Annotated in this window: 51 protein-coding genes and 1 riboswitch (2 of these 52 only partly in view); of the genes, 33 read left to right on the top strand and 18 right to left on the bottom strand. The window is 71.2% G+C overall.

Going from position 1 to position 57,284, the window contains the following annotated elements; translation table 11 throughout:
• From ACZ63F_RS10710 to cobT, 3 genes are all read right to left on the bottom strand, one after another.
• Positions 1-352 carry the beginning of a hypothetical protein gene (locus ACZ63F_RS10710; protein ID WP_469710104.1) on the bottom strand. It extends 404 nt beyond the left edge of the window, so the window shows 352 of its 756 coding nt (coding positions 1-352); its start codon is at positions 350-352; its stop codon lies beyond the left edge, outside the window.
• A gap of 10 nt (positions 353-362) precedes the next feature.
• Positions 363-2,159, bottom strand: coding sequence for a phosphatidylglycerol lysyltransferase domain-containing protein (locus ACZ63F_RS10715; RefSeq protein WP_469710105.1), 1,797 nt, complete (start codon positions 2,157-2,159; stop codon positions 363-365).
• A 304-nt stretch (positions 2,160-2,463) separates the two neighbouring features.
• Entirely contained in the window at positions 2,464-3,534 is a 1,071-nt protein-coding gene (gene cobT, locus ACZ63F_RS10720) for a nicotinate-nucleotide--dimethylbenzimidazole phosphoribosyltransferase (protein ID WP_469710106.1), read from the bottom strand.
• 150 nt (positions 3,535-3,684) lie between these two features.
• Between cobT and ACZ63F_RS10725 the strand changes: the two genes are divergently transcribed.
• Positions 3,685-4,662 (top strand): class I SAM-dependent methyltransferase, encoded by a 978-nt coding sequence (locus ACZ63F_RS10725; protein WP_469710107.1) that lies wholly within the window; start codon positions 3,685-3,687, stop codon positions 4,660-4,662.
• Between the two features lie 89 nt (positions 4,663-4,751).
• Here the strand turns inward: ACZ63F_RS10725 and ACZ63F_RS10730 are convergent, their stop codons facing one another.
• A complete protein-coding gene (locus tag ACZ63F_RS10730; RefSeq protein ID WP_469710108.1) occupies positions 4,752-5,957 on the bottom strand; it encodes a bifunctional adenosylcobinamide kinase/adenosylcobinamide-phosphate guanylyltransferase in 1,206 nt (401 codons plus the stop codon).
• A gap of 179 nt (positions 5,958-6,136) precedes the next feature.
• Between ACZ63F_RS10730 and ACZ63F_RS10735 the strand changes: the two genes are divergently transcribed.
• Positions 6,137-6,349, top strand: a complete 213-nt coding sequence (locus tag ACZ63F_RS10735) for a hypothetical protein (protein ID WP_234542644.1) — start codon at positions 6,137-6,139, stop codon at positions 6,347-6,349.
• Positions 6,350-6,399: 50 nt separating this feature from the next.
• Here the strand turns inward: ACZ63F_RS10735 and ACZ63F_RS10740 are convergent, their stop codons facing one another.
• From ACZ63F_RS10740 to ACZ63F_RS10750, 3 genes are all read right to left on the bottom strand, one after another.
• Entirely contained in the window at positions 6,400-7,479 is a 1,080-nt protein-coding gene (locus tag ACZ63F_RS10740; protein WP_469710109.1) for a S1C family serine protease, read from the bottom strand.
• Between the two features lie 76 nt (positions 7,480-7,555).
• Entirely contained in the window at positions 7,556-8,257 is a 702-nt protein-coding gene (locus ACZ63F_RS10745) for a class I SAM-dependent methyltransferase (protein WP_469710110.1), read from the bottom strand.
• A gap of 83 nt (positions 8,258-8,340) precedes the next feature.
• Positions 8,341-9,015 carry a DUF3043 domain-containing protein gene (locus tag ACZ63F_RS10750; RefSeq protein ID WP_469710111.1) on the bottom strand — a complete coding sequence of 225 codons (675 nt, stop codon included), beginning with the start codon at positions 9,013-9,015 and terminating at the stop codon, positions 8,341-8,343.
• A 201-nt stretch (positions 9,016-9,216) separates the two neighbouring features.
• Between ACZ63F_RS10750 and ACZ63F_RS10755 the strand changes: the two genes are divergently transcribed.
• From ACZ63F_RS10755 to ACZ63F_RS10780, 6 genes are all read left to right on the top strand, one after another.
• On the top strand, positions 9,217-10,008 hold the full coding sequence (locus tag ACZ63F_RS10755) for a PspA/IM30 family protein (RefSeq protein ID WP_093503936.1): 792 nt from the start codon (positions 9,217-9,219) through the stop codon (positions 10,006-10,008).
• A gap of 28 nt (positions 10,009-10,036) precedes the next feature.
• Positions 10,037-10,315, top strand: a complete 279-nt coding sequence (gene pspAA, locus ACZ63F_RS10760) for a PspA-associated protein PspAA (RefSeq protein WP_352363761.1) — start codon at positions 10,037-10,039, stop codon at positions 10,313-10,315.
• A 191-nt stretch (positions 10,316-10,506) separates the two neighbouring features.
• Positions 10,507-11,775, top strand: coding sequence for a sensor histidine kinase (locus ACZ63F_RS10765; protein WP_469710112.1), 1,269 nt, complete (start codon positions 10,507-10,509; stop codon positions 11,773-11,775).
• On the top strand, positions 11,772-12,455 hold the full coding sequence (locus ACZ63F_RS10770) for a response regulator (protein ID WP_469710113.1): 684 nt from the start codon (positions 11,772-11,774) through the stop codon (positions 12,453-12,455). Before ACZ63F_RS10765 ends, ACZ63F_RS10770 begins: the two co-directional genes overlap by 4 nt.
• Before the next feature lie 203 nt (positions 12,456-12,658).
• The gene (locus tag ACZ63F_RS10775; protein WP_469710114.1) at positions 12,659-15,775 is read left to right on the top strand and encodes an efflux RND transporter permease subunit; all 3,117 of its coding nucleotides are present in this window, start codon (positions 12,659-12,661) and stop codon (positions 15,773-15,775) included.
• A gap of 114 nt (positions 15,776-15,889) precedes the next feature.
• Positions 15,890-18,124: a protein kinase domain-containing protein gene (locus tag ACZ63F_RS10780; protein WP_469710115.1), complete on the top strand. Its 2,235-nt coding sequence runs from the start codon at positions 15,890-15,892 to the stop codon at positions 18,122-18,124.
• A gap of 16 nt (positions 18,125-18,140) precedes the next feature.
• Here ACZ63F_RS10780 and nadA read toward each other — a convergent pair whose 3' ends face one another.
• Positions 18,141-19,325: a quinolinate synthase NadA gene (nadA, locus tag ACZ63F_RS10785; RefSeq protein WP_469710116.1), complete on the bottom strand. Its 1,185-nt coding sequence runs from the start codon at positions 19,323-19,325 to the stop codon at positions 18,141-18,143.
• Positions 19,326-19,648: 323 nt separating this feature from the next.
• Between nadA and ACZ63F_RS10790 the strand changes: the two genes are divergently transcribed.
• Positions 19,649-20,005, top strand: coding sequence for an iron-sulfur cluster assembly accessory protein (locus tag ACZ63F_RS10790; protein WP_030951236.1), 357 nt, complete (start codon positions 19,649-19,651; stop codon positions 20,003-20,005).
• Positions 20,006-20,075: 70 nt separating this feature from the next.
• On the opposite strand, the gene ACZ63F_RS10795 is transcribed toward ACZ63F_RS10790, so the two are convergent.
• Both ACZ63F_RS10795 and ACZ63F_RS10800 read right to left on the bottom strand, forming a co-directional pair.
• A complete protein-coding gene (locus tag ACZ63F_RS10795; protein ID WP_469710117.1) occupies positions 20,076-21,830 on the bottom strand; it encodes a hypothetical protein in 1,755 nt (584 codons plus the stop codon).
• A gap of 104 nt (positions 21,831-21,934) precedes the next feature.
• Positions 21,935-22,144 (bottom strand): hypothetical protein, encoded by a 210-nt coding sequence (locus tag ACZ63F_RS10800; RefSeq protein ID WP_469710118.1) that lies wholly within the window; start codon positions 22,142-22,144, stop codon positions 21,935-21,937.
• Positions 22,145-22,277: 133 nt separating this feature from the next.
• Here ACZ63F_RS10800 and ACZ63F_RS10805 point away from each other — a divergent pair, with 133 nt between their 5' ends.
• Entirely contained in the window at positions 22,278-23,252 is a 975-nt protein-coding gene (locus ACZ63F_RS10805; RefSeq protein ID WP_351954535.1) for a carbohydrate kinase family protein, read from the top strand.
• Positions 23,253-23,309: 57 nt separating this feature from the next.
• Here ACZ63F_RS10805 and ACZ63F_RS10810 read toward each other — a convergent pair whose 3' ends face one another.
• Positions 23,310-24,686, bottom strand: coding sequence for an aminotransferase class V-fold PLP-dependent enzyme (locus tag ACZ63F_RS10810; protein WP_469710119.1), 1,377 nt, complete (start codon positions 24,684-24,686; stop codon positions 23,310-23,312).
• Between the two features lie 325 nt (positions 24,687-25,011).
• Between ACZ63F_RS10810 and ctaC the strand changes: the two genes are divergently transcribed.
• The 4 genes from ctaC to ACZ63F_RS10830 all read left to right on the top strand — a co-directional run bounded on the left by ctaC (position 25,012) and on the right by ACZ63F_RS10830 (position 29,513).
• Positions 25,012-25,974, top strand: a complete 963-nt coding sequence (gene ctaC, locus ACZ63F_RS10815) for an aa3-type cytochrome oxidase subunit II (protein ID WP_469710120.1) — start codon at positions 25,012-25,014, stop codon at positions 25,972-25,974.
• Entirely contained in the window at positions 25,971-27,704 is a 1,734-nt protein-coding gene (gene ctaD, locus ACZ63F_RS10820) for an aa3-type cytochrome oxidase subunit I (RefSeq protein ID WP_093503956.1), read from the top strand. Before ctaC ends, ctaD begins: the two co-directional genes overlap by 4 nt.
• Positions 27,701-28,099, top strand: coding sequence for a cytochrome c oxidase subunit 4 (locus ACZ63F_RS10825; RefSeq protein WP_469710121.1), 399 nt, complete (start codon positions 27,701-27,703; stop codon positions 28,097-28,099). The genes ctaD and ACZ63F_RS10825 overlap by 4 nt, the downstream gene beginning before the upstream one ends.
• A 151-nt stretch (positions 28,100-28,250) precedes the next feature.
• Positions 28,251-29,513 (top strand): L,D-transpeptidase, encoded by a 1,263-nt coding sequence (locus ACZ63F_RS10830; RefSeq protein WP_469710122.1) that lies wholly within the window; start codon positions 28,251-28,253, stop codon positions 29,511-29,513.
• Positions 29,514-29,572: 59 nt separating this feature from the next.
• Here ACZ63F_RS10830 and ACZ63F_RS10835 read toward each other — a convergent pair whose 3' ends face one another.
• Positions 29,573-29,974, bottom strand: coding sequence for a response regulator (locus ACZ63F_RS10835; RefSeq protein WP_469710123.1), 402 nt, complete (start codon positions 29,972-29,974; stop codon positions 29,573-29,575).
• Positions 29,975-30,152: 178 nt separating this feature from the next.
• Here ACZ63F_RS10835 and ctaE point away from each other — a divergent pair, with 178 nt between their 5' ends.
• From ctaE to ACZ63F_RS10865, 6 genes are all read left to right on the top strand, one after another.
• Positions 30,153-30,773 (top strand): aa3-type cytochrome oxidase subunit III, encoded by a 621-nt coding sequence (gene ctaE, locus ACZ63F_RS10840; protein ID WP_352363711.1) that lies wholly within the window; start codon positions 30,153-30,155, stop codon positions 30,771-30,773.
• Between the two features lie 77 nt (positions 30,774-30,850).
• The gene (gene qcrC / locus ACZ63F_RS10845; protein ID WP_469710124.1) at positions 30,851-31,663 is read left to right on the top strand and encodes a cytochrome bc1 complex diheme cytochrome c subunit; all 813 of its coding nucleotides are present in this window, start codon (positions 30,851-30,853) and stop codon (positions 31,661-31,663) included.
• Positions 31,660-32,718: a cytochrome bc1 complex Rieske iron-sulfur subunit gene (gene qcrA / locus ACZ63F_RS10850; RefSeq protein WP_469710125.1), complete on the top strand. Its 1,059-nt coding sequence runs from the start codon at positions 31,660-31,662 to the stop codon at positions 32,716-32,718. The genes qcrC and qcrA overlap by 4 nt, the downstream gene beginning before the upstream one ends.
• Positions 32,715-34,352: a cytochrome bc1 complex cytochrome b subunit gene (qcrB, locus tag ACZ63F_RS10855; protein WP_469710126.1), complete on the top strand. Its 1,638-nt coding sequence runs from the start codon at positions 32,715-32,717 to the stop codon at positions 34,350-34,352. The genes qcrA and qcrB overlap by 4 nt, the downstream gene beginning before the upstream one ends.
• Before the next feature lie 131 nt (positions 34,353-34,483).
• A complete protein-coding gene (gene trpD, locus ACZ63F_RS10860; RefSeq protein WP_469710127.1) occupies positions 34,484-35,548 on the top strand; it encodes an anthranilate phosphoribosyltransferase in 1,065 nt (354 codons plus the stop codon).
• Positions 35,549-35,958: 410 nt separating this feature from the next.
• Positions 35,959-36,075: riboswitch (SAM riboswitch) on the top strand.
• 159 nt (positions 36,076-36,234) lie between these two features.
• Positions 36,235-37,599 (top strand): aminotransferase class V-fold PLP-dependent enzyme, encoded by a 1,365-nt coding sequence (locus ACZ63F_RS10865; RefSeq protein ID WP_469710128.1) that lies wholly within the window; start codon positions 36,235-36,237, stop codon positions 37,597-37,599.
• 153 nt (positions 37,600-37,752) lie between these two features.
• Here the strand turns inward: ACZ63F_RS10865 and ACZ63F_RS10870 are convergent, their stop codons facing one another.
• Positions 37,753-38,034, bottom strand: a complete 282-nt coding sequence (locus ACZ63F_RS10870; RefSeq protein WP_024882613.1) for an Lrp/AsnC family transcriptional regulator — start codon at positions 38,032-38,034, stop codon at positions 37,753-37,755.
• Positions 38,031-38,774, bottom strand: a complete 744-nt coding sequence (locus ACZ63F_RS10875) for a rhomboid family intramembrane serine protease (RefSeq protein ID WP_469710522.1) — start codon at positions 38,772-38,774, stop codon at positions 38,031-38,033. The genes ACZ63F_RS10870 and ACZ63F_RS10875 overlap by 4 nt, the downstream gene beginning before the upstream one ends.
• A gap of 153 nt (positions 38,775-38,927) precedes the next feature.
• Here ACZ63F_RS10875 and ACZ63F_RS10880 point away from each other — a divergent pair, with 153 nt between their 5' ends.
• The 5 genes from ACZ63F_RS10880 to ACZ63F_RS10900 all read left to right on the top strand — a co-directional run bounded on the left by ACZ63F_RS10880 (position 38,928) and on the right by ACZ63F_RS10900 (position 44,304).
• The gene (locus ACZ63F_RS10880) at positions 38,928-39,167 is read left to right on the top strand and encodes a hypothetical protein (RefSeq protein ID WP_009309707.1); all 240 of its coding nucleotides are present in this window, start codon (positions 38,928-38,930) and stop codon (positions 39,165-39,167) included.
• A gap of 39 nt (positions 39,168-39,206) precedes the next feature.
• Entirely contained in the window at positions 39,207-40,550 is a 1,344-nt protein-coding gene (locus ACZ63F_RS10885) for an NYN domain-containing protein (RefSeq protein ID WP_469710129.1), read from the top strand.
• A 210-nt stretch (positions 40,551-40,760) separates the two neighbouring features.
• Positions 40,761-41,795 carry a C40 family peptidase gene (locus tag ACZ63F_RS10890; RefSeq protein WP_352363696.1) on the top strand — a complete coding sequence of 345 codons (1,035 nt, stop codon included), beginning with the start codon at positions 40,761-40,763 and terminating at the stop codon, positions 41,793-41,795.
• A 262-nt stretch (positions 41,796-42,057) separates the two neighbouring features.
• On the top strand, positions 42,058-43,077 hold the full coding sequence (locus tag ACZ63F_RS10895; RefSeq protein ID WP_469710130.1) for a C40 family peptidase: 1,020 nt from the start codon (positions 42,058-42,060) through the stop codon (positions 43,075-43,077).
• Positions 43,078-43,107: 30 nt separating this feature from the next.
• Positions 43,108-44,304 (top strand): hypothetical protein, encoded by a 1,197-nt coding sequence (locus tag ACZ63F_RS10900; RefSeq protein WP_469710131.1) that lies wholly within the window; start codon positions 43,108-43,110, stop codon positions 44,302-44,304.
• Between the two features lie 46 nt (positions 44,305-44,350).
• On the opposite strand, the gene ACZ63F_RS10905 is transcribed toward ACZ63F_RS10900, so the two are convergent.
• Entirely contained in the window at positions 44,351-45,586 is a 1,236-nt protein-coding gene (locus tag ACZ63F_RS10905) for a glycosyltransferase 87 family protein (protein WP_469710132.1), read from the bottom strand.
• A gap of 114 nt (positions 45,587-45,700) precedes the next feature.
• On the opposite strand from ACZ63F_RS10905, the gene ACZ63F_RS10910 reads away from it, so the two are divergent.
• Together ACZ63F_RS10910 and ACZ63F_RS10915 are read left to right on the top strand one after the other, a co-directional pair.
• Positions 45,701-46,843, top strand: a complete 1,143-nt coding sequence (locus ACZ63F_RS10910) for a glycosyltransferase family 4 protein (protein WP_469710133.1) — start codon at positions 45,701-45,703, stop codon at positions 46,841-46,843.
• Between the two features lie 160 nt (positions 46,844-47,003).
• Positions 47,004-48,638: a GMC oxidoreductase gene (locus tag ACZ63F_RS10915; protein WP_469710134.1), complete on the top strand. Its 1,635-nt coding sequence runs from the start codon at positions 47,004-47,006 to the stop codon at positions 48,636-48,638.
• 18 nt (positions 48,639-48,656) lie between these two features.
• On the opposite strand, the gene ACZ63F_RS10920 is transcribed toward ACZ63F_RS10915, so the two are convergent.
• Positions 48,657-50,453 carry an AMP-dependent synthetase/ligase gene (locus tag ACZ63F_RS10920; RefSeq protein ID WP_469710135.1) on the bottom strand — a complete coding sequence of 599 codons (1,797 nt, stop codon included), beginning with the start codon at positions 50,451-50,453 and terminating at the stop codon, positions 48,657-48,659.
• A gap of 316 nt (positions 50,454-50,769) precedes the next feature.
• Here ACZ63F_RS10920 and ACZ63F_RS10925 point away from each other — a divergent pair, with 316 nt between their 5' ends.
• From ACZ63F_RS10925 to ACZ63F_RS10950, 6 genes are all read left to right on the top strand, one after another.
• Positions 50,770-51,567, top strand: a complete 798-nt coding sequence (locus ACZ63F_RS10925) for a metallophosphoesterase family protein (RefSeq protein WP_469710136.1) — start codon at positions 50,770-50,772, stop codon at positions 51,565-51,567.
• A gap of 141 nt (positions 51,568-51,708) precedes the next feature.
• On the top strand, positions 51,709-52,152 hold the full coding sequence (locus ACZ63F_RS10930; protein WP_093503999.1) for an SRPBCC family protein: 444 nt from the start codon (positions 51,709-51,711) through the stop codon (positions 52,150-52,152).
• Between the two features lie 86 nt (positions 52,153-52,238).
• Complete coding sequence (locus tag ACZ63F_RS10935; RefSeq protein ID WP_469710137.1) at positions 52,239-53,393, top strand: ArsA family ATPase; 1,155 nt, start codon at positions 52,239-52,241, stop codon at positions 53,391-53,393.
• A gap of 63 nt (positions 53,394-53,456) precedes the next feature.
• The gene (locus ACZ63F_RS10940) at positions 53,457-53,918 is read left to right on the top strand and encodes a DUF5304 domain-containing protein (protein WP_469710138.1); all 462 of its coding nucleotides are present in this window, start codon (positions 53,457-53,459) and stop codon (positions 53,916-53,918) included.
• 122 nt (positions 53,919-54,040) lie between these two features.
• Entirely contained in the window at positions 54,041-54,994 is a 954-nt protein-coding gene (locus ACZ63F_RS10945) for an ROK family glucokinase (RefSeq protein WP_352363676.1), read from the top strand.
• A 150-nt stretch (positions 54,995-55,144) separates the two neighbouring features.
• Positions 55,145-55,894: an endonuclease/exonuclease/phosphatase family protein gene (locus tag ACZ63F_RS10950; protein WP_469710139.1), complete on the top strand. Its 750-nt coding sequence runs from the start codon at positions 55,145-55,147 to the stop codon at positions 55,892-55,894.
• Between the two features lie 188 nt (positions 55,895-56,082).
• On the opposite strand, the gene ACZ63F_RS10955 is transcribed toward ACZ63F_RS10950, so the two are convergent.
• Together ACZ63F_RS10955 and ACZ63F_RS10960 are read right to left on the bottom strand one after the other, a co-directional pair.
• Positions 56,083-56,679 carry a hypothetical protein gene (locus tag ACZ63F_RS10955; protein WP_469710140.1) on the bottom strand — a complete coding sequence of 199 codons (597 nt, stop codon included), beginning with the start codon at positions 56,677-56,679 and terminating at the stop codon, positions 56,083-56,085.
• Positions 56,672-57,284: the 3' portion of an alpha/beta hydrolase gene (locus tag ACZ63F_RS10960; protein ID WP_469710141.1), read on the bottom strand. Its footprint extends 167 nt past the window's final position; the window shows 613 of its 780 coding nt (coding positions 168-780); its start codon lies beyond the right edge, outside the window; the stop codon is at positions 56,672-56,674. Before ACZ63F_RS10960 ends, ACZ63F_RS10955 begins: the two co-directional genes overlap by 8 nt.

Below are 57,284 nucleotides of genomic sequence, written 5' to 3' on the forward strand. Positions count from 1 at the left end.
CGTACGCGACGGCCAAGGTCCGCCACCAGCCCAGGCACACCTCGGCGATGCCGAAGACCACCAGGACCTGGGCCAGCGCGCCCCACACCGGCAGGTCCAGGGCCGGCACGAACAGCGACAGGGGGGTGCGCAGCAGGGAGGCCGAGAGGGGGCCGGCGGCGCGCACCGCACCGACGTCCTGCACGAAGCCGTAGCCCCACGACTGGTTCTGCGTGAACTGGAGCAGCGCGGTCAGGCACACCGCCCCCACCGTCATCGGCACCGCCCGCAGCCGGTGCTTCGCCAGCGGGCCGCGCACGGTGGCGTGGAGCAGCCCCCACTCGGCGCGGGCCCAGCGGGCGAGCGGCGTCATCCGGTGGTCCTCATCCCTGCGTTTCCCGCTGCGTGTCCAGATGCCTGCGATGCACCCACTTCGGCAGCCCCGGTGCCTCCAGGAACCCTTCGGCGCGCGCCGAGGCCAGGCCGATGCGCGGCAGGTCCGCGCTCTTCTCGAAGAGCAGGAACCGGGGTTCCCAGATGGGCCGGTACTTGGCGTTCGCCCGGTACAGGGACTCGATCTGCCACCACCGGGAGAAGAAGCTCAGCAGGGACCGCCACAGCCGCAGCACCGGCCCGGCGCCGAGCCGCGCACCACGTTCGAAGACCGAGCGGAACATCGCGAAGTTGAGCGAGACCTGCGTGATCCCGATCTCCCCGGCCCGCCGGAGCAGTTCGATGACCATGAACTCCATCAGCCCGTTGTCGGAGTCCCGGTCCCGCCGCATGAGATCGAGGGACAGCCCGCCCGGTCCCCACGGCACGAAGGAGAGCAGGGCCCGCAGCTCACCCGCCCCGTCCGTGCACTCCAGCATCACGCACCGCCCGTCCCGGGCGTCCCCGAGCCGCCCCAGGGCCATGCTGAAACCGCGCTCGGTGGGCCCGTCCCGCCAGTCGTCCGCACGCCGGACCAGGTACGACATCTCGTCCGCCGGGATGTCCTCGTGACGGCGGATCCGCACCTGGTACCCCGCCCGCCCGACCCGGTTGTACGCCTGCCGGACGGTCCGCATCGCCCGGCCCTCCAGCGTGAACTCGGCGACCTCGACGATCGCCTCGTCGCCCAGTTCCAGCGCGTCCAGACCGTGCCGCGCGTACACGGTCCCCGCCTCTTCGCTCGCCCCCATCACCGCCGGGATCCACCCGTGCGCCCGCGCCTCGCCGAGCCAGGGCACGATGGCCCCCGGCCACGCCTCCGGATCCCCGATCGGATCCCCGGAGGCGAGCGACACCCCGCCCACCACCCGGTACGCGACCGCCGCCTTCCCGGTGGGCGACCACACGACACTCTTCTCCCGCCGCAGCGCGAAGTACCCGAGCGAGTCCCGCTCGCCGTGCCGCTCAAGGAGGACCCGCAGCTGCTTCTCGTCGTCCTCGGTGATCGGGTCGACGGCGCGGCGGGAGCGGAAGGCGGCGTAGAGGACGGCGAGCACGAGGAGGGTGCTGAGCACGTTGACGACGACGTTCACCCAGTTCGGCGGTGCGATGTACGGGAACCGGGAGGGGTCGGCGGCGACCGACACCAGGCGCAGGGTGCCGTAGTGCCAGCGCTCCAGGAACGTCGAACGCGCGGCGTGCGGCGCCTGGTCGGTGACGGTCACGAGGAGGGCGGCGAGCAGCGAGGCGACGAGACCGCCGCCGACGGCGACGGTGGCGGCGAGGCGCGGGTTGGACCGGTCGCCCTTCGCGTAGAACTCCCGCCGACCGACGAGCAGGGCGACGACGAAGGCGGCGGTCAGCACGATCGAGATCCAGTTCTGCGCGTACCGCCGGATCTCCGGGAACGCCATGGCGAACGCGAACAGTGCGAGGAAGAGCCCGCTCAGCACCAGGTTCAGGATCCACGCGGCCCGCTTCCGCCGCCGCATCGTGATCGCGAGGAACGCGGTGAACACGCCGGAGGCGAAGCCGGCCGTCAGGAGGTACGGCGTGAAGAAGTTCTCCTGGTTGTGCCGCCGCACGTCCTGACCGAGCGACAGCCACACCGCGCTGAGGAAATTGACGAAGGCGACGGCCCGCAAATACCAGACGGCGAAGGCGGCGGCCCGCCGGGAAACCCCGCCACCCCGCCGCCCCGGCCCACGTCCCTCACACCGCTCCACGGCAATTCGGACATCTCCCATGGAGAGCGATCATATGGGTGCCCTCACCCCAAACCCCGCCGCACGCCCCCTTTTTCCGCCGGACGCCCACGCAGTCCGCGACCCCCGCCGCCGACACCGCCCGCACACCGGGCCAGCCGACCGCGCAGTTCCCCGCGTCCTTGCGGGCGCTGCGGCCGCGCTGCCTTCGCCGTTGCCGGTGGCGGTCGCGTGCCGGATGCTGCGTCGCGATGGTTGCTCGCGCAGTTCCCCGCGCCCCTTGCGGGGCGCGCTTCCTCTCGGGTCTCCTCTTTCCGCCGCGACGGCGCCGTAGGGAAGGGCGCCGCTAGTCTTCCGGCTTCTCCTCGGCTTCCGGCTTTTCCGGGAGTTCGGCCGACAGTGCCGCCGCGGCCTGGACCAGGGGCAGGGCCAGCAGGGCGCCCGTGCCCTCGCCGACCTTCACGCGCTGCTCGAGGAGGGGCTCCAGGGCCATCCGGTCCAGGGCCTTCGCCTGCCCCGGCTCCCCGCTGTCGTGGCCGGCCAGCCACCAGTCCGGTGCCCGGAACGCGATCCGCTGCGCGACCAGCGCACACGCGGCCACCACCACCCCGTCCAGCACCACCGGCAGCTTCCGCACCGCCGACTGCAACAGGAACCCGGTCATCGCCGCGAGGTCGGCCCCGCCGACCGTCGCCAGCAACTGCAACTGGTCCCCGAGCACCGGCCGCGCCCGCCGCAGCGCGTCCCGGATCGCCGCGCACTTCCGCATCCACGCGAGGTCGTCGATGGCGAGGCCGCCCCGCCCGGTCACCACCGACGCGTCCGTCCCGCACAGCGCCGCGACCAGGGTGGAGGCCGCCGTCGTGCCGCCGACGCTGACGTCGCCGAGGACCACCAGATCGGTCCCGGAGTCGGCCTCCTCGTCGGCCAGCGCCACGCCCGCCCGGAAGGCCGCCTCCGCCTCCTCCAGGGTCAGCGCGTCCTCGATGTCGATACGGCCGCTGCCCCGCCGCACCCGGTGCCGTACGACCTCCTCGGGCAGCGTGTCCGGATCGCAGTCCAGCGCCATGTCCACGATCCGCACCGGCACCCCGAGCCGCCGGGCGAGGACCGCCACGGGGCTGCCGCCCTCGAGGACCGCCCGCACCAGCAACTCCGCACTGCCCGCGGGCCGGGCGGAGACGCCGAGTTCGGCGACGCCGTGGTCGCCGGCGAAGAGCAGCACCCGCGGCCGTTCCACCGGCCGTACCGGTACCGAACCCTGCGCGGCGGCCAGCCACTCACCCAGGTCGTCGAGGCGGCCCAGCGACCCCGGCGGCACGGCCAGCCGCTCCCGGCGCGCCTCGGCGTCACGGCGCACACCGCCGTCGGGGCGCTCGATCAGATCGGTGAAGTCGTCGAGATTAAGCGAGCTCATTCGCCGAACAGTACCGGCACCGAACCAACAGTCAGGTGCCAGATCACCCGCACACCCGCACGGCGCCTTGGCAGGCAAGATCGGTATCCCATACGTTCCGGTTTGCAGTGGATTGCGTTCAGGGAGTACTGGGAGCACAGGGAGCCGCCCATGCCGCCGCGCACGCCCGAACTCGCCGCGGGCCCCGACCGGTTCCACGAGCCGCGCCGCGAGGACTGCCCCTGGTGCGGCTCCAGGCGGCTGCGCACCCGCCTGCGCACGCCCGACCTCCTCCACCACCGGCCGGGCACCTTCACCGTCGACGTGTGCCGGGACTGCGCCCACACCTTCCAGAACCCCCGGCTGTCCCCGGCCGGTCTCGCCCTCTACCACCGGGACTTCTACGACGGCCGCCTGGAGGACTACACCGACCGCCTCCACACCACCCGCGCGGGCCGCCGCCGGCACCGCGCCGCCGCCCGCGTGATGCTGGCGCTGCCGGAGCCGGAGAGCTGGCTGGACGTCGGCACCGGCCACGCCCACTTCCCGCGCACGGCGCAGGAACTCTTCGCCTACACGTCGTTCGACGGCCTCGACCCGACCCTGCGTGTGGGGCGCGCCCAGGTCGAGGGCCACATCGAGGAGGCCCACTGCGGCTACCTGGCCATGCCGGAGGTGCTGGCCCGGCTGCGCGGCCGCTACGACGTCGTCAGCATGCTCCACCACCTGCAGCACACCCCCGACCCGCGAGCCGAACTCCGTGCCGCCCTCACCGCGCTGCGTCCCGGCGGCCACGTCCTCATCGACGTCCCGAACCCGCGCAGCGCGTTCGCCCGGCTCCTCGGCAGGTGGTGGATCCCTCACGGCCAGCCCCGCCACCTGCACCTCATGCCGCTGGCCAACCTCCGGGCGGAGCTGGAGTCGCAGGGCTGCGAGATCCTCAGGACCGACCGGAAGTCGCCCCACACGCCGTACGACATCTCGGCCGCGCTCGGCCTGTTCCTGGGCCGGATCCTGCCGAGACGGTGGCTGCGCGGGGCGGCGCCGCTGATCGCCGTGGCGAGGCTCGCCGACCACGCCCTGGCTCCGCTGCTGCGGCGGACGCCGTTCTCGAACGCGTACCGGATCGTCGCGAGGAAGCGGTGCTGACGGCAGTCGCGCGACTGCGGGCGGACGGCGCCGATCGCGCAGTTCCTCCCCCAGCCTTCGCCCGGGGGGACCCCCGGCCCCCGCCCCCACTACCTCAGCACCACCACCTGCCCCGCCACCACCAGCACCACCTGCTCGCACTCACTCGCGAACGCCGCGTTCAGGCGCCCCAGTTCATCCCGGTACCGGCGCCCGGACGCGGTGGCCGGTACGATCCCCGACCCCACCTCGTTCGACACGGCCACCACCGTCCGCCGGGTTCCCCGCACCGCCTGCGTCAGTTCCCGCACCCGCTCCCGCAACGCCTTCTCCCCGCCCGACGCCCACTCCGTGTCGTCCCACGCCCCGACGGCGTCCATCGCGTCCGTCAGCCACAGCGACAGGCAGTCGATGAGCAGCGCCGGCCCGTCCTGCGCCAGCAATGGCACGAGGTCGCACGTCTCCGTCGTACGCCAGGACCCCGGCCGCCGGTCCCGGTGCGCGGCCACCCGTGCCGCCCACTCGGTGTCCCCGCCGCGCGTACCGCCGGTGGCGACGTACAGCACGTCGGGGAAGGACTCCAGCCGCCGCTCCGCCTCCACGGACTTCCCCGACCGGGCACCGCCCAGCACCAGCGTCCGGCGCGGTACGTCGGGCACGTCCTCGTACACCCCGACCGTCAGCGTCGTCCCGTCCGGTACCGCCCGCGCCCCGGCCGTGGCCAGCCGGCGGCGCAACTCGGGGCCGGGCGGCACGTCGTGGCCGAGATGGACGGCGACGACGTCCGTGGTCGGCCCGACCGCGCCGACCGCCCGGAGGCGCGCCAGCGCGTCCGGGCGCCCCACGACGTCGAGGAGCACCAGGTGGTACGGGTCCGCGCCCCCGTTGCCGTTCTCCAGCCCGGCCTGCGCCCCGCCCGGCGGCAGGTACAGCAGCCGCTGCCCGTCGGGGCCGGTCACCGCGTACCCGGTGCCGCCCGCGTCCATCGCCACCGCCCGCACCCGATGCCCCGTCAGCAGCGCCAGCTCGCGCCCGTCCGGCACCCGCCCCGGCTGCGGCAGCCCGGCCGGCACCTCGACCGCGGGCCCGTCGTGCGGGTGCGACAGCAGCACCTGCCGGACTCCGCCGAGGGACAGCCCGGCCCGGGCCGCCACGAACGCCGCCCCCGGCGTCAGATCGAGCAGCAGCGTCCCGTCGACGAGCACCGCGGTGGCGGCCCGCGCATCCTCCCCGACGGCAGTCGCACAGGCCGCACAGGAACAGCCGGGCTGAGGCAGCCCCGCAGGAGCACCGGTACCGAGCAAAGTCACTTCCACGCCCTGATTTTCACCCGTCCCAACGGTTCTCGCTTCAGCGACGTCCAGTAGGACGCGCCCCCGAAGGGGCGCGGGGAACTGCGCGCTCAACCCCCACCGGCCCGCACACAAGCCCACAACCAGCGGAGTTTTCGTCGGCGCCCTTATACGATGCACCAGTTGGATCAAAGGAGGCCTACATGGCGGCATGGACATGGCGGTTCGAGAAGGCCGACGGGACGGAGGTCCAGCCCGCGGTGGAGCCCGAGGAGTTCACCACCCAGGGCGACGCCGAGTCGTGGATCGGCGAGCAGTGGAAGGCCCTGCTGGCCGGCGGCGCCGACCAGGTGCGGCTCTACGAGGACGCCACCGAGATCTACGGGCCGATGAGTCTGCACGCGGACGAGTCCTGAGACGTGCCGGTCCGGGGCGGCCCTCACCGGCCGCCCCGCCGGTCACCGGTTCACTGCTCGCTCAGCGTCACCTCCACCGTCCTGCCGATGCCGTCCCGGCTGTAGGTCACCGTCGTCTTCTGCCCCGGCCGGTCCGCGGCGAGGGACTCGGCCAGTGAGGTGATGGTGGTGATGCGGTCGCCGCCCAGCCTGGTGATGATGTCCCCGGGCCGGATGCCCGCCTTGTCGGCCGCGTCGCCGCTCTTCACGGTCACCACGGCCACCCCGGCCGGCTGGTAGTTCGCGTCGACCACCGTGCGCCCGGCGATGCCCAGCGCGGCCCGGCCCGAGTCGGTCACCTTGCCCTGCTTGATGATCTGGTCGGCGACCGTCTTCACCATCGACCCCGGGATGGCGAACCCGATCCCCGGCGCCGCACTGCCGCCGAGGTCGGGGTCGCTCGCGGCGAGCGTCGGGATGCCGATGACCTGGCCGCTCAGGTCGACCAGGGCGCCCCCGCTGTTGCCGGGGTTGATGGCCGCCGAGGTCTGCACCATGTTGGGGATGGTGGCGCCCGTACCGCCGCCCGCCGTGTTCTCGCTGACGGTCCGTCCGGTCGCCGACACGATGCCCTCGGTCACGCTGGACGACAGCCCGAGCGGCGATCCCATGGCCAGCGTGATCTGCCCGACCGACACCTTCTCGGTGTCCCCGAAGGTGGCCGCCTTCAGCCCGTCCGGGATCCTGTCGAGCCTGATCACCGCCAGGTCCTGCTCGGGGTAGGAGTACACCAGCGTCGCGGTCAGCGGTTCCTCGGTGTGGGCCGTCGTCACCTTGAACTTCTTCTCGTTCCCCACGACATGCGCGTTGGTGACGATGTGTCCGTTGCCGTCGTAGACCACGCCCGACCCCAGGTCCCTGCTGGCCTGGATCTGCACGACCGACGGCAGGACGTCCTTGATCACCTTCTGGTACCGGTCCTGCAGCTCCGTCGCCGCCAGGGGAACGACCGCCGCCTTCGCGGCGCGGGCGGCCGAGGCGTCCTCGGCCGCGTCGCCGTCGAAGGCGGAACATCCGGAGGCCAGCGCGAGGCAGCAGGAACCGAGCACGGCGGCCGAACGCAGGGTCCGGCGGGCGGGGGAAGCGTCCATGCCCCGAGTCTCGCCGCCGCGGTGACGCTCCGGCTCGCGCTGCTGGCCCGAACGAGCGGCACCGGGGGAGGCGGCGTCAGCCGCGGACCCCGCACAGGTGCAGCAGCGCCGCGACCGACCGGTACGGATCCGTCCGCCCGGCCCGCTCCTCCGCCGCCAGCAGCGTCTCCAGGTCGGGCGGTGCCCCGGCGTCGTCCGCGGCGGTGTCCGTGAACACCCGGACGCCGTACCAGGACTGCAGCGGCGCACCGATGCCGGCGAGGGCGCCGGTCAGCGTGCTCAGCCGGTCGGCCCGGACGTCCAGGCCCAGCCGGTTGCGGTAGGAGACGGTGTCGAAGGACGCCAGGGCGCCCGCCCAGTCACCGCTCAGCCCCGGCCGCATCGCCAGCGCGTCGGCGTTGCGCACCAGCAGCGACAGCAGCCCGCCCGGGGCCAGCATCCGGCCCAGCCCGGCGAGCAGCGCGTCCGGCTCCCGGACGTACATCAGCACCCCGTGGCAGAGCACCACGTCGAAGCTGCCCGGCAGGAAGTGGACGCCCGTGTCCTGCCCGTCCCCCTGGACGATCCGCACCCGCTCGCGGATCCCGTCCGGCTCGGCGGCCAGGGCCTCACGCGCGGCCGCGATCATCGTCGGCTCCCGCTCGACACCGGTCACCTGGTGCCCGGCCCGGGCCAGCCGCAGGGCCTGCGTGCCCTGGCCCATCCCCACGTCGAGCACCCGCAGCCGCTGCCCGACCGGGAAACGCCCGGCTATCTGCTCGTCGAGCTGACGGGCCACCAACCGCTGCCGTACCACATCACGCAGCCCGCCCAGCTTGTCCAGCCAGGCCTGCGCCGCACCCCCGGAGAACGGCTCTGTGCTCAGGGCCGCTCTCCGCGCTTGACCTGCGGCTTGGGCAGCCGGAGCCGGCGCATCTGGAGGGAGCGCATCAGGGCGTAGGCGACGGCGCCCTTCTTGTTCTGGTCGGGGAAGCGCTCGGCCAGGCGCCCCCGCAGCCGCAGTCCGCTGATCACCGCGTCGAGCACGATCAGCACGATCACGACCAGCCACAGCAGCAGCGCGATGTTCTTGATCGCCGTGTTGTTGACGACGCTCATGACCAGGATGACCACGGCCAGCGGCAGGAAGAACTCCGCCACGTTGAAACGCGAGTCGACCCAGTCACGGGCGAACTTGCGGACCGGCCCCTTGTCACGGGCCGGCAGGTACCGCTCGTCGCCGGTGGCCAGCGCCTGGCGCTGCCGCTCCATGGCGGCGCGCCGGTCGTCGCGCTGGCGCTTGGCGGCGTCCTTGCGCGTCGTCGGCGTGTTGGCCACGCTGCGCCGCTGGGACTGGGCCTCACTGCGCTTGGGCGTGGGCCTGCCCTTCGGGGCCTGCGGGTCACGGGTCTGCTTGGAGTCGGTCATCGCCGCCTTGTCGGCGGGGGCCTTCTCATCCTTGGCACGGCTACGGAACACAAAACCCAAGGGTACGGGGTCACGGGGTGTGGGCCCTAGCCCGGCGGGGAACGATCCCGCAACGCCAGTCGTCTCCATGGGGGGACAGAGGGGACGTTGCAGGCGCTTCGCTCAGGGGGACCCTCTCCTCCCTGTGCCGGAGTGGAGCTGTCGGTAGTCGTCCTTGGGGATGAGCGCATCGGTCCCCGAACAGTGCGGTAATGGAGGCAGGGCCCGTACTGTGGGTTCTGTCGCAGGATCTGTGAGCTGGAGTCCGTCAGAAGGGGGCGCGCGAAGCCCATGAGCGGTGTCATGAAGCGTATGGGGATGATCTTCCGCGCGAAGGCGAACAAGGCCCTGGACAGGGCCGAGGACCCGCGCGAGACCCTCGACTACTCGTACCAGAAGCAGCTCGAGCTGCTGCAGAAGGTCCGTCGCGGCGTCGCCGACGTGGCGACCAGCCGCAAGCGGCTCGAACTCCAGCTCAACCAGCTCCAGCAGCAGTCCACCAAGCTGGAGGACCAGGGCCGCAAGGCACTCGCCCTCGGCCGCGAGGACCTCGCCCGCGAGGCGCTCTCCCGCCGCGCCGCCCTCCAGCAGCAGGTGACCGACCTGGAGACGCAGCACGCCACCCTCCAGGGCGAGGAGGAGAAGCTCACCCTCGCGGCGCAGCGCCTGCAGGCCAAGGTGGACGCCTTCCGCACCAAGAAGGAGACCATCAAGGCCACCTACACCGCCGCCCAGGCCCAGACCCGCATCGGCGAGGCCTTCACCGGCATCTCCGAGGAGATGGGCGACGTCGGCCTCGCGATCCAGCGCGCCGAGGACAAGACGCAGCAGCTCCAGGCCCGCGCCGGCGCCATCGACGAGCTCCTCGCCTCCGGCGCCCTCGACGACCCGACCGGCACGGCCAAGGACGACATCGCCGCCGAGCTGGACCGGCTCTCGGGTGGTACGGATGTGGAGCTGGAACTGCAGCGCATGAAGGCCGAGCTCGCCGGAGGATCGCCCCAGCAGGCGATCGAGGGCGGCACCGGCCAGGGCCAGCAGTCGCAGCAGCCGCAGGACACCCCGCGCTTCGACAAGCAGTAGCCGACGCCTGGAGGGCGACATGGCCGACATGGTCGTGAGGATCATGGGGGAGGGCCAGGTGAGGCTGGCCGACAGCCACCTCGCCGAGCTGAACAAGCTGGACGACGAGCTCCTCGCGGAGACCGAGTCCGGCGACGAGACAGCCTTCCGCCGCACCCTGACCGCCCTCCTGGACAAGGTCCGGGAGCTGGGCACCCCGCTCCCGGACGACGCCCTGGAGCCCTCGGACCTCATCCTGCCGTCCCCGGACGCGACGCTGGAGCAGGTCAGGGCGCTGCTGCGGGACGACGGTCTCATTCCAGGCTGACGGTCGGAAAACAGTCTGACCGGCGCGTGAGGACGAAGGCCGGTGAACACCCCTTCCAGCCCGTCCGGCGTTTGAGGACGAGGCCGTTCAGGCCGAAGCGGGGGTCCCGGGGCGGCAGCCCCCGGGAGGGTGCCCGCACCGGCCCGAACCGGCAGTTCCGGCCCGCACGAACCAGCCGTACTGTTCACAGCGTGAGCACTCTCGAAAGAGCCCGCTGCAGAGCCGGCGCCCATCCACTCGCCGTGGACGCGGTCATCGCCGCCGGCGCCCTCGTCTGCATGGTCGTGAGCTCTTTCGCCGTACCGCATGGCGGCCACGGCGTCGCCTGGGGCATCCGTGCCCCGGACCCTCTCAGCCTGCTGCTCATGACGCTCGCCGCCGCGGCCCTGGTCTTCCGCAGGCACGCCCCGAAGACGGTCCTGGCCGTCACCGGCGCGGCCTCCGTCGTCGAGTGCGTCACCGGCGACCCGCGCGCCCCCGTCGCGATGGCGGCCGTGGTCGCCCTGTTCACCGTCGCCGCCACCACCGACCGCCGCACCACCCTGCGGGCCGGCCTGCTCACCATGACCGTGCTCACCGCCGCCGCGATGGCCGCCGGACCCCTGCCGTGGTACGCCCAGGAGAACCTCGCGATCTTCGCCTGGACCGGCATCGGCGCCACCGCCGGGGACGCCGTCCGCAGCCGGCGCGCGGTCTTCCAGGCCATCCGCGAACGGGCCGAGCGCGCCGAGCGGACCCGCGAGGAGGAGGCCCGCCGCCGGGTCGCCGAGGAGCGGCTGCGGATCGCCCGGGACCTGCACGACGTCGTCGCCCACCACATCGCCCTGGTCAACGTGCAGGCCGGGGTCGCCGCGCACGTCATGGACAAGCGGCCCGACCAGGCCAAGGAGGCCCTCGGCCACGTCCGCGAGGCCAGCCGCTCCGCACTGAACGAACTGCGGGCCACCGTCGGCCTGCTCCGCCAGTCCGGCGACCCCGAGGCGCCGACCGAGCCCGCTCCCGGACTGCACGTCCTGGACGAACTCGCCGACACGTTCCGCAACGCCGGCCTCCGGGTCGAGGTCGCCCGCGCCGACCAGGGCACCACCCTCCCGGCCGCCGTCGACCTGGCCGCCTACCGGATCATCCAGGAGGCCCTGACCAACGTGCAGAAGCACGCGGGACCCGACGCCAGGGCCGAGGTCAGCGTCGTACGCGTCGGACCGCGCATCGAGGTCACCGTCCTCGACGACGGCTCCGGCGAGGACACCGCCCCCGAGGAGGGCGGCGGCCACGGCCTGCTCGGCATGCGGGAGCGCGTCACCGCCCTGCGCGGCACCCTCACCACCGGCCCCCGCTACGGCGGCGGCTTCCGCGTCCATGCGATCCTGCCGGTCGAGACCGACACCGACGACCGTACGGGCGACCGTACGACCGGCCGTGCCAAGGGCCGTGCGGCCGCCCTGGGGGATTCCGTATGACGATCCGTGTCCTGCTCGCCGACGACCAGGCACTGCTGCGCAGCGCGTTCCGGGTGCTCGTCGACTCCGAGTCCGACATGGAGGTGGTCGGCGAGGCCTCCGACGGCGCCGAGGCGGTGCGGCTGACCGGGGAGCGCGCGGCCGACGTCGTCCTGATGGACATCCGGATGCCGGGCACGGACGGACTGGCCGCCACCCGGCTGATCTGCGCCGACCCCGCCCTCGCCCACGTCCGGGTGGTGATCCTCACGACCTTCGAGGTGGACGACTACGTGGTCCAGGCACTGCGCGCGGGCGCCTCCGGCTTCCTCGGCAAGGGCAGCGAGCCCGAAGAACTGCTGAACGCCATCCGCCTCGCCGCCGGCGGTGACGCGCTGCTCTCCCCGACGGCCACCAAGGGCCTGATCGCCCGCTTCCTCGCCCAGGGCGACCTCGGTGACGACGGCCGCGCCCCGGCCCGCGGGGACCGGCTCGACGCGCTCACCTCACGGGAGCGCGAGGTCCTCGTCCAGGTCGCCGGCGGGCACTCCAACGACGAGATCGCCGAGCGCCTGGAGGTCAGCCCGCTGACCGTGAAGACGCACGTCAACCGGGCCATGGCCAAGCTGGGCGCGCGGGACCGGGCGCAGCTCGTGGTGATCGCGTACGAGTCGGGGCTGGTCCGCCCGAGGATGGACTGATCTCCACCCGGGCGTACTGCGGGCGGAGTAGGAGCCGGATAAGGGAACGGCACCCTGGGGCTACCCGGGCGGGTCCGCGGATGGGCGAGAGTGGTGCGGTGGGCGCTCACGGGCGCCCCCTGTGCCGTTCGTCCGCCGCTCACAGCAGCCTCCGCCCACAGCGGCACCGCTCACAGCAGCTCACCGAAAAGAGACCCTGACCCATGTCCTGGCTGTCCAGGTTCAGCCTCGCGCAGCGGGCCCTGATAGGCCTCATCTCCCTGATCGCGCTCGTCTTCGGGGCGATCGCCATCCCCCAGATCAAGCAGCAGCTGCTGCCGACCATCTCCCTGCCCATGGTGTCGGTCATCGCCCCGTACCAGGGCGCCTCGCCGGACGTCGTCGAGAAGCAGGTCGTCGAGCCGATCGAGAACAACCTCGAAGGCGTCGACGGCGTCACCGGCGTCACCTCCACCGCGAGCGAGGGCAACGCCGTGATCATGGCGTCCTTCGACTACGGCAACGACACCAAGCAGCTGGTGGCCGACGTGCAGCTGGCCGTCAACCGCGCCCAGCTGCCGCAGGACGTCGACCCGCAGGTCATCTCCGGCTCCACGGACGACATGCCGACCGTGGTCCTCGCCGTCACCTCCGACAAGGACCAGCAGGCCCTCGCCGACCAGCTCGACAAGACGGTCGTCCCGGCCCTCAAGGACGTCGACGGCGTCGGCCGCGTCCAGGTCACCGGCGTCCGGGAGCTCCAGGTCGACGTCACCCCCGACGAGGCCGGCCTGGCGAAGGCCGGTCTCACCTCCGCCGCCCTCGCCCAGTCGCTCCAGGCGGCCGGCGCGACCGTCCCGGCGGGCTCCTTCGACGAGGACGGCGCCAACCGCACCGTCCAGGTCGGCGGCGGCCTCACCTCGCTGCAGCAGATCAGGGACCTGATGGTCACCGGGCAGGGCGTGAAGAAGCCCGTGCGGCTCGGCGACGTGGCCACGGTGAAGGAAGAGGAGGCCCCGGCCGACTCCCTCACCCGCACCGACGGCCGGCCCAGCCTCGCCGTCAACGTCACCATGGACCACGACGGCAGCGCGGTCTCCATCTCGAACGCGGTCAAGGACAAGCTGCCGAAGCTGCGCCGGGACCTCGGCTCCGGCGCCACCCTCACCGTCGTCAGCGACCAGGGCCCGGCGGTCTCCAAGTCCATCAAGGGCCTGACCACCGAGGGCGCCCTCGGCCTGCTCTTCGCGGTCCTCGTCATCCTGGTCTTCCTGGCCTCGGTCCGCTCGACGCTCGTGACGGCGGTGTCCATCCCGCTGTCCGTGGTCCTCACGCTGATCGTGCTGTGGACCCGCGGCCTCTCCCTGAACATGCTGACCCTGGGCGCGCTCACCATCGCGATCGGCCGGGTCGTCGACGACTCGATCGTGGTCCTGGAGAACATCAAGCGTCACCTCGGCTACGGCGAGGAACGCAAGGCCGCCATCCTCGGCGCGGTCCGCGAGGTGGCCGGCGCGGTCACCTCCTCCACCCTCACCACGGTCGCCGTCTTCCTCCCGATCGGTCTGGTCGGCGGCATGGTGGGCCAGCTGTTCGGCCCCTTCAGCCTCACGGTCACCGCGGCCCTGCTGGCATCCCTCCTGGTCTCCCTGACGGTCGTACCCGTCCTCTCGTACTGGTTCCTGCGCGCCCCGAAGAGCACCCCCGAGGACGCCGAGGAGGCCCGCCGCAAGGCCGAGGAGAAGGAGGCGAACAGCCGCCTGCAGCGCCTGTACGTCCCCGTCCTGCGCTTCGCGACCCGGCGCCGCCTCACCAGCGTGCTGATCGCGATCGTCGTCCTGGTCGTCACGTTCGGCATGTCCGGGCTGCTGAAGACCAACTTCTTCGACCAGGGCGACCAGGAGGTCCTCACCGTCAAGCAGGAGCTGAAGCCCGGCACCAGCCTGGCGGCGACCGACGTACAGGCGAAGAAGGTCGAGAAGCTGCTCGCCTCGATCGACGGCGTCAAGGACTACCAGGTCACCGTCGGCTCGTCCGGGTTCATGGCGGCCTTCGGCGGCGGCACCGACACCAACCAGGCGTCGTACTCGGTGATGCTGGACGACGCGAAGTCGTACGACCGGGTGCAGAAAGCCATCGAGGACGGCCTGCACAAGCTGCCCGGCATCGGCACGACCACGGTGTCGGCCGGTGACGGCTTCGGCAGCCAGGACCTGAGCGTCGTCGTGAAGGCGGCCGACGGTGACGTGCTGCGCAAGGCCTCCGAGCAGGTCCGGGCCACGGTCGCGAAGCTGGACGACGTCACCGACGTCACGAGCGACCTGGCGCAGAGCGTGCCGCGCATCTCGGTGAAGGCCAACTCCAGGGCCGCGGCCGCCGGTTTCGACGACCAGTCGCTGGGCGCCGCCGTCACCCAGGCGGTGAAGGGCACCACGGCCGCGAAGGCGACCCTCGACGACACCGAGCGGGACGTCGTCGTGAAGTCCGCGAAGCCGGCCGAGACCCTGGCCCAGCTGCGCGCGCTCAGGCTGGGCCCGGTGAAGCTGGGCGACATCGCCACCGTGAAGCTGGTGGACGCGCCGGTGTCCATGACCCGGATCGACGGCCAGCGCGCCGCTACCATCAGCGCCAAGCCCACCGGTGACAACACCGGTGCGGTCAGCACCCAACTCCAGTCCAGGATCAAGGCGTTGAAGCTGCCCGCGGGTGCGACGGCCTCGATCGGCGGCGTCACCTCGGACCAGGACAGCGCGTTCAGGAACCTGGGCCTGGCGATGCTCGCGGCGATCGCGATCGTCTTCATGCTGCTGGTCGCGACCTTCCGGTCCCTGGTCCAGCCGCTGATCCTGCTGGTGTCCATCCCGTTCGCCGCGACCGGCGCGCTCGGCCTGCTGGTCGTCACCGGCACCCCGATGGGCGTCCCCGCGATGATCGGCATGCTGATGCTGATCGGCATCGTGGTGACGAACGCGATCGTCCTGATCGACCTCGTCAACCAGTACCGCGGCCAGGGGTACGGCGTCGTCGAGGCCGTGATCGAGGGCGGCCGGCACCGGCTGCGCCCGATCCTCATGACGGCCCTGGCGACGATCTTCGCCCTCCTCCCGATGGCGCTCGGCGTCACCGGCGAGGGCGGGTTCATCGCCCAGCCGCTCGCGGTGGTCGTGATCGGCGGCCTGATCAGCTCCACGCTGCTCACCCTGCTGCTCGTGCCGACGCTGTACGCGATGGTCGAACTCCGCAAGGAGCGCCGGGCCGGGAAGCGGGCCGCGAAGAAGGGCCGGGGGAACGCGGAGTCGTCCGCCCCCGTGGCCGAGGAGCCGCAGCCCGCGGCCGTGTGACGGTCCCGCGAACGGCGGCCGGTTTCCGCAGCACCACCGGGAACCGGCCGCCCGCGTGTACCGGTTCCGTATGCTGGCGCCGCGAACTGCACGGCGGGGAAGGGGAGTTTCGGCGTGCCGCTGCACAAGGACGACCCACGGTCCCTCGGCGGGTACAAGCTCGCCGACCGGCTGGGGGCCGGCGGGATGGGCATCGTCTACCGGGGCCGGTCGCGCTCCGGGCGCGAGGTCGCCGTCAAGGTGGTGCACGCCCAGTACGCCGAGGACCCCGTCTTCCGCGCGCGGTTCCGGCAGGAGATCGAGGCCGCCCGCCGGGTCAGCGGCGCCTTCACGGCCCCCGTCCTGGACGCCGACCCGGACGCGCCGGCGCCCTGGATGGCCACCCAGTACGTGCCAGGGCCCTCCCTCGCCGCCCGCATCAGGGCCCACGGCGCGCTCCGCGTCACCGAGTTGCGGCCGCTGGCCCTCGGCCTGGTGGAGGCGCTGCGGGACATCCACCGGGCGGGGATGGTGCACCGCGACCTGAAACCGGCCAACGTCCTGATGGCCGAGGACGGGCCCCGCGTCATCGACTTCGGCATCTCCCGGGCCGCCGAGAACCACAACACCCTCACCGAGACCGGGCAGATGGTCGGCACGCCGCCCTTCATGTCTCCGGAGCAGTTCACCGACGCCCGTACCGTCGGCCCCGCCTCCGACGTCTTCTCGCTCGGCGCGCTCCTGGTGTACTGCGTCACCGGGCGCGGCCCCTTCGACGCCGACAGCCCCTACCTCACCGGCTATCGGGTGGTCCACAACGAGCCCGTCCTGGACGGCGTCACCGGCCCGCTGCGCGCGGTCCTGGAGCGCTGCCTGGCCAAGGACCCCGACGCCCGGCCCTCACTCGACGAACTGGCCCGCCAGTTCGGTGCGGCCCTGCCGGAGCCGTCCGCCGCCGAACCGGGGACCATGACCCTGCGCCTGCCGGCCACGCACCCCGGCCGCCACGCCCAGGCCGCCGACGCCGCCACCCCGCCGGTCACCGGCCGCCGCCCCCGCCGCCGCACCCCTCGCGTGCTGCTCGCCGCAGCCGCGGTGACCGCCGTGGCCCTGACCGGCTACTTCCTGCTGCAGGGCCCCGGGAACAGCAACGGCGAGGCGAGCACCAGCTCCTCCGCGTCCGCCGGCTCCCGCTGGGGCGCCCTCCCCGCCGGCTGGAGGCCCTGGCAGACAACGGTGTCCGCGACCGCCGGGCAAGGCGTGAAGAAGGCACCCGGCTACGAGGGCGACACCTCACCCACGTGTGTCTCGGACGGCTCCTCCGTCTACTGCGGCGGCACCGCTCTCCTCCCGACCCGGGTCGACGCCACCACCGGCCGGACCCTCTGGCGGTCCGGCATAGCGCCCGCGGGCGTACCGGCCGACCGCTACATCACGACCGTCCTCGGGGTGGACGACGGACTGGTCCTCGTAGAACTCCAGATCACCGACGAGAACGGCGCGGGGAAAGCCCAGTCCGTCATGGCGCTCGACGGCAAGGACGGCAGCAGGCGCTGGTCCCACGCGGTCCGCACCGACAGCCTGGGGTCGGCCTACGGCGCCGGGGTGACCCTGACCCAGGAGGGCGACGGCAGCACGTTCACCGTCCGCTCGGCGCGCGACGGCAGCGTGCGCAGCACCGTCCCGGTGCCCCGCGGCTGGCTCTGCTCGATGCTCTCCGCCGGAGACTTCCCCTACGTGGACTGCGGCGACCAGACGGACGGCTCCCACGCCACGAGGTTCTACGTCGTCCACCCCGCCGACGGCTCGGTGCGCACCCTGGACTCGCCCGCCCAGACGGCCAGTTTCGTCGGCACCCTCTCCGGCCGGCTGCTCTTCCTGGAGTCGGACGACCAGGACGTCGAGAACGGCCCCGACCTGATCTACCACCGCATCGTGCGCGTCGACCCCGGCACCGGGAAGCGCACCCTGACCCCGCTGCCCGAGAAGTACCGGGGCGGGCTGCCCACCCTGGCCCACGGCACGCTCTACCTCGCCACCTCCAGCGGCCTGGTCACCGCGTTCTCGCCCACGACCGGGGCCCGGCTGTGGGAGAGCCACACGACCCTGGAGTCGCCGGGCCAGGCCTCGGTGGACGCCAAGGGGCGCACGGTCTACATGGCGGGCATGAGCGGACGGGTGGTCGCGCTCGACGCGGCGAAGGGGACCGTCCTGTGGGAGTCCTCCGCCCGCGCCGAGGTGCTCGGCAACAGCGGCCTGCTGCCCACGGTCTGGTTCAACCGGGGCGCGCTGGTCCTCTCGACCTCCGACGGCACGATCTTCACCCTCGACCCCGCGCACCCCGAGCGCAAACCCGTCGGCCCGGGGTGACACGGGCGCCGTACGGCTACGGCAGCGCCAGCATCCGCTCCAGGGCCAGCTTGGCGAACGCCTCGGTCTCCTTGTCGACCTCGATCCGGTTGACCAGGTTGCCCTCGGCCAGCGACTCCAGGGTCCAGACCAGGTGAGGGAGGTCGATGCGGTTCATGGTGGAGCAGAAGCAGACCGTCCTGTCGAGGAAGACGATCTCCTTGCCCTCGGGCGCGAAACGGTTCGCCAGGCGGCGGACCAGGTTCAGCTCCGTGCCGATGGCCCACTTGGAGCCGGCCGGCGCGGCCTCCAGGGCCTTGATGATGTACTCCGTCGAGCCGACGTAGTCGGCGGCGGCCACGACCTCGTGCCTGCACTCGGGGTGGACGAGGACGTTCACGCCCGGGATGCGCTCGCGCACGTCGTTGACGGAGTCCAGGCTGAAGCGGCCGTGCACCGAGCAGTGGCCGCGCCACAGGATCATCTTCGCGTCGCGCAACTGGCCGGCCGTGAGGCCGCCGTTCGGCTTGTGCGGGTTGTAGACCACGCAGTCGTCCAGGGACATGCCCATGTCCCGGACGGCCGTGTTGCGGCCGAGGTGCTGGTCGGGGAGGAAGAGAACCTTCTCGCCCTGCTCGAAGGCCCACTCCAGCGCGCGCTGCGCGTTCGACGAGGTGCAGATGGTGCCGCCGTGCTTGCCCGTGAACGCCTTGATGTCCGCGGACGAGTTCATGTACGAGACGGGGACCACCTGCTCGGCTATCCCGGCCTCGGTCAGCACGTCCCAGCACTCGGCGACCTGCTCGGCCGTCGCCATGTCGGCCATGGAGCAGCCGGCCGCGAGGTCGGGAAGGACCACCTTCTGGTCGTCCGAGGTCAGGATGTCGGCGGACTCGGCCATGAAGTGCACACCGCAGAACACGATGTACTCGGCCTCCGGGCGGGCCGCGGCGTCCCGGGCCAGCTTGAAGGAGTCGCCCGTGACATCGGCGAACTGGATGACCTCGTCGCGCTGGTAGTGGTGGCCGAGGACGAAGACCTTGTCGCCGAGCTTCTCCTTGGCCGCGCGGGCGCGCGCGACCAGGTCCGGGTCGGACGGCGAGGGCAGGTCGCCGGGACACTCGACACCCCGCTCGCTCTTCGGGTCGGCCTCACGGCCGAGCAGCAGCAGGGCGAGCGGAGTCGGCTGTACGTCGAGCTCCGTGGTCTGGGCGGTGGTCACGGCACGCACCCTTTCTACTTTTCGTCGTTCTGACGTTATCTATCATAACCGCTTCACGTCACTTTGACGATGGCCATAGCGTCGATGTGACATCAATCCCGGCGCCGAACGGGAGGGTGACCGCCAGGTGGACGCCGGGTGGTCGCCGTGTGCGCAGGTCGCCGTGGGTGGCCACGGCGACTGCTGTGCGTCACTTCGGGCATGTGCGAGCATGAAGACGTAGGAAAAACGCGAGAACGCGCACGCCGGCCCGGAATGAATCAGCGGACCCGCCGGTTGCACTCGTCGGCAAGCAGTCTCCGTACAACCCGGGAGAGATGTAGATGTCCGTATCGGACGAGACCAGCACCGCCACCGACGGCATCATCCTGAGCGACGCCGCCGCGGCCAAGGTCAAGGCCCTGCTCGACCAGGAAGGCCGTGACGACCTCGCCCTGCGCGTCGCCGTCCAGCCCGGTGGCTGCTCCGGCCTGCGCTACCAGCTCTTCTTCGACGAGCGTTCCCTCGACGGCGACGTCGTGAAGGACTTCGGCGGCGTCAAGGTCGTCACCGACCGCATGAGCGCCCCGTACCTGGGCGGCGCGTCGATCGACTTCGTCGACACCATCGAGAAGCAGGGCTTCACGATCGACAACCCGAACGCGACCGGCTCCTGCGCCTGCGGCGACTCCTTCAGCTGAACCGAAGGGCACACGGCAGGAAGGCGGCGGCCCCTCGTGGTGAGGGGCCGCCGCCTTCGTGTGTGCGTGCTCAGCCCGCCTGGGGGTTCAGCGTCGTCGCCTTCTCCTTCGGGACGGCGGCGCCGTCGATGCCGACCACCTTCCGGCCGTCGAGCGGCGCGTCGAGGCGGATCGTCTGGTGGTACTGCTTGGCGATCATGACGCAGATCTTGTCCGGCCAGGGCGTCGCGGTCACCTTCACCACCACCTGCTCCGCACCCTCGTCCGCCGTGGCCTTGTAGTCGGCGCACACCCCGCCGGTGAAGGCGACGGTCAGCTCACGGCCGTCCGCCGTGTAGCCGTCCACCTTCACGTTCTTCGTGGCACCCGGGGACGGGCTGGGGCTCGCCGAGGCGGAGGCCAGGTACGTCGGGTCCACCGCCGGACGGGTCACGGTGTACGAGTCCGCCGCCCCGCGCACCTGGAACAGCCAGGACGGCACCAGCGCCTGCCGTCCGGCGACGGACTGCGCGGCCAGCCCGAACACCGCCTTCTCGACCACGGCCGAGGTCGCGGCCGACGCCGACGCCGACGCCGACGCGGACGCGGACGACGCACCGCACGGCTGCTCCAGCCGGTCCTTCAGCGGTACGGGACTGGCGCAGCCGCCGATGCCCATCCGGTGGTCGGAGCGCGGCGCCGCGTTCATCAGCTCCAGCGTCTTCGCGGCGCTGAGCACCGGATACGTGGCGCCCTTCGCGGGCGTCGCGAGCATCCCGTTGCCGCCGACCACCTCACCCTGCCTGCTCACGGTCAGCCCGGTCGTCCAGCCGTACGTCGGCAGCCCGCCGACCACCGGATCGGCGTTCACCACCCGCTGGGCGCCCATCACCTCGCTCGCGTCGAGCTTGGCCTCGTCCTGGCCGAGAGCCTTCAGCACCGGCGCCGCCGCCCGCTCGGCGGCGCCGACGCTCACCGGGTCACCGGCCGGTGCCGCCGGGTCCTGGGTGCACACCAGACCGCGCTTGCAGTTGTCGGTGCCCGGGGCGTAGCGGCTGTACGTCCAGATGCCGGGGGCCGTCCGGTTCACCTGGAGGCTCCCGCCCGAGCCGTCGTTGTCGGTGCCCACCTTCCAGACCTGGCCCTCGGCGACCGGGGCGCCCTCGATCCCGAGCGCCTTCGCCAGCGCGGCGACCCGGTCCTTGGAGACCTCGCCGGAGGGCTGGTACACGGCGGCCGAGCCGGGGCCGGCGGGGAGCGTGCCGCTCGCCTTGTACGTCACCCCGTACGGGTTGGGCTCGCCCGGGGCTATCCCGTTGCCGCCGCCGGAGGAGTAGCCGTCCAGGGCGAGGGGCGGGGGAGTGGCACCGCCGGACGCGCCCGAGGCCGTACCGCCGTCGGAGCCCGAGCCGGTGTTCGCGGCGAGGTAGGCACTGCCGCCGCCGACCAGGAGCACGGCGGCGGCCACGGAAACGATGACGAGGGCGGGGGAGCGGCGGCGGGGGGCGGGGGCATCGGCATCGGTGCCGGCGTCGGCGGGGGCACCGGCCCCGGTACCCGCTTCGGCTTCGGCCCCGGGGGTCTCGGGAGCCTCCTCCGGCTCCGGAACCTGCGCCGCGGCGCCCCCGGTGGACTCACCGGACTCCGCGGTGACCTGCGCGGGGGCATCGGCATCGGCATCGGCGCCGGAATCGGCATCGGCATCGGTATCGGAGTCGGTATCGGCGTCGGCGGCCACCTCGGGCTCGGCAGCCTTCGGCGACTCCGTGGCCTGCCGGGCCTCGGGGGACTCCCCGGTGCCGCCCGCGGCCGCGTCGTCGTCGCTCTCGGGTCGCTCGCTCTTCACCGCATCGCTCCTTGCCGTGTCGTATCCCGCCTCCCCTTCACGGGGGACGGCGATGGGACGCGGGAGGGGAGCGCGCGGTTCCCGGGGAACGCGCCGGGCGGAACTCAGTCGCCGTAGTCGGACATCGCGTCCAGGAGTCTGGCGGACTTCTTCGGCACGGTCACCCCGTGGATGAGTGAAGGCGGCACCGGCCGGGCATCGCTGTGATCGGGAACAGCCCAGTGCGGAGCCATCCGGGCGCAGTCCCCGCGCAGCGACGCGAGGTCGCCGTCGAGGTCGGCCGGAGCGGGGGTGTGGACCTTGAGGTTCGTCATGACGGAACGGTAAGCACGCCGTGGGCCGCGAAGAAAGATCTACTATCGGGTAGTTTTGGCACCTTCAGGGCGCCCATGCGGACCCGGTAGCGTTAACTGTCAATAACGCCTCCCCCTCAGGAGAGTCCCAGCCGTGCGCATCGCAGTCACCGGCTCCATCGCCACCGACCACCTCATGACGTTCCCCGGCCGCTTCGCGGACCAGCTGGTCGCGGACCAGCTGCACACGGTCTCGCTGTCCTTCCTGGTCGACAACCTGGACGTGCGGCGCGGTGGCGTCGGCGCGAACATCGCGTTCGGCATGGGACAGCTCGGCACCCGGCCGATCCTGGTCGGCGCGGCGGGCTTCGACTTCGACGAGTACCGGGCCTGGCTCGACCGGCACGGCGTCGACACGGACTCCGTCCGCATCTCCGAGACCCTGCACACCGCGCGTTTCGTGTGCACGACCGACGCCGACCACAACCAGATCGGCTCCTTCTACACGGGCGCGATGAGCGAGGCCCGCCTGATCGAGCTCAAGACCGTGGCCGACCGGGTCGGCGGACTCGACCTGGTCCTGATCGGCGCGGACGACCCGGAGGGCATGCTCCGCCACACGGAGGAGTGCCGGACCCGGTCCATCCCCTTCGCCGCCGACTTCTCCCAGCAGATCGCCCGGATGAACGGCGACGAGATCGGGATACTGCTGGAGGGTGCGACGTACCTCTTCTCCAACGAGTACGAGAAGGGGCTCATCGAGACGAAGACCGGCTGGAGCGACGAGGAGATCCTCGCGAAGGTCGGCCACCGGGTCACGACGCTGGGTGCGCGCGGCGTCCGTATCGAGCGGGTGGGCGAGGACCCGATCGAGGTCGGCTGCCCCGACGAGGAGCGCAAGGCCGACCCGACGGGCGTCGGTGACGCGTTCCGCGCAGGGTTCCTCTCCGGCCTCGCGTGGGGGGTCTCGCTGGAGCGGGCGGCCCAGGTGGGCTGCATGCTGGCGACGCTCGTCATCGAGACGGTGGGCACGCAGGAGTACCAGCTGCGCCGGGGCCACTTCATGGAGCGGTTCACCAAGGCGTACGGGGACGAGGCGGCCGAGGAAGTCCGGGGTCACCTGGTCTGAGGTCCGGCCGCGGGCGCGTGGGGGCTGGTCGCGCAGTCCCCCGCGCCCCTGAGCAGGTCAGCTGATCCGGCGGACCAAGTACGCCGTTCCCTTCTCCGCCTTCTCCTCACCCACGTACTCCTGGCCGCGCATCTCGCACCAGGCCGGGATGTCCAGTCGTGCCGCCTCGTCGTCGGACAGCACCCGCACCCTGCCGCCCACCGGCACGGTCCCGATGACCTTCGCCAGTTCGATGACGGGGATCGGGCAGCGCTTGCCGAGGGCGTCCACGACGAGTACGTCCTCCTGGACGGCCGCCGACGGCGCAGGCGCTCCCAGCTTCTCCCGTACCCCGGCCACCACCCCCGGCAGCACCTCCAGGAACCGCTCCACGTCCCCCTCGGCCGCTCCCGCCGGCAGCGACACCCGCACGTTCCCCTCACTCAGTACGCCCATCGCCTTGAGCACATGGCTCGGCGTCAGCGTGCTGCTCGTGCAGGACGACCCCGAGGACACCGAAAAGCCCTCCCGGTCCAGCTCGTGCAGCAATGTCTCTCCATCGACATAGAGACAGGAGAAGGTGACGACCCCGGGCAGCCGCCGCTCCGCGTCGCCCACCACCTCCACGTCCGGCACCAACTCCGGTACCCGCGCCCGGATCCGTGCCGTCAGCTCCCGCAGCCGTTCGGCCTCCCGCTCGGCCTCCGCCCGCACGGCCCGCAGCGAGGCGGCCGCCGCGACGACCGCCGGCAGGTTCTCGAAGCCGGGCGCCCGCCCCGACTCCCGCTCGTCCGAGGCCCCTTGGACGGCGAACCGCACCCCCTTGCGCACGACCAGCAGACCGACCCCGCTCGGCCCGCCCCATTTGTGCGCACTCGCCGTCAGCAGCGACCAGTCGCCCGCCACCCGCTCCCACCCCAGCGACTGCGCCGCGTCCACCAGCAACGGCACCCCGGCCGCCCGGCACACCTCGGCCACCGCCGCCACCGGCTGTACGGTCCCCACCTCGTGGTTGGCCGACTGGAGGCAGGCGAGCGCGGTGTCGGGCCGGACAGCGGCCTCGTAGGAGCCGGCGTCCACTGCTCCCGTCCGCGCCACCGGCACCCGGGTCACCTGTCCACCCTCCGCCTCGAACACCTCGGCCGAATGGAGCACCGAGGAGTGTTCGACGGCTGACACGATCAGGTGACGTCCGACGCGACGACGACCGGCCAACGCCCCGGCGACGCCCGTATGGACGGCCCGGGTGCCCGATGGAGTGAACGTCAGCTCGTCCGGCCGGCAGCCGACGGCCTCGGCGGCCGCCTCCCGGGCGGCGTCCAGCAGCATGCGCGCCTTGCGCCCCTCGCGGTACAGCCGGGACGGATCGGCCCACCCGTCGTCCAGGGCGGCCAACAACGCCTGACGGGCGACAGGATGAAGGGGAGCGGCGGACGCGGCGTCAAAGTAGGACACGCAGCAACGTTAAAGCGTCCTCAGGGACGGCGAACCCAGGGGCGCGGGGCTGTGCCGATATGCGGCTCCGCCGCGTGGGCGCGACCGGCCCCCACGCACCCGCACCCGCAACGCAAACCCCACCAACCCGAGCTATTGGGCGCCCAATCCCACCCCAACCGAGTGACAGGCGACGCGTATGCCCCCCTCCCCGCGAACCCCCGAAGGGCGTCGGCTAGGGTTTGGTCCGCATAAACATCCAAACCCCTGCCCGACGCAGGGCGGCGACCGACCAGCGAGAAGGCCGCAGCCGACCGCGCGGGCGAGACTCTCGGGAAGGCGCTACGTGAGTCCCAACGGCTCCGACCGCTCGCCGCGGCGCCCGATGCGGCGGAAGCTGCTGCAGGCAATGACCGCGGGCCTGGTCCTGGTATCCGCTACCGGATGCACATACAAGGACTTCCCCCGCCTTGGTATGCCCACCCCGACCACGGAAGAGGCTCCGCGGATCCTCTCCCTGTGGCAGGGCTCCTGGGCCGCCGCGCTCGCCGTCGGCGTGCTGGTGTGGGGTCTGATCATCTGGAGCGCCATCTTCCACCGGCGCAGCCGCACCAAGATCGAAGTCCCGGCCCAGACCCGGTACAACATGCCGATCGAGGCCCTGTACACGGTGGTGCCGCTCATCATCGTCTCGGTGCTGTTCTACTTCACGGCGCGCGACGAGACGAAGCTGCTCAGCCTCACCGACAAGAAGCCGGACGTCACGGTCAACGTGGTCGGCTTCCAGTGGAGCTGGGGCTTCAACTACATCACGCCCGTCGCCGGTGTCACCGGCGACGCGAAGACCGACGCGAACCTGGCCGCCATCCCGGACCGGTTCAAGAAGGAATTCCCGGCCGCAGCCGGCGGTGTCTACGACGTCGGTACGCCGGGTACGAGGAACCCGCAGACCCACAACCCCGGTCCGACGCTGTGGCTCCCCAAGGGCGAGACCGTCCGCTTCGTCCTCACCTCGCGTGACGTCATCCACTCCTTCTGGGTGGTGCCGTTCCTGATGAAGATGGACGTCATCCCGGGTCACACCAACGCGTTCCAGGTGACTCCGAACCAGGAGGGCACCTTCCTCGGCAAGTGCGCCGAGCTCTGCGGCGTCGACCACTCCCGGATGCTGTTCAACGTGAAGGTCGTCTCGCCCGAGCGCTACCAGCAGCACCTCAAGGACCTCGCCAAGAAGGGGCAGACCGGTTACATTCCCGCCGGCATCGCGCAGACGAGCCACGAGAAGAACCGGGAGACGAACAACCTGTGAGCATCCTCAACGAACCCCAGGGTGCCGCGGCAGCTGAAGGCACTTACGCGGATGAGCTGCCGGTCAGGCGCAAGCAGCCCGGCAACGTGGTCATCAAGTGGCTCACCACCACCGACCACAAGACCATCGGAACGCTCTATCTGGTCACGTCGTTCGCGTTCTTCCTGATCGGCGGTGTGATGGCGCTGCTGATGCGCGCCGAGCTCGCTCGCCCCGGTCTGCAGATCATGTCGAACGAGCAGTTCAACCAGGCGTTCACGATGCACGGCACGATCATGCTGCTGATGTTCGCGACGCCGCTGTTCGCCGGCTTCACGAACTGGATCATGCCGCTGCAGATCGGCGCGCCCGACGTCGCGTTCCCGCGGCTGAACATGTTCGCCTACTGGCTCTACCTGTTCGGCTCGACCATCGCGGTCGGCGGCTTCCTCACCCCGCAGGGTGCCGCGGACTTCGGCTGGTTCGCCTACTCCCCGCTGTCGGACGCGGTCCGCTCGCCGGGCATCGGCGCCGACATGTGGATCATGGGTCTGGCCTTCTCCGGCTTCGGCACCATCCTCGGCGCGGTCAACTTCATCACCACGATCATCTGCATGCGTGCGCCGGGCATGACCATGTTCCGGATGCCGATCTTCGTGTGGAACGTGCTGCTGACCGCCGTGCTGGTCCTGCTCGCCTTCCCGGTGCTCGCCGCGGCGCTGTTCGCGCTCGAGGCGGACCGAAAATTCGGGGCACACGTATTCGATGCCGCGAACGGCGGAGCGCTGCTCTGGCAACACCTCTTCTGGTTCTTCGGCCACCCAGAGGTGTACATCATCGCGCTGCCGTTCTTCGGCATCATCTCCGAGGTCATCCCGGTCTTCTCCCGCAAGCCGATGTTCGGCTACATGGGTCTGGTGGCCGCGACCATCTCGATCGCCGGTCTGTCCGTGACGGTGTGGGCCCACCACATGTACGTCACCGGCGGTGTGCTGCTGCCGTTCTTCTCCTTCATGACCTTCCTGATCGCGGTGCCGACCGGTGTGAAGTTCTTCAACTGGATCGGCACCATGTGGAAGGGCTCGCTGTCCTTCGAGACACCGATGCTGTGGGCCACCGGCTTCCTGATCACCTTCACCTTCGGTGGTCTGACCGGTGTCATCCTGGCCTCGCCGCCGATGGACTTCCACGTCTCCGACTCGTACTTCGTGGTGGCGCACTTCCACTACGTGGTCTTCGGTACGGTCGTCTTCGCGATGTTCTCCGGCTTCCACTTCTGGTGGCCGAAGATGACCGGCAAGATGCTGGACGAGCGGCTCGGCAAGATCACCTTCTGGACGCTGTTCATCGGCTTCCACGGCACCTTCCTGGTCCAGCACTGGCTCGGTGCCGAGGGCATGCCCCGGCGGTACGCCGACTACCTGGCGGCCGACGGCTTCACCACCCTGAACACGATCTCGTCGATCAGCTCCTTCCTGCTCGGCCTGTCGATCCTGCCGTTCCTCTACAACGTGTGGAAGACGGCCAAGTACGGCAAGCCGGTCGGCGTCGACGACCCGTGGGGCTACGGCCGTTCGCTGGAGTGGGCGACCTCCTGCCCGCCGCCGCGGCACAACTTCGTCACCCTGCCGCGGATCCGCAGCGAATCGCCGGCGTTCGACCTGCACCACCCTGAGATCGCCGCCCTGGAGCAGCTGGAGCACGGCCAGGCCGTCGCCGCTGTCGCGGGCAGCAAGGAGGCCGGCAAGTGAAGATCCAGGGCCGCATGTTCGTGTGGCTGAGTGTCTTCGTCCTCGTCATCGCGATCGTCTATGGCGTGTGGTCGAAGGAACCGGCCGGTACCACGGCGCTCTTCCTGGCCTTCGGCCTGTGCATCATGATCGGCTTCTACCTGGGCTTCACCGCCTCGCGCGTCGACGCGGGCGCCCAGGACAACAAGGAGGCCGACGTCGCGGACGAGGCCGGCGAGATCGGCTTCTTCAGCCCGCACAGCTGGCAGCCGCTCGCCCTGGGCGTCGGTGGCGCGCTGGCCTTCCTCGGTGTTGCCGTCGGCTGGTGGCTGCTGTACTTCTCGGCACCCATCATCATGCTCGGCCTCTTCGGCTGGGTGTTCGAGTACTACCGCGGTGAGAACCGCACCCAGTAAGCGCGCGCCGCACCCAACGGGAGCCCGGACCCTCCGTCAGGAGGGCCCGGGCTCCCGTCGTTTCCGGCCCGTCGCGCCTTCGGCGCAGCGCCCGTCACCCGTTCGGGCCCACTGCCGCGCCGGTCCGGAAAACATCTCATAGCGTGACAATATGAGTCACTCTCCGTGCGCCCGTACCGTCGTCAGCTGCACCCTGCTGGTGATCGCCCTCGGAGCGGGCGTCACCGCCTGCGGTTCGGACGGCAACCCCCTCGCGGACAAGCCGTACGACGCGGCGGACCAGATCTCCTTCAACACGCCCACCGGGACGGGGAAGCGGGCCGACCCCGACAAGCCCCTGGAGGTCGTCGCCAAGAGCGACGAGGACCGCATCACGGACGTCACGGCCCAGGACGCCACCGGCCGCTTCGTGGCGGGCGAACTCGACGCCGACGGCCGCCGATGGCACAGCACCTCCCCGCTGGCCGCCAACGCCCACTACACGGTCCAGGTCAGCACAGAGGACGAGAACGGCGCCCCCGGCCGCAAGACCCTCACCTTCGACACCAGCACGCCCACCACCCGGCAGCGGCTGAAGATCACCTTCGGCCCCAAGGCCGGCGAGTACGGCGTGGGCCAGCCGGTCACCGCCCAACTCGACCACCCGATCAAGGACAAGGCCCAGCGCGCCATCGTCGAACGCGCCCTCAGGGTCGACTCCGTCCCGGCCGTGGTGGGCTCCTGGTACTGGGTGAGCGACAAGGAACTCCACTACCGGCCCAAGGACTACTGGCCCGCACACGCCACCATCCAGGTGCACAGCAACCTGGACGGCATCCGGATCAGCGACCGCCTCTGGGGCGGCCCGGCCGCTCCCCTGAAGCTCACCACGGGCGACAAGCTCCTCGCCGTCACGGACGCCGCCGCCCACCAGCTGACGGTCTACAAGGACGACAAGGAGATCAACCAGATCCCCGTCACCACCGGCAAACCGGGCTTCGAGACCCGCAACGGCGTCAAGGTGGTCCTGGAGAAGCAGTACTTCGTACGCATGCGCGGTACCACGGTCGGCATCGCCGAGGGCACCTCGGACTCGTACGACCTGCCGGTCTACTACGCCACCCGGGTCACCTGGTCGGGCGAGTACGTGCACGCCGCGCCCTGGTCGGTGGGCTCCCAGGGGTACGCGAACGTCAGCCACGGCTGCACCGGCATGAGCACCTCGAACGCCGAGTGGTTCTTCGACACCATCCACCCGGGCGACCTGGTGAAGGTCGTCAACTCCAACGGCAAGACGATGGAGAACTTCGGCAACGGCTTCGGCGACTGGAACATCACCTGGCAGAACTGGCGCAAGGGCAGCGCCCTCACCAACGGCACCCCGGACGGCCCGAGGCCGGAGGACGCGGCGAGGGTGCAGCCGGCAGCGCTGTGAATCGCCCTCAGGGGCAGCCGACCCAGGGGCGCGGGGCTGTATGCCCGCGCCCCGCCCCACTAGGCGCTCAGCAGCCTCTTCTGCCGCAACAGGGAGGCCAGCGCCCCCGCGAACTCCACCGGCTCCACCGGCAGCGTCACCGCCGCGTCCGCCCGGCTCCACGTGGCCAGCCACGCATCCTGCGGCCGCCCGATCAGCAGCAGCACCGGCGGGCAGGCGAACACCTCGTCCTTGATCTGCCGACACATGCCCATGCCCCCCATCGGCACGGCCTCGCCGTCCAGGACGCACACGTCGATCCCGCCCTTGTCCAGCTCGGCGAGCACCGCCGCAGGCGTCGCGCACTCCACGAACTCGACGAACGGCACATCGGGAGCCGGCCGCCGGCCGGCGGCGAGCCGCACCTGCTCGCGGGTGGTGGAGTCGTCGCTGTAGACCAGCACCGTGGCGGTCGGCTGCATTGTTCCTCCGAGACGTCAGCGTCGTACGGACAGGACCGATGCGCCGGATGCTACTCCCCTGAACACCTCGTCAACACCTGTTGGAACACCGCTTCGATGGGCCATCCGGGCACTACACACGGGGCGGACACTCCGAACGGCACCCCCCGGAGTGAGCGCGAGATAAGCGACCGACATAATGTCGGTCGTGGCGACAGCAACGACAGTAGATACCGGGCACGCGCACCCGTCGGTCAACAGGCCGAACCTCACCAGCGTCGGAACCATCATCTGGCTGAGTTCCGAGCTGATGTTCTTCGCGGCCCTCTTCGCGATGTACTTCACCCTGCGATCGGTGACCGGCGAGGCTCACTGGAAGGCGATGGCGAGTCACCTCGACATCCCCTTCTCAGCGACCAACACCACGATCCTGGTGCTCTCCTCCCTCACCTGCCAGCTCGGCGTGTTCGCCGCCGAGCGCGGGGACGTGAAGAAGCTCCGGGGCTGGTTCATCGTCACCTTCATCATGGGTGCGATCTTCATCGGCGGTCAGATCTACGAGTACACGAACCTGGTCAAGGAGGACGGGATCTCCCTCTCCTCCGACCCGTACGGTTCGGTGTTCTACCTGACCACCGGCTTCCACGGCATGCACGTGACGGGCGGCCTCATCGCCTTCCTGTTCGTCCTGGGGCGCACCTACGCGGCGAAGAGGTTCACGCACGAGCAGGCGACCGCGGCCATCGTCGTGTCCTACTACTGGCACTTCGTCGATGTCGTGTGGATCGGCCTCTTCGCCACGATCTACCTGATCAAGTAGCCGGGCCGGCACCACGCGCCGCAGAAGCGCACTTTCCAGAAGCATCGACGCAGAAGATCCTGACACCGGGGTAATCCGTGAAAAAGCTCTCCGCACGACGACGCCATCCGCTGGCGGCGGTCGTCGTCCTACTCCTCGCGCTGGCATGCACAGGGGGGCTGTACGCCGCGTTCGCACCCGCGGGCAAGGCGCAGGCCGATGAAACATCCCAGTCCCTGACCATCGAGGAGGGCAAGAAGCTCTACTCGGTCGGTTGCGCCAGCTGCCACGGCACCGGCGGTCAGGGTTCGTCCGACGGCCCCAGCCTGGTGGGCGTGGGCGCCGCGGCCGTCGACTTCCAGGTCGGCACCGGCCGTATGCCGGCCGCCACCTCGCAGGGCCCGCAGGTCGTCAAGAAGAAGAACATCTACACCCAGGCCCAGATCGACCAGCTCGCGGCGTACGTCGCCTCGCTGGGCGCCGGTCCCGAGGTCCCGACCTCGGAGCAGTACGGCCCGGACGGTGCCGACATCGCCAAGGGTGGCGAGCTCTTCCGTACCAACTGCGCGCAGTGCCACAACTTCGTGGGCGCGGGCGGTGCGCTGACCAAGGGCAAGTTCGCCCCGAGCCTTGAGAACGTCGCCCCGAAGCACATCTACGAGGCCATGCAGACGGGCCCGCAGAACATGCCGTCCTTCCCCGACACCACGCTGACGGAGAAGAACAAGAAGGACATCATCGCGTACCTGAACGCGGTCAACAGCAGCAACACGGAGAACCCCGGCGGTCTCAACCTGGGCGGCCTCGGGCCGGTCAGTGAGGGTCTGTTCGCCTGGATCTTCGGTCTCGGTGCACTGATCGCGGTCGCCGTCTGGGTCGCCGCTCGGACCGCAAAGGCCAAGAAGTCATGAGTAGCCAAGACATTCCAGAAGAGAACCTGCCCGCTGAGCAGGACCACGCGCACGGCGCCGTGAGCGTCGCGGACGAGAAGGACCCCTTCTCGGACCCGGGTCTGCCGCCCCACGAGCACCGGATCCAGGACATCGACGAGCGGGCCGCCAAGCGGTCCGAGCGCGTCGTGGCCATGCTGTTCACGGTGTCGATGCTGGCCACCGTCGGCTTCATCGCCTCCTATGTGACGATCCCCAAAGACAAGTCGATCTTCGTCTTCCCGCTCGGTCACATCAGCGCGCTGAACTTCGCCCTGGGCCTGACCCTCGGCGCGGCGCTGTTCTGCATCGGCGCGGGCGCGGTCCACTGGGCCCGCACCCTGATGTCCGACGTGGAGGTCGCCGACGAGCGGCACGCCATCTCGGCCCCGCCGGAGGTCAAGGCCAAGGTCCTGGCCGACTTCAAGCAGGGCGCGAAGGAGTCGGCGATCGGCCGGCGCAAGCTGATCCGCACCACCATGTTCGGCGCGCTGACCCTGGTCCCGCTCTCCGGCGTCGTGCTGCTGCGCGACCTCGGCCCGCTGCCCGGCACCTCGCTGCGGCACACGGCGTGGTCGAAGGGCAAGCTGCTCGTCAACATGAACACCAACGAGCCGCTGCGTCCCTCCGACGTCGCCGTCGGCTCGCTGACCTTCGCCAAGCCCGAGGGCGTCGAGGAGTCCCAGGAGGACTTCCAGAACGTGATGGCGAAGGCGGCCCTGATGATCATCCGGCTGCAGCCGGACAACATCAAGGACAAGCGCGAGCTCGAGTGGTCGCACGAGGGCATCGTCGCCTTCTCGAAGATCTGCACCCACGTGGGCTGCCCGATCTCGCTGTACGAGCAGCAGACCCACCACGTGCTCTGCCCGTGCCACCAGTCCACCTTCGACCTCTCCGACGGAGCCCGAGTGATCTTCGGCCCGGCCGGCCACGCCCTGCCGCAGCTGCGCATCGGCGTGAGCGAGGAGGGCTACCTCCAGGCGCTCGGCGACTTCGACGAGCCCGTCGGTCCTGCCTTCTGGGAGCGCGGATGAGCACTACAGAGAACACCGAGTCCCGCGAGCGCGGGAAGGCACCGGCCGGCGAGCGCGTCGCCGACTGGGCCGACGGACGGCTCGGGATCTACTCCCTGGCCAAGTCCAACATGCGCAAGATCTTCCCCGACCACTGGTCGTTCATGTTGGGCGAAGTGTGCATGTACAGCTTCATCATCATCATCCTGACGGGTGTGTACCTGACGCTGTTCTTCCACCCCTCGATGAACGAGGTGGTGTACCACGGCAGCTACGTCCCGCTCCAGGGACAGATGATGTCCGAGGCGTTCAACTCGACCCTGCACATCTCCTTCGACGTGCGCGGTGGCCTGCTCATCCGGCAGATCCACCACTGGGCCGCGCTGATCTTCCTCGCCGGCATGTTCGTGCACATGATGCGCGTGTTCTTCACCGGCGCGTTCCGCAAGCCGCGTGAGATCAACTGGCTGTTCGGCTTCCTGCTGTTCGTCCTGGGCATGTTCACCGGCTTCACCGGTTACTCGCTCCCGGACGACCTGCTCTCCGGCACCGGTGTCCGCTTCACCGAGGGCGCCATCCTGTCGATGCCGATCGTCGGCACGTACATCTCGTACTTCCTCTTCGGCGGCGAGTTCCCCGGCCACGACTTCGTGGGGCGGTTCTACTCGATCCACATCCTGCTGCTGCCGGGCATCATGCTCGGCCTGATGGTGGGCCACCTGATCCTGGTCTTCTACCACAAGCACACGCAGTTCGCGGGTCCCGGAAAGACCGAGAAGAACGTCGTCGGCATGCCGCTGCTGCCGGTCTACATGGCCAAGGCCGGAGGCTTCTTCTTCCTGGTCTTCGGTGTCATCGCGGCCATCGCGGCGACCACCCAGATCAACCCGATCTGGGCCATGGGCCCCTACCGTCCGGACCAGGTGTCCACCGGCGCCCAGCCCGACTGGTACATGGGCTTCGCCGAGGGTCTGGTCCGCTACATGCCCGGCTGGGAGATCAACTTCTGGGGCCACACCCTGGTCCTGGGCGTCTTCATCCCGCTGGTCCTGTTCGGCCTGGTCCTGGGCGCGATCGCGGTCTACCCCTTCATCGAGTCCTGGGTCACCGGCGACAAGAGCGAGCACCACATCCTGGACCGCCCGCGCAACGCCCCGACCCGTACCGCCTTCGGTGCGGCCTGGGTGACCATCTACATGGTGGGCCTGGTCGGTGGTGGCAACGACCTCATCGCCACGCACTTCCACCTGTCGATCAACGACGTGACCTGGTTCGTCCGGATCTTCTTCTTCGCCGGACCGGTGATCGCGTTCATCGTGACCAAGCGCATCTGCCTCGGCCTGCAGCGCCGGGACCGCGACAAGGTGCTGCACGGCCGCGAGACCGGCATCATCAAGCGGCTGCCGCACGGTGAGTTCATCGAGGTCCACGAGCCGCTCTCGCAGGAGCAGCTGCACACCCTCACGGCGCACCACCAGTACGAGCCGGCCCAGGTCGGCCCGGCGGTCGACGAGAACGGTGTCGAGCGCAAGATCAAGGGCTCCGAGAAGCTCCGCGCCAAGCTGAGCAACGCCTACTACGGCGAGGACAACCAGATCCCGAAGCCGACTGTCGAGGAGTACAAGGAGATCACGAGCGGCCACGGCCACCACTGATCGACCGCGTCGCCACGCCATGGTGAGGGGCCCCCGTCCGGGGTACGGACGGGGGCCCTTCGCCGTGCTCGGAGCTGGATAGGGTAGCCCTGAGAACCCCTGTTGCCCGTACGACGATCAGGAGCGGCTTTATGAGCGCTGTGACCCCCGCTGGAGGCGACACCGCGGCGGGCCGTTCCTGGCCCGGGGTACTGAACGCGCTGCTGTACGGACAGGACCAGAGCTCCGACGCGACGGCCTGGGCGATGGACCAGATCATGCGCGGCCAGGCCACCGACGCCCAGATCGCGGGCTTCGTCGTGGCCCTGCGGGCCAAGGGCGAGACGGTCGACGAGATCAACGGCCTGGTCCGCGCCATGTACGCGCACGCCAACGTCATCGAGGTACCGGGCCGCACCGTCGACATCGTCGGCACCGGCGGCGACGGCGCGAAGACGGTGAACATCTCCACGATGTCGGCGCTCGTGGTGGCCGGCACCGGCGCGAAGGTCGTCAAGCACGGCAACCGGGCCGCGTCCTCCGCGTCCGGGGCCTCCGACGTCCTGGAGAAGCTCGGCGTCAACCTCGACCTGACCCCGCAGCGGGTCGCCGAGGTCGCCGAGGAGGCCGGCATCACCTTCTGCTTCGCGATCAAGTTCCACCCGGCGCTCCGGCACGCGGGCGCGGCGCGCGGCCAGCTGGGCATCCGCACGGTCTTCAACATCCTCGGCCCGCTGACCAACCCCGCGCGGGTGCGGGCGCAGGCGGTCGGCGTGGCCGACCCCCGCATGGCCCCCGTCGTCGCGGGCGTCTTCGCCGAACGCGGCCACTCCTCGCTCGTCTTCCGCGGCGACGACGGCCTCGACGAACTGACGACGACCGCCACGTCCCGCGTCTGGATCGTCCGCGACGGCAAGGTGACCGAGGAGACCTTCGACCCCCGTGACGTCGGCATCGACCTGGTCCCCGTGGAGGCGCTGCGGGGCGGCGACCCGTCGTACAACGCGGAGGTCGCCCGCAGGCTGCTGGACGGCGAGCGGGGCCCGGTGCGGGACGCGGTGCTGCTGAACTCCGCCGCCGCCCTGGTGGCCCTCGACCCGGCCGCCGGGACCCTGGCCGAGCAGCTGCGCGCCGGCATGGACAGGGCGGCCGAGTCGATCGACTCGGGTGCGGCCAAGCGGGTCCTGGAGCGCTGGGCGGCGGCGACGAACAGGTAAAGGGGACGCGGTCAGGGGGCCGAGGCGCGGCACGGCACCGCCGGACTCCTCCGCCGTGGCTGATCGCCGCTGCGGCGGACAAGGGATTCCGGCACCGCTACCGACGAAACCGGACCGGCGCCCACCTTGTGCCCCGCCGCAACGGCGAGCAACCGCACACGGCCGTCCCGCCGGTGCCTGACCCGCACGGGCACGGCCATTGCGCAGGAGCCGTCGCTGGTTCTTTCTTTGCGCCGTGTCCTCTACCGATACCGGCCTCTTCCACCGGCCGGTCAAGTCCGTCCGCCGCAACGGCGATCAACCGCACACGGTCGTTCCTGCGGTGCCGGACCGGCGTCGGTGCCTGGCGGTGTCCCGTCATCCGGACAGGAGTTGCGCGGCTGCGATCACCTCACCTACGTTTCTTCCCAGGTCATGAGTGACAGTCATGAGGCCCCGGCCGACTGTCCGGCAACCCTCCGTCCGTGGCGGGGTGCCCCGGGTGAAGACCAGGCCGCAGGCAGCGAGGTCTGCGGCAAGCGCGGACCCCTCGGACACCAGGGGTCCTGGTCGTCGAGGAGTCTCCCGTGAGCAAGCGAATGCGATAGGGCCGCAGAGCCCCGCCTCCGCATCCCCTTTTCCCCTGCCGCTGCTTGAGCGCATCCGCTCGCACGGCGGATCTCACCTGCTCACACGGGAGTTCACCCATGTCCGTCTCCACCGCTGCCGCCGCCCAGTCCGTTTGTGCCCCGCTGCCCGTTCTGGGCCGGGATGTCACCGTCCCGCTCGTCACCGGCGGCGAGGTCACCTACGCCGCCCTCGACTACGCGGCCAGCGCCCCCGCCCTCCAGCGGGTCTGGGACGACGTCGCCGCCTACGCGCCCTACTACGGCAGCGTCCACCGCGGCGCCGGCTACCTCTCCCAGCTCTCCACCGACCTCTTCGAGAACGCCCGCCGGACCGTCGCCGAGTTCCTCGACTGCCGCCCCGACGACCAGCTGGTCTTCACCCGCTCGACGACGGACTCCCTGAACCTGCTGGCCCGTGCCCTCCCCGCCGGCTGCCAGGTCTTCGTCTTCGAGACCGAGCACCACGCCTCCCTGCTGCCCTGGCAGGACGCCCGCGTCACCTACCTCGACGCCCCCCGCACCCCGCGCCAGGCCGTCGAGACCCTGGAACGCGCCCTCGCCGACCGCGACCCGTACGGCCCGGCCCTGGTCTGCGTCACCGGTGCCTCCAACGTCACCGGCGAGCTGTGGCCCGTACGGGAACTCGCGGCCGCAGCGCACGCGCACGGCGCCCGGATCGTCCTGGACGCCGCCCAGCTGGCCCCGCACCACCCCGTCTCCGTGCAGGACCTCGACGTCGACTGGGTCGCCTTCTCCGGCCACAAGCTGTACGCCCCCTTCGGCTCCGGTGTCCTGGCCGGCCGCGCCGACTGGCTGCAGGCCGCCGAGCCCTACCTCGCGGGCGGCGGCGCCAGCCGCAAGGTCACCCGGCGCGAGGACGGGGGAGTGGCCGTGGAGTGGCACGAGAGCGCCGCGCGGCACGAGGCCGGGTCGCCCAACGTCATCGGCGCCTACTCCATCGCCGCCGCCTGCAAGGCGCTCACCGAGGCGGGCTTCGACACGCTGGTCGCCCGCGAGCGGTACCTGATCGAGAAGGTGCGGGCGGGGCTGGCCGAGGTCCCCGAGGTCCGGGTCCTCTCGCTCTTCGGCGACGACGCCCCCCGCGTCGGCGTGATCAGCTTCGTGGTGGACGGCTGGAACAGCTCCCACTTCGCCGCCGCCCTCTCCGCCGAGTACGGCATCGGCGTCCGCGACGGCCTCTTCTGCGCCCACCCGCTGGTCAGGACCCTGCTGGGCTCCGACCCCCAGACCCAGGGCGAGTGCGGGGCGCCGGAGGCGGCACCGGGCGAGAAGTCCCTCAACGCCATCCGGGTGAGCTTCGGGGCGGGAACGCCGGACGAGCACGTGGAGCGCTTCGCGAACGCGGTACGGGAACTGGTGACCGACGGCGCGAAGTGGGCGTACCGCACGGAGGACGGCCGCTGCGTCCCGGCGGTGAGCTGACCTACCTGCTTTTCAGGGGCGCGGGGAACTGCGCGACAAGCCACGACGGACCCGCAGGGGACCACGGTGCGGACCGGTGGGGGCTGGTCGCGCAGTTCCCCGCGCCCCCTTTGGGGCGTGCTGCAGTCGGGGCGCTTCGGTGAACGGCGCCTGCTAGCTGTCCAGGCCGATCGCGAACGCCGCCTCCAGGTCGTGCTGGGAGTACGTGCGGAACGCGACGTGCGTGTCCGTGCCCTCCACGCCCTGGATCTTGCTGATGCGGCCCGGGATCACCTCGGCCAGATCCTCGTGCTCGCGCACCCGGACCATGGCGATCAGGTCGTACGTACCGGTGACGGAGAAGACCTCGCTGACGCTATCCAGCGCGGCGATCTGTTCCGCGATCTCGGGGATCCGGTCCACGCTGGTCTTGATGAGGACGATCGCGGTGATCACGGCTGGTTCTCTCCCTCGGGTGCCGGAGCTGGGGCGACCTTCACTTTAGTGGTACGTCCGTACCGCACCCACGCGTAGCCGAACCCGAGTCCGAACCCGACCAGGTGGGCGAGGTAGGCCACGCCGGGGCCGGAGGGGGCCTGGTCGAGGGCCAGCCACTGGAGGGCCGCCCAGAAGGGGAGGACGACCCAGGCCGGGAACCGGAGCGGAAGGAAGAAGAGGAAGGGCAGGAGACTGGTCACGCGGGCGCTGGGGAACAGGTACAGGAACGCTCCGAGGACCGCCGAGATCGCCCCGGACGCACCTACCAGCGACTGCGGGGACGTGGCGTTGGCGACCGCGTAGCCGAGCAGCGCGAGGTAGCCGCAGCAGACGTAGAAGACAGTGAACTCCACGCGGCCCATCCGTTCCTCGGTCATCGCCCCGAAGACGAAGAGGAAGAGCATGTTGCCGAGCAGGTGCACCCAGCTGCCGTGGATGAACAGCGCCGTGGCCGGGGTCAGCGCCTCCCGCGCCGGGCCGTCGAACAGGTCGGCGGGGACCACCCCCCAGTGCCGGAAGTACGCCCGCTGGGCGGTCGCGAGGGCCTCTCCGGTGCCGTAGGACGGGGTGAAGCCGGAGGCGGGGCCGAGCACGAAGATCAGGCAGCACACGGCGATCAGGAGGTACGTCATGGGTGCGGACGTGCCCCGCAGGCTCCGCAGGGTCCGGGCCGCCGTGGTGTTCCAGTTGCCGATCATGGACATAGAGCATGGCGTAACGGGACGCACTGGTGCAGATCGCCTCGCCGCCGCGGACAGGGCGGCGTCGAGTACCCGCCAGGCCGTAGGGTTACGAGCCACACGCGTCGGGACGGCGCGTCACGGACACTAGAAGGAAGCGAACAAGCCACGATGACGGTTCCCCTGCCGACCGCCACGACGCGGTGGCGCTGCACCCTCTGCGGCAACCTCACGCGCTTCGACGTGACCCGCTCGTCGAAGGTGGTCGAGTACGTCCACCTCGACCTGGCCGGTGAGCCGAAGGTCGAGGAGCGCGAGGTGGTCAGTGAGACCATCGAGTCGGTGCGCTGCCGCTGGTGCAACGCGGTGGACCAGGTGGAACTCGTGGACAGGCCGGGCGCCGACTCCTGATACCGGGAGCGGCCCCGTACAGGTGATGGGGTGTGACGGATGGTGGAGACCACAGGCGGGGGGCCGGGCGACGGCACCGCCGAGGTGCTTGACCGTCCGTTGCCCGACGGTGTGCGACGGCGTGTCGTGCAGATCGTGTCGGACGGGTTCGGCGGCCTGACCCTCGGCGAACTGCCCGCACAGCTCAGGCAGTACGCCCGTTTCGCCCCGAATCGCCGGGCCAAGTTCGCGGGGAACGCCATGGCGGCCGCGCTGGAGACGGACACCCTCTTCCGGCAGCGGATCGGGGAGAAGCTGAGAGAGGCCCAGCCGGAACTGGCCGGCGCCCTGGACTCCGGCTCCCCGCCCCCGGCCGCGGACCCGCTCGACGTGGCGGCCGCGGCCTATGTACTGCGCCCCACGGGCTGGGTGAAGCTCGTGGCGGCGGCCGGTGAGGAGGCCCAGCGGGCGGACGCCGAGCGGGCCGACGAGGAGAGCCGGGCCGAACTGGAGCGGCTGCGCGAGGAGCTGGACCGGGCCCGGGAGCAGACCCGGTCCGAGACGGAGCGGCTGCGCGCCGAACTGGACGCGGCGAAGAAGGAAGCGGAATCGCTTCACCGCAAGCTGCGGGCGGCTCTCAGCGACGTCAAGCGCGGCGAGGCGGCGCTGCGCAAGCTGCAGGGCGAGATGGAGGCCGGGCGGGCCGAGGGGCAGTCCCTGCTGTCCGCCGCGGAGAGCGAGGGCCGGCGCCTCAAGGCCCGGCTCGGCGAGGCCGAGGCGGCCCTGGAGGCCAGCCGGCGGGCCGCCCGCGAGGGGCGCAGCGTCGAGGACATGCGGCTGCGGCTGCTGCTCGACACCGTCCTCGACGCGGCCCAGGGGCTGCGCCGCGAGCTGGCGTTGCCGCCGGTGTCGGTGCGGCCCGCCGAGACCGTGGACGCGGTCGAACCGGGACGAATGACCCCGAAGGACATCGCGGCGCGCGCCCTGTCCGAGCACGACCCGGCCATCCTCAACCAGCTGCTCGCCCTGCCCCAGGCGCACCTGGTCGTCGACGGCTACAACGTGACCAAGACCGGCTATCCGCAGATGCCCCTGGAGAAGCAGCGGCTGCGGCTGCTCGGCCAGCTCTCCCAGCTCGCCGCCCAGACCGGCGCCGAGGTCACCTGTGTCTTCGACGGCGCCGAACTGGCCGCGCCGGTGCTGCTCGCCCCGCCGCGCGGGGTCCGGGTCCTCTTCTCCAAGCCCGGCGTCACCGCCGACGAGTTGATCCGCCAGCTGGTGCGCGCCGAGCCGCCGGGCCGCCCGGTGATCGTGGCGTCGACCGACCGCGAGGTCGCCGACGGGGTCGCGAAGGCGGGGGCCCGCCCGGTCGCTTCTGCCATGCTTCTGAAGCGACTGTCCTGAACGTGCAACCCGCATATGCAATGCCCGAATTGACCGAACCGTCACGCAACGTAGCGTCAATCGAGCATTACCGCTCGTGAGTTATGTGCAAAGAGTGCGTTGCGTGACCACTTTTTTGGCTGCTGGGTTTGAACTGATCACAGGTAGGTCACTACTGTCTGGCCTCGAACCTCCACACGGGTGATCACTCAAACGAAGGAGCCCGTCTCCGTGGCGTCCCATCGTCGACCCAAGCAGCCGAGCCGTGCGCGCGTGACCGTGCTCACCACCGCAGCGGCCGCCGCCGTAGTCCTCAGCGCCAACGCCGCCAACGCGGCGCCCAGCCAGAAGCTGACCAAGGACGAGGTCAAGGCGAAGGTCGACAAGCTCTACGAGGAGGCCGAGCAGGCCACCGAGAAGCTGGACGGCGCCAAGGACAAGCAGCAGAAGCTGCAGAAGGAGATATCCACGATCCAGGACAACGTGGCTCGTGGGCAGGAGGACCTCAACAAGCTGCGGGACAGCCTCGGTTCGCTGGCCACCGCGCAGTACCGCTCCGGCGGCATCGACCCGTCGGTCCAGCTCTTCCTCTCGTCCGACCCGGACGACTACCTCGACAAGGCGTCCACGCTCGACCAGTTGAGCAGCCAGCAGGTCGAGGCCCTGAAGAAGATTCAGGACAAACAGCGCGAACTCGCCCAGGAGCGGGCAGAGGCCTCCGACAAGCTCAAGGACCTCTCCGCCACCCGCACCGAGCTGGCCAAGCAGAAGAAGGCCGTCCAGGCCAAGCTCGCCGACGCGCAGAAGCTGCTCAACACGCTGACGGCCAAGGAGAAGGCCGCCCTCGACGCCGAGCAGGCCCAGGCCGCCAGCCGCGCCTCCTCCCGCGTGGACCTCGGCAACACGGGCTCCGCCTCCGGCCGGGCCGCCGCCGCCTTCGCCGCCGCCCAGTCCGTGATCGGCTCCCCGTACGTCTACGGCGCCTCCGGCCCGTCCTCCTTCGACTGCTCGGGCCTGACCTCCTGGGCCTACGCCCAGGCCGGCGTCACCATCCCGCGCACCTCCGAGGCGCAGGCCAACGCCGGCACCCGCATCTACAGCGAGAGCGACCTCAAGGTCGGCGACCTGGTCATCTTCTACGGCGACTACCACCACGTCGGCCTGTACGCCGGCAACGGCCAGGTCCTGCACGCCCCGCACACCGGTGCCGTCGTCCGCTACGAGTCGATCAGCGACATGACCTTCGAGTTCGGCGTCCGGATCTGACCCCACCGGGTTACGGCGGTACCCGTACGGCCGAAGATCAACTCGGTGAGGCGCCCGAACGGGCGAATCGCGGCAACCGAAACTGACTCCACGCCCCGCCGGTGACCTGCGTCAGCGGCGGGGCGTCACGTTCCGTGGCCGCCGAGGTCTTTGGCCGGGGTGCGGTCGCGCGGCTACTGTCGGCGCGTTTCCTCCGGCGCCGGGGCATCCCCGTCCCCCGCGCCGGGGGAAGCGGTTCCCGTCCGCCAGCAGAAGGACCGCCGTGGGGTCTCATCGCCGTCTCGCACCGTCGTCCGGGTTCAACCGGGGCGCCGGTACCGCCATCTGCGTGCTCTCGGCCGCGGCCGCCGCACTCGGTGCCGTACCGGCGAGCGCCGCCCCGCACGCCGACGCCCGTGCCGAGGTGGACCGGCTGTACCAGCAGGCCGAGGAGGCGACCCAGGCCTACGACAAGGCCGACGAGCGGGCCCGGGCGCTGCGCCGCGAGGTCAACGAGTCCCAGGACCGCATCGCCCGCCAGCAGCAGCGCGTCAACACCCTGCGGGAGGCGCTCGGTTCGCTCGCCGGCGCCCAGTACCGCTCCGGCGGCCTCGACCCCACGGTGGCCCTGCTGTTCTCCGACGACCCGCAGGACTACCTCGACCGGGCCTCCCTCCTCGACCGCGTCGACGCCCGCCAGGCCGGGCAGCTCAGGCGGCTCCAGGCGGCGCTGCGCGAACTCGCCCAGGATCGCGCCGAGGCCGCCGGGAACCTCGTCGAGCTGGAGAAGAGCCGCAAGGCGGTCGCCTCCCACAAGGCCGTCGTGGAGCGCAAGCTCGCCAAGGCCCGGCGGCTGCTCAACGCGATGCCCGCCGTCGACCGCGTCGCCTTCGAGCACGCCTCCCGCGGCGACGACCGCGCCGACCTGCCCGACCTCTCCGGCGCCGCCGTCCCCGACGCCCGTGCCGCCGCCGCGATCGCCGCCGCCCGCTCCGCCCTCGGCAAGCCCTACGTCTGGGGTGCCAACGGCCCCTCCGGCTTCGACTGCTCGGGCCTGATGCAGTGGTCCTACGCCCACGCCGGGATCCACCTCCCGCGCACCTCGCAGGAGCAGCGCTACGCCGGCCACCAGGTCCCGCTCTCCCAGGTGCAACCCGGTGACCTGGTCGTCTACCGCTCCGACGCCAGCCATGTGGGCATGTACGTCGGCAACGGCCAGGTCATCCACGCCCCCTACCCCGGCGCCCCGGTCCGCTACGACCCGGTCGGAATGATGCCGGTCTCCTCCGTCACCCGGCCCTGACTTCCGGGCTCCTGCCCTTACGATCGGAAAGTGGCTGGTCGTGGACGGGTGTGGCGCTCAGGAGCGGTGGGGCTGTGTCTGCTGCTCCTGCCGCTGACCGGATGCGGCGGCGGGCAGTCGCCGACCGGCACGGCGATGGCCGAGGTGCAGCAGGTCCTGGACCGCCGCTCGGCCGCGGTCCTCGGCCACGACGAGCAGGCGTACGCCGAGACCGGTACCCGGAGTCCGTACGCCGACCTGCGGGCCGTACCGCTCGCCGCCTGGAGCTACCGGCTCACCGCCCTGCACCCCGACGGCGCCGGAGCCACCGCCGACGCACAGCTCAGCTACCGGATACAGGGGTACGACAAGGCACCGGTGACGACGGACCGGGCACTGACCCTCAGCCGCACGGCCGACGGACAGTGGTATGTCACATACGACAAGCCCGCCAGGAAGTCCGGACAGCAGCTCTGGGACCAGGGCAAGGTGACCGCCGTCAAGACCGCCCACGCCCTCGTCCTCGGCGTCGGCCAGTCCACGGCCACGCTGCGCGACTACGCCCGGCTCGCCGACACCGCCGTCCCCGAGGTCTCCAAGGCCTGGGGCACGGGCTGGACACAGCGGGTGGTCCTGCTGGTACCCGGTTCGCTGAACGGCATGGCGGGCCTGCTGGGCGCCCCCGCCTCCAACTACAAGGGCATCGCCGCCGTGACCACCGGCGAGGCGGGAGGCGCCGGCCAGGCACCCGCGGACCGGGTCATCCTCAACCCGGAGGCGTACGCGATCCTCGGTACGGTCGGCAGACAGGTCGTCCTCACCCACGAGACGACGCACGTGGCCACCCGCGCCCACACCACGGCCGCCACCCCCCTCTGGCTCTCCGAGGGCTACGCCGACTGGATCGGCTACCTCGGCACCGGCCGCACGCCCACCGAGGTGGCTCCCGAGCTCGCCCGCGCCGTCGAGGCCGGGGACACCCCCGAAGGCCTGCCCGCCGATGAGGACTTCGGCTTCACCGACGACCCCACCAGACTGGCCCAGGCCTACGAGGGCGGCTGGCTGGCCTGCCGGATGATCGCCGCCCACTGGGGCAAGGACGGACTCGGCGCCTTCTACCGCGCCGTCGGCGCCCACACGTCACGCACGGGCGCCGTGGAGGACGCCCTGAGGACACAACTCGGCACGACCCTCCCGGCCTTCACCGCCCGCTGGCGCGACTACGTGCGGGCTCAGCTGGGCGGCTGAGTCAGCGACTGCAGTGCGCGGCGGCGGGGGTGCTCGCGGCCCGTGCTCAGGAGGACACCGGGGTCCCCTTCGCCCGGGCCGACTGAGAGGGGAAGGGGGCGGCGGTGTCCCCGGTCACCGTGGAGCGCCACAGGGCGCGGGCCGCCGTGACCGTGGCCGCCACCAGCAGGCCGTTGCGCAGGAGGAGCAGGGTGATGCCGTACCAGTCGCTGACCACGACGTGCGAGAAGCCGACCGGGAACTCCAGGACGGTCACGAAGGCCGCCAGCAGGAGCAGGACGGCCGGGAGGGTCATCCGGCTGGCGCGGAAGCAGAGGCAGACGGCGGCCAGGCCCACCAGCCACACCATGTACTGGGGGCTGATCACCCGGCTGGTGACCGTGAACATCAGCACGGCGGTGAAGGCCGCGTCCGCGAGCGTGTGGGAGCGGAAGCGGACCGCCGACAGCCGCCACAGCAGCAGCCAGCCGAAGGCGAGCACGGTGAGCAGCAGCGCCGCCGTGCTCACCGCCTTCACGTGCGGGCCGAGGAATTCGATCGAGCCGTAGTTGAGCAGCACCTCGCCGTGCCAGCCGAAGTGCCGGGCGACGTGGAGGACCAGCGCGCCGAGGGACTCCACCTCGGTGCCCCGGTCCCGCTGGAAGGTCAGGAACGAGAACGCGCCCGGCATGGCCACTGCGAACAGGGTGCCGACCGCGCCCGCCGTGACGGCCGCGGCCCCCCAGGCCCGCCGCCGTACGGCCCCCACGAGGAGCAGCGCCGGCCACACCTTGACCATCGCGCCGAAGCCCGCCAGCGCGCCCATGAGCCGGGGGTGCCGGGCGCCGGCGAGCAGCGCGGCGACGGCGACGGCGGTGACCATCAGGTCGTAGCGGGCGTAGACGGTCGGGCCGAGCAGCGGGACGCCCAGCACCCAGACCCAGGCACCGCGCAGGGTACGGCCGGGGCGCGGGCCGGTGTAGAGGAGGAGGGCGAGGACCACCAGGTCGGCCAGGCAGGCCAGGACGAAGAAGGCGGTCGGGTAGTCCAGGAAGGGAAGGAGGCCGGGGGAGAGGATCGCCAGGGCGGCGGCCGGCGGGTACTGCCAGGTGACGTCGTCCAGGGGAAACGTTCCGTGCCGCAGGACCTCGTACCAGCCCTGGTAGATCACGGAGACGTCGCTGGTGACGTCCGCGCCGGGGAAGACGAACACCTTCAGCACGAAAAGCAGCAGCACCAGCCGGGTGGCACCCCACGTGACCAGCAACAACGCCAGGGCACGCCGCACGCCCGTCCTGTCCACCTGAGCCCCTGTCCGTCGGCATCGCCGTGTCGAGTGGGCCACATGATCTCCCGGCGTCCTGTGCGGGGGCCATGAAGCACGGCCGGACACCCTGTGCGGGTAGGGTCGGCGCCGATGAACAAGACCCTCGTCGTGACCAATGACTTCCCGCCCCGGCCCGGCGGTATCCAGGCCTTCCTGCACAACATGGCGCTGCGTCTGGACCCCGAGCGCCTGGTCGTCCACGCGTCCACCTGGAAGCGGGGCCGGGAGGGCGCCGAGGCCACCGCCGCGTTCGACGCGGAGCAGCCCTTCACCGTCGTGCGCGACCGTACGACGATGCTGCTGCCGACGCCGGGGGCGACCCGGACTGCGGTCGGGCTGCTGCGGGAGCACGGCTGCACGTCGGTGTGGTTCGGGGCGGCGGCTCCGCTGGGGCTGATGGCGCCGGCGCTGCGGAAGGCGGGCGCCGAGCGGCTGGTCGCCACCACCCACGGGCACGAGGCCGGCTGGGCCCAGCTGCCCGCCGCGCGGCGGCTGCTCCGGCGGATCGGGGACGCGACCGACACGATCACCTATCTCGGCGAGTACACGCGGTCCCGGATCGCCGGCGCGCTCAGCGCGGAGGCCGCGGGGCGGATGGTGCAGCTGCCGCCGGGGGTGGACGAGAAGACCTTCCACCCCGGGTCGGGGGGTGCCGAGGTGCGGGCGCGACTGGGGCTGAGCGAGCGGCCGGTGGTCGTGTGCGTGTCGCGGCTGGTGCCGCGCAAGGGGCAGGACACGCTGATCCTCGCGATGCCGCTGATCCTGGCCGCCGAGCCGGACGCGGTGCTGCTGATCGTGGGCGGGGGGCCGTACGAGAAGGAGCTGCGGCGGCTCGCGAAGGAGACCGGCGTCGAGGCCTCCGTGCGTTTCACGGGCGCCGTGCCGTGGGCGGAGCTGCCCGCGCACTACGGCGCCGGCGACGTGTTCGCCATGCCGTGCCGGACCCGGCGGGGCGGGCTGGACGTGGAGGGGCTCGGGATCGTGTACCTGGAGGCCTCGGCGACCGGGCTGCCGGTGGTGGCCGGGGACTCGGGCGGGGCGCCGGACGCGGTCCTCGACGGGGAGACCGGGTGGGTGGTGCGGGGCGGCTCCCCCGAGGAGGCCGCCGAGCGCATCGTGGCGCTCCTGGGGGACGCCGAGCTGCGGCAGCGGATGGGGGAGCGCGGGCGGCGGTGGGTCGAGGAGAAGTGGCGCTGGGATCTCCTTGCGGAGCGGCTGAAGGAGTTGCTGTAGCGGGTGGGGCCGTGCCGCGTCCGCGAGTGCGTCCTGACTGGTCGCGCCCACGCGGCGGTAGCCGCATGCCACATACGGCCCCGTGCCCCTTCGCGGGCGCGCTGTCACTAACTGCGTCGCAAGGCTAGGCGGAACCGGAAAATCCGCACATGCTGCGCGCATGACAGCAAAACTGATGCAGCGTCAGCTGACGAGACGTCACATTCTGGGCATGATCGCCCTCCAGACCGCCGCGGCGGCCGGTCTCACCCGGGTCGGGCTCCAGACGGCGCAGGCCGCCGAGGAAGCGGCCGACGTCGACAACGCGCCCGCGATCGTGGTCGGTTCGGGGTACGGCGGGGCCGTGGCCGCGCTCCGGCTCGGGCAGGCCGGGGTCCGGACCCTCATGATCGAGATGGGGCAGCTGTGGAACACGGCCGGCTCCGACGGCAAGATCTTCTGCTCCACCGCCGCCCCCGACAAGCGCTCCATGTGGTTCAAGACCCGCACCGAGGCCCCGCTCGCCACCTTCCTCTGGCTGGACGTCGTCAACAAGGACATCGACTCCTACGCGGGCGTCCTCGACCGGGTGCACTTCGACAACATGTCCGTGTACGTGGGACGCGGTGTCGGCGGCGGGTCGCTGGTCAACGGGGGGATGGCGGTCACCCCGCTCCAGTCGTACTTCACCGAGCAGTTCCCGACCGTGGACGCGACCGCGATGTACGGCACGTACTTCCCGCGCGCCCGCGCCATGCTGGGCGTCAACACCGTCGACGCCACCTGGTTCGAGTCGACCGAGTGGTACCAGTTCACCCGGACGTCCAGGAAGGCCGCCGCCAACACCGGGCTCAGGACCACCTTCGTACCCAACGTCTACGACTTCGGCTACATGCAGCAGGAGGCCGCCGGTACCGCCACCAGGTCCGCCCTCGCCCAGGAGGTCATCTACGGCAACAACCACGGCAAGAAGAGCCTCGACAAGACCTACCTGGCCGCCGCCCTCGGCACCGGGAACGTCACCATCCACACCCTGGAGAAGGTGAAGGCCGTCACCAGGGCGAGCGACGGGTCGTACGTGCTGAGCGTGGACCGGATCGACACGAGCGGGAACGTCGTCGAGACCAAGCAGTACAGCTGTACCCATCTGTTCCTGGGGGGCGGCAGTCTCGGGACCACCGAACTGCTCGTCCGGGCCCGGGACACCGGGGCGCTGCCCGCGCTCGACTCCAGTGTGGGCGCGGGCTGGAGCACCAACGGCAACACCATGCTGGGGCGCGCGAACCACATCTGGGACACCACCGGCGCCAACCAGGCGACCATGCCGGTCATGGGCATCGACGACTGGGCCAACACCGCCAACCCGGTCTTCGCGGAGATCGCCCCGCTGCCCATCGGGTTCGAGACCTGGGTGAGCCTGTACCTGGCGATCACCAAGAACCCGCAACGGGCCTCGTTCACCTACGACGCGGCGAGCGACGGGGTGAAACTGGGCTGGACCGCGGCGCAGAGCGCGGTCTCGGTGGCCATGGCGAAGAAACTGTTCGACCGGATCAACCTGGCCAACGCCACGATCTACCGCTACGACCTGTTCGGCTCGGCCGGCAAGGTGTTCGCGGACGACTTCTGCTACCACCCACTGGGCGGCTGCGTGCTGGGCAAGGCCACCGACGACTACGGGCGGGTGAAGGGGTATTCGAGGCTGTACGTCACGGACGGCTCGCTGGTGCCCGGGAACATCGGCGTGAACCCGTTCGTCACCATCACCGCGCTCGCCGAGCGGGCCATGGAACGGGTTCTCGCCGAGGACTTCTGAGCAACCCCGAGCGGCCCGCTACTTCTGGTAGATGGCCTCGATCTCGTCCGCGTAGTCCTTCGCCACCACGTTGCGCTTGAGCTTCAGGGACGGCGTCAGGTGGCCCGACTCCTCCGAGAACTGGGAGGACAGAATGCGGAACTTCCGCACCGATTCCGCCTTCGACACCGCGGCGTTGCCGTCGTCGACGGCGTCCTGGATCGCAGCGATCAGATCCGGGTCGTCGCGCAGCGACGCCGCGGTGGCACCCACCGGCTTGCCGTGCTCGGCCGCCCAGCGGCCCAGGAACTCCTCGTCGATGGTGACCAGCGCGCCCACGAACGGCCGCCCGTCACCCACCACCATGCACTCCGCGACCAGCGCGTGCGCACGGATCCGGTCCTCGATCACGGCCGGGGCGACGTTCTTGCCGCCCGCGGTGACGATGATCTCCTTCTTGCGGCCGGTGATCCTGAGGTAGCCGTCCTCGTCCAGGGTGCCGATGTCCCCGGTGTGGAACCAGCCGTCGGCCAGCGCCTCGGCGGTCGCGGCCGGGTTGTTCCAGTACTCCTTGAACAGGTGCTCGCCGTGCAGCAGCACCTCCCCGTCGTCCGCGATGCGGACCACCGAGCCGGGCAGCGGCTGCCCGACCGTGCCGATCTTGGTGCGGTCCCAGGGGTTGAACGCGGTCGCCGCGCAGGACTCGGTCAGGCCGTAGCCCTCCAGGACCGTGAAGCCGATGCCGCGGAAGAAGTGGCCGAGCCGCTCGCCGAGCGGGGCGCCGCCGGAGATCGCGTACTCGCCCCGGCCGCCGAGCACCGCGCGCAGCTTGCTGTAGACGAGCTTGTCGAAGGTCTTGTGCTTGATCTTCAGGCCGAGCGCCGGGCCGGACGGCGTGTCCAGCGCCTTGCTGTACGCGATGGCGGTGTCCGCGGCCTTGTCGAAGATCTTGCCCTTGCCGTCCGCCTGCGCCTTGGCGCGCGCCGAGTTGTAGACCTTCTCGAAGACGCGCGGGACGCCGAGGATCAGCGTCGGCCGGAAGGCGGCCAGTTCGTCGGTGAGGTTCTTGATGTCCGGGACGCAGCCCAGCTTGATCGGCGCCATCATCGGGGCGATCTGGACGAGGCGGCCGAAGACGTGCGCGAGCGGGAGGAAGAGGAGGACGGAACACTCGCCGGTGCGGAACAGGGGGCGCAGCCGCTCCACGATGTTCCCGCACTCCGCGAAGAAGGCGCGGTGGGTGAGGACGCAGCCCTTGGGGCGGCCGGTCGTACCGCTCGTGTAGACGATCGTCGCCGGGTCGTCCGCCTTCGCCTGCGAGCTGCGCTCGTCGACCGTGGCGTCGGTGACGCCCTGGCCGAGTCTGCCGAGCTCCTCCAGGGCACCGGCCTCGATCTGCCAGACGTGCTTGAGGGCGGGCAGCGTCTCGCGCACCGACTCGACGGCTGCCGTGTGGCCGTCCAGTTCGACGATGCAGGCGGTCGCCCCGGAGTCGCTGAGGATCCACTGCACCTGCTCCGGCGAGCTGGTCTCGTACACCGGCACGGTGACCGCGCCGGCGCTCCAGATCGCGAAGTCGAGGAGCGTCCACTCGTAGCGGGTGCGGGACATCAGGCCGACCCGGTCGCCCGGCTGGATGCCGGAGGCGATGAGGCCCTTGGCCGCCGCGTGCACCTCGGCCAGGAAGGCGGCGGCGGTCACGTCCTGCCAGACACCTCCGACCTTGCGGGCCATCACGGCTGCGTTCGGATGCTGCGCGGCGTTTCTGCGGACGATGTCGGTCAGATTGCCGTCCGCGGGGACCTCGTACAAAGCCGGAAGGCTGAACTCGCGCAAGACTGCTGCTCCTCATAGGGCGCCGACGCCACGACGTTGTGCGATGCGACGGTGCGGTCCAAGGCTCGGGCAGGTGCTCAGGGCTTCGCCACGGGCTGGAAGATCCGTTGGTTGAATACCTGAGCACGACTGGACTGCCCGGACGTTACCCGCCGGTATGGCTTCTTCGACAGGGGGGTCCGGCGAGATGTTCGGTGCGTCACACAGTTTGGTGTTCCTCCGCGTACGGTAGTCCACGGCTTTAGTGACTGACCAGTAACCGCGGGCCCGGCCATCGCCTGTTCACGTTTGCCGCACAGGCCTACGCTTGATCACCATGGCAGCCACACCCTCCGGCATCCGAAGGACCCGCGTCCACGTGGTCAGTGACGTGCACGGCAACGCCCGTGACCTGGCCCGGGCCGGCGACGGCGCGGACGCCCTGATCTGTCTCGGCGACCTGGTCCTCTTCCTCGACTACGCCGACCACTCCCGCGGCATCTTCCCCGACCTGTTCGGCGTCGAGAACGCCGACCGTCTCGTCGAACTCCGCACCGCCCGCCGCTTCGAGGAGGCCAGGGAACTCGGTGCCCGGCTGTGGGGCGGGATCGCCATGGACCGGGCCACGGCGATCGAGAAGGCGGTGCGCAAGCAGTACGCCGAGATGTTCGCGGCGTTCCCGACGCCGACGTACGCGACGTACGGCAATGTCGACATGCCGGCGCTGTGGCGGGAGTACGCCGCTCCGGGGACGACGGTCCTCGACGGCGAGCGGGTGGAGATCGGCGGGTGGGTCTTCGGCTTCGTCGGCGGCGGCCTGCGCACCCCCATGCGCACCCCCTACGAGATCTCCGACGAGGAGTACGCGGCGAAGATCGAGGCGCTCGGCGAGGTCGACGTGCTCTGCACGCACATCCCGCCGGAGGTGCCGGAGTTGGTGTACGACACGGTGGCGCGCCGTTTCGAACGGGGCAGCCGGGCGCTGCTGGACGCCATCCGCCGCACCCGGCCCCGGTATTCGCTCTTCGGGCACGTCCACCAGCCGCTCGTGAAGCGGATGCGGATCGGGGCCACCGAGTGCGTGAACGTCGGGCACTTCGCCGGGACCGGCAGGCCCTGGGCGCTGGAATGGTGACCACCCCGGACAGGGGGTGAAGTCGGCTGGTCGGACGCGCGGTAGCCTTCACGCGGCACGCGTGTGCGCACGCCCGCGCACGCCGACCCCCTTTACCGGTCCCACCGGTCCCACCGGCCCGCATCTGGAGGAGCCACGGCGATGGCGGAACACACCAGCTCGAACATCACGATCGAGGCGGCCCCGGCCGACGTCATGGCGGTCATCGCCGACTTCGGGCGTTACCCGGACTGGACCGGCGAAGTGAAGGAGGCGGAGGTCCTGAAGACCGACGCCCAGGGCCGTGCCGAGCAGGTCCGCCTGGTCATGGACGCCGGTGCGATCAAGGACGACCAGGTCCTCGGGTACACCTGGACCGGCGACAACGAGGTCTCCTGGACGCTCGTGAAGTCCCAGATGCTCCGCTCCCTGGACGGCTCGTACCTGCTGAAGCCGGCGGGCGCGGGCTCGACCGAGGTCACGTACTCGCTGACCGTCGACGTCAAGATCCCGATGCTCGGAATGATCAAGCGCAAGGCGGAGAAGGTCATCATCGACCGGGCGCTGGCGGGGCTGAAGAAGAGGGTCGAGTCGGGAGAGAAGTGAGGCAGGGACGCGTCGCGGGGGTACGCGCAGGACGCCGGGTGCGGGTAGGCGGTGGCTGATCGCGCAGTCGGTTACGGTTCACCCTCATGCGCACCCTCCTGATCACCGGCCCCGGCGGCGGCGGCCGTACGACCGTCGCCGCGGCCACCGCCCTGCGCGCCGCGGCCGGGGGCACCCCGACCCTCGTCCTGAGCGCCGACCGCACGGACACCCTCGGTGCCGCCCTGGGCACGGCGACAGGACCGGAGCCCACCCGCGTCACTCCCACCCTCACCGCCTGGCGCCCCGACGCCGCCGCCCGCTTCCGCGAGGACCTCACCGCATTCCAGACCCGCGCCGCGAACGTCCTCGACCTGCTCGGCGCCTCCCGTCTGGACGCCGAGGAGCTCACCCCCCTGCCCGGCGCCGAGGAACTCTCCTTCCTCCGCGCCCTGCGCGACGCCGCCCTCTGCGAGCGCTACGAACTGCTCGTCGTCGACCTGCCGCCCGCCCCGCAGGCGCTCGCCCTCCTCTCCCTGCCCGAGGAGCTCCGCCGCTACCTGCGCCGCCTGCTCCCGCCCGAACGGCAGGCGGCCCGCGCCCTGCGCCCCGTCCTCGGCCGTCTCGCCGGCGTGCCCATGCCCGCCGACTGGCTCTACGAGACCGCGGCCCGCTGGGACAGCGAGCTGGCCGCCGTGGAGGCCGTCCTCGCCGACCGTGACACCGCCGTACGCCTGGTCGCCGAACCCGGCCCGGCCGGCGCCGACGCCGTCCGCACCGCCCGCCTCGGCCTCGCCCTGCGCGGCCTGCCCGCCACGAACCTGGTCGCCAACCGCGTGCTGCCCGACGCCACCCCGCTGCACGCCCTCGTCGCCCAGCAGCGCAAGGCCCTCGGGGAGTGGGGGGAGGCGTACGACGTCACCGAGGTCGCCCACCTCGGGCACGACCCGCGCGGCGCCGACGACCTCGCCGTGCTCGCCGTGCCCGGTGTCAACACCGTGCCCGCCCCGGTCGGGTGGCCGGTCGCCGACCGGCTCGAGACGGACGGCGTCCTCGTCTGGCACATCCCGCTGCCCGGCGCGATACGGGACGACCTCGACCTCGTCCGGCGCGGCGACGAGCTCGTGATCACCGTGGGCGGCTTCCGCCGGATCGTCGCCCTGCCGTCGGCCCTGCGCCGCTGCACCGTCGCCGGGGCCGCCCTGCGCGACGGCGAGCTGCGGCTGCGGTTCACGCCGGACCCGGAGCTGTGGCCGCGCTGACGGTGAAACCGGTACGCCCGTTCGGGTAACGTCGTAGAGACGAACCGTAGTCAGGAGTCCGTCATGAGCGAAGAGCGCCCCGCAGCCGACGCCTCCGAGGCCGCGGACGAGGTACGGGCGACGGACGACGACGCCTGGGCCACCGCCTGCGCCGAGGACCTGGAGGCGGAGAAGGCCCGCCGCCGCGCCCAGTACGGCCCGCCCCCCGGGTCGGCCGCCGAGGAACTGCGCAGACTCGTCGACGCCGTCGCCGACAAGCTCTCCGGCCTCCAGACCCCGCTGCTCGGCGCGGTCGCAGGACCCGCCGCCCAGCAGGTGGTCCGGCAGGTCGTCCAGCAGGCGAAGAACGCCGTCGAGCCCGTCATAGAGCGCAACCCGGACGTCTTCGACCACCTGGCCGCGGCCGGCAGCGAGCTCCTCGCCGCCTACCGCTCCGCGGTCCAGGCCCAGGAGACCCGCTGGACCGCCGGCCGCCCCGACAAGGGCGACGACGACGGCCCGGGCGAACGCATCGATCTCGACTGACAGCGCGAGGGGGTACCCCACCGTCACCGCCCGGCCCGCCCTCCGGGCGGACGACGGGAGCCCGACGGCAGGGCCTCGGGTACGGTTGGCCGTAGCGGGGCTCGACCGAAACTGAGGGATTCATGGGACTCACCATCGGCGTCGACATCGGCGGCACGAAGATCGCGGCCGGCGTGGTCGATGAGGAAGGCAACATCCTCTCGACCCACAAGGTGCCGACCCCGGGCACGCCCGAGGGCATCGTGGACGCCATTGCTTCCGCCGTAGAGGGCGCCCGCGCCGGGCACGAGATCGTCGGCGTGGGCATCGGAGCCGCCGGTTACGTGAACCGGCAGCGCTCCACGGTCTACTTCGCGCCCAACATCGACTGGCGCCAGGAGCCGTTGAAGGACGAGGTCGAGGCCCGCGTCGGCCTCCCCGTGGTGGTGGAGAACGACGCCAACGCCGCCGCCTGGGGCGAGTACAAGTTCGGTGCCGGCAAGGGCCACCGCAACGTCATCTGCATCACCCTCGGCACCGGCCTCGGCGGCGGCATCATCATCGGCAACAAGCTGCGCCGCGGACACTTCGGCGTCGCCGCCGAGTTCGGGCACATCCGGATGGTCCCGGACGGCCTGCTGTGCGGCTGCGGCTCGCAGGGCTGCTGGGAGCAGTACGCCTCCGGCCGCGCGCTGGTCAGGTACGCCAAGCAGCGCGCCAACGCCACCCCCGAGAACGCCGAGGTGCTTCTCGCCCTCGGCGACGGCACCCCCGACGGCATCGAGGGCAAGCACATCTCCGTGGCCGCCCGCCAGGGCGACCCGGTGGCCGTCGACTCCTACCGCGAGCTCGCCCGCTGGGCCGGCGCAGGCCTCGCCGACCTGGCCTCCCTTTTCGACCCCTCCGCGTTCATCGTCGGCGGCGGCCTCTCGGACGAGGGCGAACTGGTCCTCGACCCGATCCGCAAGTCCTACAAGCGCTGGCTGGTGGGCGGCAACTGGCGCCCGGTGGCCGAGGTCATCGCGGCCCAGCTGGGCAACGAGGCCGGCCTGGTCGGCGCGGCCGACCTGGCGAGAGAGCCCGACCCGATCATGTAACGTCCTGGACCTCCCGGGATGCGGCAACCGCAACTCCCCAGGGGCGCGGGGAACTGCGCGACAAGCCACACACAGCCGGCAGTCGCGTACGCACCCCGCGCCCCGCCCCAGTAGGCGCACGGCCCTGCGACCCGGCGTACATTGATCACCATGGCGTCGCTCCCCAAGTCCCACACAGAGCCCGACGGTTCCGCGGTCGTCCGCGTCCTCAGCTACAACATCCGCTCCATGCGGGACGACACCGACGCCCTCGCCCGCGTCATCAGGGCCTGCGCCCCCGACCTGGTCCTGGTCCAGGAGGCCCCCCGCTTCTTCCGCTGGCGCAAGAAGCTCGCCCGCCTGGCCTCCGCCTCCGAGCTGGTGATCCTCACCGGGGGCGGCACGGCGGCCGGTCCCGCGATCCTCTGCGACCTCCGCGCCACCGTCGAGCGCACCGAGGACGTCCTCCTCCCCCTCACCCCCGGCCTGCACCGCCGCGGCCTCGCGACCGCCGTCGTCCGCATCGGCGGCGTCCGCCTCGGCGTCACCAGCTTCCACCTCAGCCTCCAGCAGGACGAGCGCTACGAGCAGGGCGGCATGCTCCTCGACCGGGTCGCCGGCCTGGGCGTGGAGCACGCCATCGCCGGCGGCGACCTCAACGACCGCCCCGACGGCCGCACCTTCCGCCGCCTGGCCGACGCCTACCAGGACTGCCGTACCGCGGCTCCCTGGGGCGGCGAGTGCACCTCCGGGTCCACCGACCCGCACCAGCGCATCGACGCGATCTTCGCGACGAAGGGCATCGAGGTGCTCGGCTGCGGCGTCCCCGAGCGCCTGCCCGGGGTGACCGGGGCAGACCTGAGGGCGGCCACGGACCATCTTCCGGTCCTGGCCGCCCTCAGAATTCCGGCAGCGTCCTAGGGCCTGTCTGACAATTCCCGTCGTCGCCCGGAGGGCGGCCTCGCGGCGTCAGGTGCGTGCTCTCGGTGTGCCGGGCCCTGGCCCACGTACTGGACGTACTTGGGTCAGGGCCCGGTGCGGCGAGAGTGCGTGCATGGCGTCGTGAGGCAGGCGGGAATTGTCAGACAGGCCCTAGCGGGCGCGACGCCTCAGACCACGGCGCCCCGGCCCGGGTCCCCGTCGTCCTCGTCGTCCGTCTTCATTCGGGTCACCAGCGTGACGAACCCGCCGAGGAAGCCGCCGATGCCCAGCGTCGCCAGCCACCAGGTCATGTCCCAGCCCAGCAGCACCGCGAGCAGCAGCAGGAGCGGCCCGCCCACCACGCCCAGCCAGGCGAACTTGGCCGTGGCGTCGGCCTCCGGCAGCGGCGGCGGCTCGGGCGGCACGAAGTGCCCCTCGTCGTCCTCGTCGAAGTCGTCCTCGGACGGCTCCGGCGCCGTGTAGTCACGCGGGCCGCTCACCCCGGGCGCGAAGGAGACCGAGCTGCCCAGCGGCTGCACGGGCCGCTGCTCCCCGGCCGCCCCGGCCCCCGTCCCGGCGGGCTCGGCGTCCGCCTCGGTCTCGTCCTCGTCGTCCATCGCGGGCAGCGCGAGATCCTTCACCGGCTTGAAGGGTGCCGTGCCCGGCGGGTCCGGCGGCTCGTCGCCGTACCCCGCGACGATCGCCGCCCAGGCGGCCTCCTCGTCGAAGGGCACCCCCGTCTCGTCCGGCTCGCGGTCCTCGCGGTCGGAGTCGTGCTCAGCCAACTGCGGCCGTCCCTTCCTTGCCGACACTGGGTGCGAGCCGTCCGATGAAGGCGAGGCTCTCCTCGAAGATCCGGTCCGCGTCATGGTCCAACGTCGCGACGTGGTAACTCTGTTCCAGCACGACTTCCGTTACGTCCGTGGAGGACACCCGGCTCAGGATGCGGGCGGAATCCACCGCCGGGACCACATGGTCCTCGACGCTGCGCAGGAGCAGCAGCGGCTGGGTCACCTGCGGCAGCTCCTTGTCCACCTGGCGGAAGAAGTTCCGCAGCGAGTGCGCGCTGTGCAGCGGCACCCGGTCGTACCCCACCTCGGCGGCACCCGGCCTGGCGATGTCGCTGGCGATGCCCCTCGTCGTGCGCACGAGATGCCGGGCCACCGGAAGGGCGTACGCCGACAGGCCGTGCACCTTGTTCGCCGGGTTGACGATCACCACGCCGTCCACACCCGTCCCGTTCCTCGCGGCCAGCCGCAGGGCCAGCGCGCCGCCCATGGACAGGCCCGCCACGAACACCTGGGAGCAGCGCTCGCGCAGCAGCCGCAGCTCGCGGTCCACCTCCGCGTACCAGTCCTGCCAGCCGGTGACCGCCATGTCCTCCCAGCGC

This window comes from Streptomyces sp. NPDC104761, from assembly GCF_055583445.1.

What these genes read in the sequence shown, in the direction of transcription:
- ACZ63F_RS10750 (WP_469710111.1), bottom strand. Translation starts at nt 9,015, where the DNA reads ATGGAGACGACTGGCGTTGCGGGATCGTTCCCCGCCGGGCTAGGGCCC.
- ACZ63F_RS10940 (WP_469710138.1), top strand. Translation starts at nt 53,457, where the DNA reads ATGAGCGAAGAGCGCCCCGCAGCCGACGCCTCCGAGGCCGCGGACGAG.
- ACZ63F_RS10880 (WP_009309707.1), top strand. Translation starts at nt 38,928, where the DNA reads ATGACGGTTCCCCTGCCGACCGCCACGACGCGGTGGCGCTGCACCCTC.
- ACZ63F_RS10935 (WP_469710137.1), top strand. Translation starts at nt 52,239, where the DNA reads ATGCGCACCCTCCTGATCACCGGCCCCGGCGGCGGCGGCCGTACGACC.
- ACZ63F_RS10945 (WP_352363676.1), top strand. Translation starts at nt 54,041, where the DNA reads ATGGGACTCACCATCGGCGTCGACATCGGCGGCACGAAGATCGCGGCC.
- ACZ63F_RS10775 (WP_469710114.1), top strand. Translation starts at nt 12,659, where the DNA reads ATGTCCTGGCTGTCCAGGTTCAGCCTCGCGCAGCGGGCCCTGATAGGC.
- qcrA (WP_469710125.1), top strand. Translation starts at nt 31,660, where the DNA reads ATGAGTAGCCAAGACATTCCAGAAGAGAACCTGCCCGCTGAGCAGGAC.
- pspAA (WP_352363761.1), top strand. Translation starts at nt 10,037, where the DNA reads ATGGTCGTGAGGATCATGGGGGAGGGCCAGGTGAGGCTGGCCGACAGC.
- ACZ63F_RS10915 (WP_469710134.1), top strand. Translation starts at nt 47,004, where the DNA reads ATGACAGCAAAACTGATGCAGCGTCAGCTGACGAGACGTCACATTCTG.
- trpD (WP_469710127.1), top strand. Translation starts at nt 34,484, where the DNA reads ATGAGCGCTGTGACCCCCGCTGGAGGCGACACCGCGGCGGGCCGTTCC.
- ACZ63F_RS10930 (WP_093503999.1), top strand. Translation starts at nt 51,709, where the DNA reads ATGGCGGAACACACCAGCTCGAACATCACGATCGAGGCGGCCCCGGCC.
- ACZ63F_RS10925 (WP_469710136.1), top strand. Translation starts at nt 50,770, where the DNA reads ATGGCAGCCACACCCTCCGGCATCCGAAGGACCCGCGTCCACGTGGTC.
- qcrB (WP_469710126.1), top strand. Translation starts at nt 32,715, where the DNA reads ATGAGCACTACAGAGAACACCGAGTCCCGCGAGCGCGGGAAGGCACCG.
- ACZ63F_RS10835 (WP_469710123.1), bottom strand. Translation starts at nt 29,974, where the DNA reads ATGCAGCCGACCGCCACGGTGCTGGTCTACAGCGACGACTCCACCACC.
- ACZ63F_RS10790 (WP_030951236.1), top strand. Translation starts at nt 19,649, where the DNA reads ATGTCCGTATCGGACGAGACCAGCACCGCCACCGACGGCATCATCCTG.
- ACZ63F_RS10755 (WP_093503936.1), top strand. Translation starts at nt 9,217, where the DNA reads ATGAGCGGTGTCATGAAGCGTATGGGGATGATCTTCCGCGCGAAGGCG.
- ACZ63F_RS10800 (WP_469710118.1), bottom strand. Translation starts at nt 22,144, where the DNA reads ATGACGAACCTCAAGGTCCACACCCCCGCTCCGGCCGACCTCGACGGC.
- ACZ63F_RS10735 (WP_234542644.1), top strand. Translation starts at nt 6,137, where the DNA reads ATGGCGGCATGGACATGGCGGTTCGAGAAGGCCGACGGGACGGAGGTC.
- ACZ63F_RS10830 (WP_469710122.1), top strand. Translation starts at nt 28,251, where the DNA reads ATGAGTCACTCTCCGTGCGCCCGTACCGTCGTCAGCTGCACCCTGCTG.
- ACZ63F_RS10865 (WP_469710128.1), top strand. Translation starts at nt 36,235, where the DNA reads ATGTCCGTCTCCACCGCTGCCGCCGCCCAGTCCGTTTGTGCCCCGCTG.
- ACZ63F_RS10740 (WP_469710109.1), bottom strand. Translation starts at nt 7,479, where the DNA reads ATGGACGCTTCCCCCGCCCGCCGGACCCTGCGTTCGGCCGCCGTGCTC.
- ctaE (WP_352363711.1), top strand. Translation starts at nt 30,153, where the DNA reads ATGTCGGTCGTGGCGACAGCAACGACAGTAGATACCGGGCACGCGCAC.
- ACZ63F_RS10910 (WP_469710133.1), top strand. Translation starts at nt 45,701, where the DNA reads ATGAACAAGACCCTCGTCGTGACCAATGACTTCCCGCCCCGGCCCGGC.
- ACZ63F_RS10885 (WP_469710129.1), top strand. Translation starts at nt 39,207, where the DNA reads ATGGTGGAGACCACAGGCGGGGGGCCGGGCGACGGCACCGCCGAGGTG.
- ACZ63F_RS10875 (WP_469710522.1), bottom strand. Translation starts at nt 38,774, where the DNA reads ATGATCGGCAACTGGAACACCACGGCGGCCCGGACCCTGCGGAGCCTG.
- ACZ63F_RS10770 (WP_469710113.1), top strand. Translation starts at nt 11,772, where the DNA reads ATGACGATCCGTGTCCTGCTCGCCGACGACCAGGCACTGCTGCGCAGC.
- ACZ63F_RS10715 (WP_469710105.1), bottom strand. Translation starts at nt 2,159, where the DNA reads ATGGGAGATGTCCGAATTGCCGTGGAGCGGTGTGAGGGACGTGGGCCG.
- ACZ63F_RS10725 (WP_469710107.1), top strand. Translation starts at nt 3,685, where the DNA reads ATGCCGCCGCGCACGCCCGAACTCGCCGCGGGCCCCGACCGGTTCCAC.
- cobT (WP_469710106.1), bottom strand. Translation starts at nt 3,534, where the DNA reads ATGAGCTCGCTTAATCTCGACGACTTCACCGATCTGATCGAGCGCCCC.
- ACZ63F_RS10950 (WP_469710139.1), top strand. Translation starts at nt 55,145, where the DNA reads ATGGCGTCGCTCCCCAAGTCCCACACAGAGCCCGACGGTTCCGCGGTC.